At 68.6% G+C, this 50,474-nt stretch carries 49 protein-coding genes (1 of these 49 cut by a window edge); 16 read left to right on the top strand and 33 right to left on the bottom strand.

From position 1 onward, the window contains the following. Window positions 1-594: 594 nt before the first annotated feature. From E8A74_RS14515 to E8A74_RS14505, 3 genes are read right to left on the bottom strand one after another with little or no spacing between them, the layout of a single operon-like run. Window positions 595-1,422, bottom strand: a complete 828-nt coding sequence (locus E8A74_RS14515; RefSeq protein ID WP_136929581.1) for a hypothetical protein — start codon at window positions 1,420-1,422, stop codon at window positions 595-597. Window positions 1,423-1,431: 9 nt separating this feature from the next. Next, window positions 1,432-2,403, bottom strand: a complete 972-nt coding sequence (locus tag E8A74_RS53925) for a hypothetical protein (RefSeq protein WP_211365361.1) — start codon at window positions 2,401-2,403, stop codon at window positions 1,432-1,434. 36 nt (window positions 2,404-2,439) lie between these two features. Continuing rightward, window positions 2,440-3,858: a hypothetical protein gene (locus tag E8A74_RS14505; RefSeq protein WP_136929580.1), complete on the bottom strand. Its 1,419-nt coding sequence runs from the start codon at window positions 3,856-3,858 to the stop codon at window positions 2,440-2,442. A 167-nt stretch (window positions 3,859-4,025) separates the two neighbouring features. Here E8A74_RS14505 and E8A74_RS52260 point away from each other — a divergent pair, with 167 nt between their 5' ends. Next, entirely contained in the window at window positions 4,026-4,898 is an 873-nt protein-coding gene (locus E8A74_RS52260; protein ID WP_170229123.1) for a CAP domain-containing protein, read from the top strand. 4 nt (window positions 4,899-4,902) lie between these two features. On the opposite strand, the gene E8A74_RS14490 is transcribed toward E8A74_RS52260, so the two are convergent. Continuing rightward, window positions 4,903-6,735 carry a B12-binding domain-containing radical SAM protein gene (locus tag E8A74_RS14490; RefSeq protein WP_136929577.1) on the bottom strand — a complete coding sequence of 611 codons (1,833 nt, stop codon included), beginning with the start codon at window positions 6,733-6,735 and terminating at the stop codon, window positions 4,903-4,905. A gap of 453 nt (window positions 6,736-7,188) precedes the next feature. Here E8A74_RS14490 and E8A74_RS14485 point away from each other — a divergent pair, with 453 nt between their 5' ends. Then, window positions 7,189-7,623 (top strand): TFIIB-type zinc ribbon-containing protein, encoded by a 435-nt coding sequence (locus E8A74_RS14485; RefSeq protein ID WP_136929576.1) that lies wholly within the window; start codon window positions 7,189-7,191, stop codon window positions 7,621-7,623. On the opposite strand, the gene E8A74_RS14480 is transcribed toward E8A74_RS14485, so the two are convergent. Together E8A74_RS14480 and E8A74_RS14475 are read right to left on the bottom strand one after the other, a co-directional pair. Then, window positions 7,620-8,144, bottom strand: coding sequence for a hypothetical protein (locus tag E8A74_RS14480; RefSeq protein WP_136929575.1), 525 nt, complete (start codon window positions 8,142-8,144; stop codon window positions 7,620-7,622). The two genes, E8A74_RS14485 and E8A74_RS14480, sit on opposite strands and share 4 nt — an antisense overlap. A 99-nt stretch (window positions 8,145-8,243) precedes the next feature. Further along, entirely contained in the window at window positions 8,244-9,320 is a 1,077-nt protein-coding gene (locus tag E8A74_RS14475; RefSeq protein WP_136929574.1) for a vWA domain-containing protein, read from the bottom strand. A 276-nt stretch (window positions 9,321-9,596) separates the two neighbouring features. Between E8A74_RS14475 and E8A74_RS14470 the strand changes: the two genes are divergently transcribed. From E8A74_RS14470 to E8A74_RS14455, 4 genes are all read left to right on the top strand, one after another. Further along, window positions 9,597-10,001, top strand: coding sequence for a hypothetical protein (locus tag E8A74_RS14470; protein WP_136929573.1), 405 nt, complete (start codon window positions 9,597-9,599; stop codon window positions 9,999-10,001). Between the two features lie 94 nt (window positions 10,002-10,095). Next, on the top strand, window positions 10,096-11,073 hold the full coding sequence (locus tag E8A74_RS14465) for an ATP-binding cassette domain-containing protein (RefSeq protein WP_136929572.1): 978 nt from the start codon (window positions 10,096-10,098) through the stop codon (window positions 11,071-11,073). Next, complete coding sequence (locus E8A74_RS14460; protein ID WP_136929571.1) at window positions 11,070-11,828, top strand: ABC transporter permease; 759 nt, start codon at window positions 11,070-11,072, stop codon at window positions 11,826-11,828. The genes E8A74_RS14465 and E8A74_RS14460 overlap by 4 nt, the downstream gene beginning before the upstream one ends. Before the next feature lie 94 nt (window positions 11,829-11,922). Beyond that, window positions 11,923-13,653 (top strand): hypothetical protein, encoded by a 1,731-nt coding sequence (locus tag E8A74_RS14455; RefSeq protein WP_170229122.1) that lies wholly within the window; start codon window positions 11,923-11,925, stop codon window positions 13,651-13,653. Here the strand turns inward: E8A74_RS14455 and E8A74_RS14450 are convergent. The 4 genes from E8A74_RS14450 to E8A74_RS14435 form a co-directional block, all read right to left on the bottom strand. Then, window positions 13,619-14,788 carry a 5-(carboxyamino)imidazole ribonucleotide synthase gene (locus E8A74_RS14450; RefSeq protein ID WP_170229109.1) on the bottom strand — a complete coding sequence of 390 codons (1,170 nt, stop codon included), beginning with the start codon at window positions 14,786-14,788 and terminating at the stop codon, window positions 13,619-13,621. The genes E8A74_RS14455 and E8A74_RS14450 overlap by 35 nt on opposite strands. Before the next feature lie 4 nt (window positions 14,789-14,792). Then, a complete protein-coding gene (gene purE / locus E8A74_RS14445) occupies window positions 14,793-15,281 on the bottom strand; it encodes a 5-(carboxyamino)imidazole ribonucleotide mutase (protein ID WP_136929568.1) in 489 nt (162 codons plus the stop codon). A 182-nt stretch (window positions 15,282-15,463) separates the two neighbouring features. Next, window positions 15,464-16,228: a hypothetical protein gene (locus E8A74_RS52255; protein ID WP_170229121.1), complete on the bottom strand. Its 765-nt coding sequence runs from the start codon at window positions 16,226-16,228 to the stop codon at window positions 15,464-15,466. A gap of 368 nt (window positions 16,229-16,596) precedes the next feature. Then, window positions 16,597-17,397, bottom strand: coding sequence for a cupin domain-containing protein (locus tag E8A74_RS14435; RefSeq protein WP_136929567.1), 801 nt, complete (start codon window positions 17,395-17,397; stop codon window positions 16,597-16,599). A gap of 257 nt (window positions 17,398-17,654) precedes the next feature. Here E8A74_RS14435 and E8A74_RS53920 point away from each other — a divergent pair, with 257 nt between their 5' ends. Both E8A74_RS53920 and E8A74_RS14425 read left to right on the top strand, forming a co-directional pair. Further along, window positions 17,655-19,901: a hypothetical protein gene (locus tag E8A74_RS53920; protein WP_211365360.1), complete on the top strand. Its 2,247-nt coding sequence runs from the start codon at window positions 17,655-17,657 to the stop codon at window positions 19,899-19,901. A gap of 153 nt (window positions 19,902-20,054) precedes the next feature. Continuing rightward, window positions 20,055-21,191 carry a hypothetical protein gene (locus E8A74_RS14425; RefSeq protein ID WP_136929566.1) on the top strand — a complete coding sequence of 379 codons (1,137 nt, stop codon included), beginning with the start codon at window positions 20,055-20,057 and terminating at the stop codon, window positions 21,189-21,191. Window positions 21,192-21,258: 67 nt separating this feature from the next. On the opposite strand, the gene E8A74_RS14420 is transcribed toward E8A74_RS14425, so the two are convergent. Both E8A74_RS14420 and E8A74_RS14415 read right to left on the bottom strand, forming a co-directional pair. After that, window positions 21,259-21,837, bottom strand: a complete 579-nt coding sequence (locus E8A74_RS14420) for a peroxiredoxin (RefSeq protein WP_136929565.1) — start codon at window positions 21,835-21,837, stop codon at window positions 21,259-21,261. 58 nt (window positions 21,838-21,895) lie between these two features. After that, window positions 21,896-23,260 (bottom strand): hypothetical protein, encoded by a 1,365-nt coding sequence (locus E8A74_RS14415; RefSeq protein ID WP_136929564.1) that lies wholly within the window; start codon window positions 23,258-23,260, stop codon window positions 21,896-21,898. Window positions 23,261-23,338: 78 nt separating this feature from the next. On the opposite strand from E8A74_RS14415, the gene E8A74_RS14410 reads away from it, so the two are divergent. Beyond that, window positions 23,339-25,594, top strand: coding sequence for a bifunctional salicylyl-CoA 5-hydroxylase/oxidoreductase (locus E8A74_RS14410; RefSeq protein WP_232379550.1), 2,256 nt, complete (start codon window positions 23,339-23,341; stop codon window positions 25,592-25,594). Window positions 25,595-25,597: 3 nt separating this feature from the next. Here the strand turns inward: E8A74_RS14410 and E8A74_RS14405 are convergent, their stop codons facing one another. Together E8A74_RS14405 and E8A74_RS14400 are read right to left on the bottom strand one after the other, a co-directional pair. Next, on the bottom strand, window positions 25,598-26,386 hold the full coding sequence (locus E8A74_RS14405) for a class I SAM-dependent methyltransferase (protein WP_136929563.1): 789 nt from the start codon (window positions 26,384-26,386) through the stop codon (window positions 25,598-25,600). 104 nt (window positions 26,387-26,490) lie between these two features. After that, on the bottom strand, window positions 26,491-27,396 hold the full coding sequence (locus E8A74_RS14400; RefSeq protein WP_136929562.1) for a LysR family transcriptional regulator: 906 nt from the start codon (window positions 27,394-27,396) through the stop codon (window positions 26,491-26,493). Window positions 27,397-27,504: 108 nt separating this feature from the next. Between E8A74_RS14400 and E8A74_RS14395 the strand changes: the two genes are divergently transcribed. Beyond that, entirely contained in the window at window positions 27,505-28,164 is a 660-nt protein-coding gene (locus E8A74_RS14395) for a YceI family protein (protein WP_136929561.1), read from the top strand. 5 nt (window positions 28,165-28,169) lie between these two features. Here E8A74_RS14395 and E8A74_RS14390 read toward each other — a convergent pair whose 3' ends face one another. Further along, window positions 28,170-29,075 carry a MopE-related protein gene (locus tag E8A74_RS14390; protein WP_170229120.1) on the bottom strand — a complete coding sequence of 302 codons (906 nt, stop codon included), beginning with the start codon at window positions 29,073-29,075 and terminating at the stop codon, window positions 28,170-28,172. Between the two features lie 412 nt (window positions 29,076-29,487). Here E8A74_RS14390 and E8A74_RS14385 point away from each other — a divergent pair, with 412 nt between their 5' ends. From E8A74_RS14385 to E8A74_RS55495, 5 genes are all read left to right on the top strand, one after another. Beyond that, on the top strand, window positions 29,488-29,817 hold the full coding sequence (locus E8A74_RS14385; protein ID WP_170229119.1) for a transcriptional regulator: 330 nt from the start codon (window positions 29,488-29,490) through the stop codon (window positions 29,815-29,817). Then, window positions 29,814-30,140, top strand: coding sequence for a hypothetical protein (locus E8A74_RS14380; RefSeq protein WP_136929558.1), 327 nt, complete (start codon window positions 29,814-29,816; stop codon window positions 30,138-30,140). Before E8A74_RS14385 ends, E8A74_RS14380 begins: the two co-directional genes overlap by 4 nt. Beyond that, window positions 30,137-30,409 (top strand): hypothetical protein, encoded by a 273-nt coding sequence (locus tag E8A74_RS14375; RefSeq protein ID WP_136929557.1) that lies wholly within the window; start codon window positions 30,137-30,139, stop codon window positions 30,407-30,409. The genes E8A74_RS14380 and E8A74_RS14375 overlap by 4 nt, the downstream gene beginning before the upstream one ends. Then, on the top strand, window positions 30,406-30,993 hold the full coding sequence (locus E8A74_RS14370) for an RNA polymerase sigma factor (RefSeq protein ID WP_136929556.1): 588 nt from the start codon (window positions 30,406-30,408) through the stop codon (window positions 30,991-30,993). Before E8A74_RS14375 ends, E8A74_RS14370 begins: the two co-directional genes overlap by 4 nt. Before the next feature lie 143 nt (window positions 30,994-31,136). Next, window positions 31,137-31,259 (top strand): hypothetical protein, encoded by a 123-nt coding sequence (locus tag E8A74_RS55495; protein ID WP_269749872.1) that lies wholly within the window; start codon window positions 31,137-31,139, stop codon window positions 31,257-31,259. 437 nt (window positions 31,260-31,696) lie between these two features. Here E8A74_RS55495 and E8A74_RS14365 read toward each other — a convergent pair whose 3' ends face one another. Next, complete coding sequence (locus E8A74_RS14365) at window positions 31,697-32,851, bottom strand: IS1 family transposase (RefSeq protein ID WP_136929555.1); 1,155 nt, start codon at window positions 32,849-32,851, stop codon at window positions 31,697-31,699. Window positions 32,852-33,166: 315 nt separating this feature from the next. Between E8A74_RS14365 and E8A74_RS14360 the strand changes: the two genes are divergently transcribed. After that, window positions 33,167-33,565 (top strand): hypothetical protein, encoded by a 399-nt coding sequence (locus E8A74_RS14360; RefSeq protein WP_136929554.1) that lies wholly within the window; start codon window positions 33,167-33,169, stop codon window positions 33,563-33,565. Between the two features lie 183 nt (window positions 33,566-33,748). On the opposite strand, the gene E8A74_RS55490 is transcribed toward E8A74_RS14360, so the two are convergent. From E8A74_RS55490 to gabT, 17 genes are all read right to left on the bottom strand, one after another. Continuing rightward, a complete protein-coding gene (locus E8A74_RS55490; protein ID WP_211365359.1) occupies window positions 33,749-34,075 on the bottom strand; it encodes a hypothetical protein in 327 nt (108 codons plus the stop codon). A 24-nt stretch (window positions 34,076-34,099) separates the two neighbouring features. Continuing rightward, window positions 34,100-35,419 (bottom strand): DUF58 domain-containing protein, encoded by a 1,320-nt coding sequence (locus E8A74_RS14350; RefSeq protein ID WP_136929553.1) that lies wholly within the window; start codon window positions 35,417-35,419, stop codon window positions 34,100-34,102. A gap of 7 nt (window positions 35,420-35,426) precedes the next feature. Next, window positions 35,427-36,392: an AAA family ATPase gene (locus E8A74_RS14345; protein ID WP_136929552.1), complete on the bottom strand. Its 966-nt coding sequence runs from the start codon at window positions 36,390-36,392 to the stop codon at window positions 35,427-35,429. Further along, window positions 36,389-38,701: a DUF4350 domain-containing protein gene (locus tag E8A74_RS14340; RefSeq protein WP_136929551.1), complete on the bottom strand. Its 2,313-nt coding sequence runs from the start codon at window positions 38,699-38,701 to the stop codon at window positions 36,389-36,391. Before E8A74_RS14340 ends, E8A74_RS14345 begins: the two co-directional genes overlap by 4 nt. Next, on the bottom strand, window positions 38,698-39,498 hold the full coding sequence (locus tag E8A74_RS14335) for a hypothetical protein (RefSeq protein ID WP_136929550.1): 801 nt from the start codon (window positions 39,496-39,498) through the stop codon (window positions 38,698-38,700). The genes E8A74_RS14340 and E8A74_RS14335 overlap by 4 nt, the downstream gene beginning before the upstream one ends. After that, the gene (locus E8A74_RS14330; protein WP_136929549.1) at window positions 39,495-40,460 is read right to left on the bottom strand and encodes a stage II sporulation protein M; all 966 of its coding nucleotides are present in this window, start codon (window positions 40,458-40,460) and stop codon (window positions 39,495-39,497) included. Before E8A74_RS14330 ends, E8A74_RS14335 begins: the two co-directional genes overlap by 4 nt. After that, window positions 40,457-41,233, bottom strand: coding sequence for an RDD family protein (locus E8A74_RS14325; protein WP_136929548.1), 777 nt, complete (start codon window positions 41,231-41,233; stop codon window positions 40,457-40,459). Before E8A74_RS14325 ends, E8A74_RS14330 begins: the two co-directional genes overlap by 4 nt. An 84-nt stretch (window positions 41,234-41,317) precedes the next feature. Further along, entirely contained in the window at window positions 41,318-41,725 is a 408-nt protein-coding gene (locus tag E8A74_RS14320) for a hypothetical protein (RefSeq protein WP_136929547.1), read from the bottom strand. 122 nt (window positions 41,726-41,847) lie between these two features. Continuing rightward, window positions 41,848-42,573 (bottom strand): hypothetical protein, encoded by a 726-nt coding sequence (locus E8A74_RS14315; protein ID WP_136929546.1) that lies wholly within the window; start codon window positions 42,571-42,573, stop codon window positions 41,848-41,850. Beyond that, the gene (locus E8A74_RS14310; RefSeq protein ID WP_170229118.1) at window positions 42,573-43,169 is read right to left on the bottom strand and encodes an RNA polymerase sigma factor; all 597 of its coding nucleotides are present in this window, start codon (window positions 43,167-43,169) and stop codon (window positions 42,573-42,575) included. Before E8A74_RS14310 ends, E8A74_RS14315 begins: the two co-directional genes overlap by 1 nt. A gap of 86 nt (window positions 43,170-43,255) precedes the next feature. Continuing rightward, entirely contained in the window at window positions 43,256-44,284 is a 1,029-nt protein-coding gene (locus E8A74_RS14305) for a serine/threonine-protein kinase (protein ID WP_136929544.1), read from the bottom strand. 9 nt (window positions 44,285-44,293) lie between these two features. Further along, window positions 44,294-45,355, bottom strand: coding sequence for an ABC transporter ATP-binding protein (locus tag E8A74_RS14300; protein WP_211365358.1), 1,062 nt, complete (start codon window positions 45,353-45,355; stop codon window positions 44,294-44,296). Window positions 45,356-45,370: 15 nt separating this feature from the next. Further along, a complete protein-coding gene (locus tag E8A74_RS14295; RefSeq protein WP_211365357.1) occupies window positions 45,371-46,159 on the bottom strand; it encodes an ABC transporter permease in 789 nt (262 codons plus the stop codon). Further along, window positions 46,156-47,133 (bottom strand): ABC transporter permease, encoded by a 978-nt coding sequence (locus E8A74_RS14290; protein WP_136929542.1) that lies wholly within the window; start codon window positions 47,131-47,133, stop codon window positions 46,156-46,158. Before E8A74_RS14290 ends, E8A74_RS14295 begins: the two co-directional genes overlap by 4 nt. Before the next feature lie 10 nt (window positions 47,134-47,143). Further along, on the bottom strand, window positions 47,144-48,295 hold the full coding sequence (locus tag E8A74_RS14285) for an ABC transporter substrate-binding protein (RefSeq protein WP_136929541.1): 1,152 nt from the start codon (window positions 48,293-48,295) through the stop codon (window positions 47,144-47,146). 28 nt (window positions 48,296-48,323) lie between these two features. Further along, entirely contained in the window at window positions 48,324-49,775 is a 1,452-nt protein-coding gene (locus E8A74_RS14280) for an aldehyde dehydrogenase family protein (protein ID WP_136929540.1), read from the bottom strand. Next, window positions 49,772-50,474: the 3' portion of a 4-aminobutyrate--2-oxoglutarate transaminase gene (gabT, locus tag E8A74_RS14275; protein WP_136929539.1), read on the bottom strand. Its footprint extends 626 nt past the window's final position; only the last 703 of its 1,329 coding nucleotides appear in the window; its start codon lies off the right edge, out of view; it ends in the stop codon at window positions 49,772-49,774. The genes E8A74_RS14280 and gabT overlap by 4 nt, the downstream gene beginning before the upstream one ends.

Raw genomic sequence — 50,474 nt, 5'->3', positions numbered from 1 at the left:
GGGTCCCGGTCTACGTACCCGAGGCACCGGTCTGCGCCACCCGAGCGGATGGGTCGACCCCTCGAGAAGCGAAAAAGTGTCACCCGAGGTCCCGGTCTGAAGTGTCACCCAAGATTCCGGTTGCACAGTCTCCGGACACACGACCTCGTGCCTCGGAGGAACGACGTCATGCCTCGGAAGCGTGCGGCCGAGTCTCCGGACACACGACCTCGTACCTTGGAGAGACGACGTCGTGCCTCGGAAGCGTGCGGCCGAGTCTCCGGACACACGACCTCGTACCTTGGAGAGACGACGTCGTGCCTCGGAAGCGTGCGGCCGAGTCTCCGGACACACGACCTCGTGCCTCGAAGGAACGACGTCATGCCTCGGAAGCGTGCGGCCGAGTCTCCGGAGATACGGGGTCGTGCCTCGGAGGAACGGGGGCGATGGAAGGCGCGGCGGGCTCGTGGCGTCGAGAGACGGGCTCGTCGCCGAAGACCTACGGCCCCCATCGCGGGGTGGGACGGAGGCGTGCCATTTGGAAGGTGAGGCCACCGCGTCACGACAAGACGTCATGCGACGGGACGTTGGCCATCGAGCTGTCCGCGCTTCGCTCTACAGCTCGTCCTTCCCACCCGTGAGCATCGCCTCCAGCCGATCGGCCTGCTCGGCGATGGCCATTGCGATAGCCACGAAGCGGGCCCGGTCCAGCGCTCGCAGCGGATACCGCGCCACGATCGTGTAATGCTCGGCTCGCTCGCAGAGCGCGCCCACGTCGAGCGAGCGGCTCCGACGCAGCGCCTCCTCCGGCGTGAGACGATTCTTGGGGCAAACGGGGCTCTCCAGCGTCACCCACGTTCCTTCACCGCCGCTCTCCTCCTCGAAACGCGGCGTGTGCGCGTGTGCGAGCAGGCCTTGCGTTCGTCCCACCGGCTTTTGCCAGGCGACCGTCACGCCGAAGGCTGTCTCGCCACGCCCATCGAGCGAAAACATGTGGCGTGCGCGACGCGCGAGATCGTCGAAGGACGCCGGTTTGCTCCACGGATCCACGTCTGCTTCGGTCGTTTCCTCTTCCTCGACGTCCTCGCCTGCGGCCACTGCGGCGAGGTCTCGCACGCTCGCGAGCATGGTCTCGGCGATTGCGAAAATGGCGGGCAGCACCGCGCTCGAATCTCGCGGGTCGATCACGAGCGACACGGCCTGGCCGTCGAATCGCACCGAGAGCGTCCCGATGCGCAGCTCCTCCCCGGCGGACTCGGGCAGGAGCGAGGGACCGAGCTCGATGTCGACGTCGAGCCCTTGCGGGGCTTCTTGCTCCATGTCGACGATGGCCCGCGCGATACGTGCGTCCGGAAAAAAGGCCATGGCCTCCTCCAGGCTCGCGAGCGCGTGGGCTGGGGAGAACCGAGCGTAGGGCAGCGTGAAGCAAAACGGACGGGGCATGGTTTTCTCTCAGGAACGGGCGAGCTTGCCTTCTTCGATGGCCAGACCGAGGATGTCCGCCTGCTCGGCGAGCGCGAGCGTGATCTCCAGAAACAACGACGCATCGAGCGCGCGCACGGGATAACTCGTCGTGAGGAGGTACGTCTCGCCGTCGAGCGAGATCTGGAAATCGGCGGCCGTATTGATGCCGACGGCCTCGGACGGCGCGAGCGCCGCGAGTGGGCAAACCTCGCATTCGAGCGCGACCCACGACGCGCCTGCGCCCTCGCCCATGGCGAACGTGGGCTCGAATGCGCGCACGCGGACGCCCTTCTTGCGGGGCGGCTCCTCCCAGGAAACCATGAACGAAAAGGACGTCTCGCCCCCTTCTAAGGCCCCGAACGTCCGCGCGGCGACGACCCGAAGCGCCTCGAAGGCTTCGCCAACCTCGTCCTCGTCGTCTTCTTCGTCCTCTTCCTCTTCCTCGTCCTCGTCCTCGCCGTCTTCGTCCTCGTCGTCCTCGTCTTCTTCCGCTTCCTCGTCTTCTTCCTCGTCCAGCTCGTCTTCGTCTTCCTCGTCCTCGAATTCCTCGTCGTCCTCTTCCTCGTCCTCGTCCTCGTTTTCGTCCTCCTCGATCACCTCGAGGCGACGCAGGACATCCTCGACGATCTTGACGAGCACCGGCATCACGAAGGCGTTTCGTTCGAGGTCCACGGCGAGCGTCGTCTCTTCGCCTTCGGCGGAGAGCGTGATCTCGGCGCTCGGGGCGTCCTCCTCTTCCGGCAATTCGGGGTCGTCGGGCGCGCGGTGGTGCTCGACGAGCGGGCGCGGCAGGGCGATCTCGATGCCGCAAAGGGGTTCGTCGGGGTCGTCAGCGACGTCGAGCTCGACGAACGTGACGCGGGCGCCGGGAAACGCGGCGAGCGACTGCTCCAGCGTGAGGAGGAATCGCGGCAGCTCCAGGCCCTCGAAGGGCAGGGTGAAGGTCGACCAGTTCGACATGAGCGGGCGCGGAGGATACACCTTCGCGGCCCGACGTCACGCGCGAACGGCCCGCGCCGCGCGGTGAAGCGCACCCGCGATGGTGAGGCGCGCATCCGAATCCCGAACGAGGTGGAGGAGCAAACCGACCTGGCCCCCGGGCCGCAATGTTATGTTCCCCTCCGGCACGTGCCACGCGCGCAGAAGCTCGCGCCCGAGCGTGGCCGGGAGAAACGGGTCGGAGAGCCCGAGCACGGCGTGAATTCGCTCCGGCGGAATGCCTGGCTCGCTCGGGGGATCCAAGACATCCCGCAGGCAAGCGAGGGCCTCGCGGGTCCAGCCCGCTTCCAGGATCGCCTGCGACAGCCCCATTCGTTCGGCGAGGGGCGCGTCGAGGATCGCCTCGTCGAGCCGGAGGGCCGCGCCGGCGAGGAAGACGGCGTCGGGGCGCATCCCGCGGGGAAAACTCCGCGCGCGGCCACAAACCGCCTGCGCCACGAGCGCCCCGATGCTCGTGCCCCCGATGCCGACCACGGATGAGCCGAGCTCGCGCGCCCACGCAATGAGCACCGCCATCTCCTGGGCGCCGGCCGCGCACAAACGAAAAAGCCCCTCGGGCCCCGCCGAAAGGCTCGCCTCGCCGCTCGCCTTTCCGGCGGGCGCGCGCCTCCCATGCCAGGGCAGCGCGAGCAGGATGACGCGATGCCCCCGCGCGGCGAGCCCGCGCCCCATGGCCTCCTCCTCGGGCCAATACACATCGTCGTCGCAGGCCGTGAAGAGGCCGCCTGCATAAAGGAACGTCGCCGCGATCTCCTCGCGCCGCTCCGGCTCGAAGACGCGGGCGTGAACGATATCGCCGATGCGCGAGGGCGAACGAAACCGGAGGAGGTATTCGGGTCCGACGGGCCCCGGGAGCGCGCGAGACCGCTCGATCGAAGGCAGCTCCGCGGGCCATCCATAGAGCAGCTCCGGCCGCGCAATCTCCCGCGCCCACCGCGCCGCGACCTCGCCGGGCGAGGGGACGTGGAAGGCGATCGGATCAAAGGGGATCTTTGCAGCGAAGAAACCGAGCGTTCGCTGGGGGACGAGGCACCGCCGCGCGCGCACGCGCCGCTCCATTTCCAGCCGGATGAGCTCGTCGCGCCCGGGCGACGGCCAGGGTTCACCCCAGAGCGCGCGCTCCCAGCGGCGCGTGATGTCCTCCCGCGCCGCGCGCGCCCGCGCGAATTGCGTGAGCCCACGGGCGAGGCGGCGCCGCATCGTCGTCGGGACCTCGTCTTTCACGCCGAGGCGCGCGATCAATTCGTCCGCGTCGGACGAGCCGAGGGCCGCGGCCATGGCGCCGAGGCGCAGGAGGCGCAGCTCGAACGGCAAACGTTCCAGCTTGAATCGTTCATAGGTGGGCGTATCGAGCAGGGCCCCGAGCGGGGAGCTGATCAGCCGGTGCACGGTCGGGGTCGGGAGCCGCGCTCGCATGAGACAGGTCTCTCCCCCATGCACGCGGCTTGCCGCCGCGCGCGGAGCGCAACAAGCGCTCCCTTGTCGGAAAAATGCGCCGGCGGCAAACCGATACCGCCCGCAAAGTACGCAATCGTGCATGTTCTCGGTAGAGGCGCGCGCCGCGTCCGGCGTAGAATCGGCGCATGCAAATTCGCTCGGCTTTCGTGACGGCGTCCCTCGCGCTCCTTTCTTTGCTCGCGCTCGGCGCCTGCACCGGCGTCATCGGCGGGACCGACGATGGCGAAGCCCCGGACGAAGGTGAAGGGGGCTCGGCGGGCGTGCACAATGGCCCCGCGAGCAGCGGCGCAGGCAGTGCAGGCGGCGCGGGCGGCGGTGGTGCGGGGGGGACAAGCACGGGTGGCGCGGGGCAAGGCGCCGGGGGTGGAGGCGCCTCGTCCACGGCGAGCTCCGGCGGCGGCGTCGGCTGCGGGGACAAGACGTGCAGCGGCGGCGAGAGCTGCGAGACGTGCCCGATGGATTGCGGCGCGTGTTGTGGCAATGGAGTTTGCAGCGGCGCCGAGACGTGCATGAACTGCGCCTCCGATTGCGGCGCGTGCGCGATGTGCACGGGCGCCGGCGCGGCCACGACGGCGCTCGACGCCGAGGAGAAGGGATTTTTAGCGATCCTGAACGATTACCGCGCGACGAGCGGCCTGCCGCCGCTCGCGGCGTGCACCTCGTTGAACCGCGCCGCGCAGGGCCACAGCGAGGACATGCGCGACCAGAATTATTTCTCGCACACCGGCCAGAACGGCTCGGGCTTCAGCGACCGCGCGTGCGACGCCTGCTACGACCACGCGTGTCCCGTACAGACCGCGATGGGCGAGAACATCGCCGCGGGCAACAGCACCGCCGACGCGGTCTTCACGCAATGGAAGAACTCGTCCGGACACAACGCAAACATGCTCGGCAGTTCGTACACGGTGATCGGCATCGGTCGCGCGACCGGCGGCGGCGATTACGGCGTGTACTGGACGACGGTCTTCGGCGGTGCGACGGAGGCGAGCTGCAACTGAGCCCTCACGTCACCACGCGCAGCCGCGTCTTTGGCTGAAAGGACGCGTGGCTGCCGGCCTGCGGGGCGCGCATCTCGGGGTTCTGCGCGCGCGACGCGGGCGCGCTCCACACCGCGTAATCGGGCGGGAGCGGCCCCGGGAGCATCGGCTGCACGGTCCGTTCGAGGAGCTGAAACTCGTTGTGCGCTTCGAGCTCGAGCGGCATGCCCCGCAGCGGCCCCGCTTGATCGAGCCACGCCTTCACCTTCTGCACGTTGCGCACGAGCACCCAATGCTGGGGATCCTTGTGCCAGGCCTCCGTGAAGAGGTCTTGCATGTTCTTCCAGGCCGAGCGCCGGGCCGCGATCACCGCGAGCATGTTCAAGCAGAGCCCGGGCAAGGGGTGCCCGAGCTCGAGCGCCCGCGCCGCGTGCCGCTCGGCCGCGTCCAGGTTGTTTTCCCGGTAATGGGCGCTCGCGCAGTCGAGGTGCGCCGCGTGGTGCTCGCCGAGCCGCGCGAGGATCGCCTCGCATTCCGCCGCGCTCTCCCGAAAATGATCACGCAGACCGCTGTTCTCGCGGAACCAATCGCTCATGAGCTTCGTGTCCTCCTCGGAGGCGTCGAACGGAACCTTGAGCTCCTGGAAATCACCCGTGAAATACACTTCCGGGTCGAGCCACCCGGAGGCCGTCGCCTCGTCGTAATCACGCGTGCCGGGGTAGATGGAGAGGCACGAAAAGATGTACTGGTGGGGCCGCGCGCGGTCGAGGAACGCGAGGGTCTCGCGGAACGTCTCGGCCGTCTCGCCGCGGTTGCCGAGCATCATGAAATAACGGACCTTGATGCCGTATTTCTTCGCGAGCGCGGTCGAATCGAGGATCTTCTGGACCGTGATCTTCTTGTCGACCGCCTTCAAGATCTGCGGCGAGCCGCTCTCCACGCCGAGCGAGAGCCGCTCGCAGCCCGCGAGGCGCATCTCGTAGAGCAGCTCCTCGCCGAGCACGTCGACGCGCGTATCGCAGCTCCACAAGAAACGAAGGTTCCGCTCCCGGATGCCGCGGCACAGGTCGAGGACGCGCTTCCGGTTCGTGGTGAACGTGTCGTCCTTGACGAGGATCATCTTCACGGGCAACCGCGCCACGGTCGTTTCGAGCACGTCGAGCACGTGCGACACCGATTGCCCTCGGAACCCGCGTCCCCAGGTGTTCTCGGCCCCGCAGAACGTGCACGCCCACGGGCAGCCGCGGGACGTCATCAGGATGTGCGTGTCGAAAAACGCGTGCGGCGAGGCAAGCGTGTCGAGCTCCTCGATCGACGCGCGGCTCGGCCCCATCTCCACGCGGCCTTCGAATCGATACGCCGCGCCCGCGAGCCCGCGCAAGCTGCGACCCGCCGCGAGGCGATCCACGATCTCCAGGAACGTGATTTCACTCTCGCCGATCGTGGCGACGTCCACCTCAGGCCAGTGTTCGAGGATCTCCTTCGCGAACGGGCTCGCGTGTGGACCCCCGACGATGATGGGCGCCTTCGGGCGGCGCGCGCGGATGGCCTTCGCGACGAGCGCGACGCCGCGGCGGTTCGCGGTCCAGCACGACATCGCGTAGAGATCGGCGTCGAGCGAGGCGAGCACCTCCTCGACCTTCGCCCACGTCATCGCCGAGAGGTTCAGGACCTTGACCTGATGACCGGCGCGAAGAGCCTGCGCCGCGATCGACAACAAGCCATAGGGGATCTGGTAGAAATCCGCGTCGAGATCCCCCTCGCGGTACTCGGCGGGCGGCCCGTCGCCGCGCATGTCATACGGCTCGCCGCGAGCCGGGATCTTCCAGGGCGGGGGATACAGGAGCGCAATACGCATCGGTGCCTCTCGACGCACCGAGTGTAACGGGTCGCGAAGGACCAGCGCCTCAAAAAATCGCGCTCTCCCTCGGCCTGGTCGGCCGGGTAAGCCCGGAAGACGCACGAATCGGACGGGGCCACGCGCCGAACGGCGCACAAAAAAAGACGCGCCACGTGGACCTCGGGGGGGGATAGGTCAACACGCGGCGCGCGAGAGGTGAATAGCAGGGGGGCCCGAGGCGTGCAAGCCAAACGAACGGAGAATCCTCGATTTCATTCCGTCATCACGCTGGGCGGCAGATCGCATGTCCGGGCAAACCGCGGTTCGGAGAACTCTGCCTCGGCCCCGAACGCGCCGAGCAGCATATCCACGTGGACCGACCGAACGACAGGCGCGAGGGGCGCGCAGGGGGCTCGGAGGTGGTGTCCTCGCTTTTGGATACGTCGAAAAATCTGGTAGTATCGAGAACCCATGGAATGCCCTCGTTGCAAGCTCGACCTGACGAACGACCCTTACCGCGGCGCCGGCGAGCGCCATCACCGCCGTGAGCGGCTCGAAACCATCGCGCACGAAGCCGGCGTGGAGCTCGACGGCTGCACGGGGTGCGGCGGCGTCTTCCTCGATCACGGCGAGCTCGCAAAAATCCAGAACGCCGCGGCGAACGGCGAAACGAAGCCGACGCGCACCCCGACGACGGCCCTCCAGCGCGTCTACGCGCACGCCCGGGAGCGCGGCGCGGGGACCGAGGGAGAGGCCGCCGCGCTCGTTTGCCCGTCGTGCGGGGGCGAGATGGCCGCGCGCAACTGGGGCTTCGGCTCCGAGGTGATGGTCGATACGTGCATCGAGTGCCGCGGCGTATGGCTCGATTTCGGCGAGCTCGACGCGCTCGAAGACCTCTTCCGTTAAAACCCGAGGCCGGCGTGCAAGCCGAGCTCGACCCATTCGAGGGGCACGTACACCGAATCGAGCCCTCGATCGGCCGTGCTCTGCACGGCAACGTACCCCGCGTGCACGCCGACCCGGACGATCGCGGCGCTCAAATCGACCGCTGCGCCCAGGTCGTACGTGGGTCCGCGGACATCCTGCTGCACGATCGCAATCCCGTAATGAGCGAAGATCGAGGGCTGCACCATGCCGCGCAAGGCCAGGCGCCCGCCCACGACCCCGCGCATCGGGGTCTCGACCGCGTTCAGGCGCAGGTAGGATCCTCCGATCTCCGGGGTGATCGCGAAGGGCCCGAGGTTCGCGCGGTATCCGATCCGGCCGCCGATGCCGCTGCCGACGTCGCCGACAGGACCCGCGCCGCTGGTCACGACCCCCACGTTCATGTCGGCGCCCAGCGAAAGGCCAGCCCGGGCCGTGGAAGGAAGGAACCCCACCACGCCCAGGCCGGCGATCACGGAAATGAGGAAAAGGTTTCGGCGCATCTTTACCTCCAGGGACGGTCCTCGGCTGACGGAAGCATATCCGACGCCGCCCGAGGAGGCAGGCGGACCGAGCCCTGAAAGCACGTATCGGACTTCGATTCAGGCGGCCTCGGCCTTGGCCCAGTCCTCGACCTCGTAAAGGAAGCGCGTGCCGCCGATGAGCTTGCGGTTGTACGAGGTGCTCTGCACGAAGACCACGTACTTCTCCAGGCTCGCGGGCTTGATGCGCACGGTCGCGCCGGGCGGCAAGCCGAGCATCTCGCGGGCGCGCTCGCCGCTGTAGAGATCGCCCGTCTTGCGGTCCAGCAGCACCACCTCCTTGTGCCCCTGGATCGTCTCGGTCTTCATGAACTCGTAGAAGCCGCGGCCCGCCTTGAAGGTCAGGCCGTTTTCCAGGACGAACTGCTTGATGGGCATGTCGCGGTCCACCTCGAGCGCCTGGAACCTGCCGGGCGGCACGGCGCGGAGGTCGGTGTCGCCGTATTCGGCGGACGCCTCGCGCTTCATCATCGTGCCGAACATCTTGTCGAGGCCGCGGTTCATGCGGCCCTGCTTCTTGACCTCGCGCTCGTAATCCTGGAGCTTCTCGTCGGACGATTGCTTGTAGCAGACCGCGAGGATCATGTCGGTCACGTAGGCGAACTGGTCGAGGCCGATGTGGAAACCGCCGCTCTTCCGCGCGAGCTCCGCGTAAAACGGCGTCGCGTGGCGGCGGCCGAGGCATTGCACGCCGTAGACCGGGATGCCGGCCGCGCCGAGCGCGTCGACTTCATTGCGCCAATCGAGCTTCTTCGGGTTCTGGTTCGGCCCGTGCGGCACGTCGTCGCCGATGAGCACGAAGACCTTCGTGTAGTTCTTGGTCCAGGACATCGACCGGGCCTCGTGCAGGACGAGCTCGTAACACTCGGGCGCGTCGCCGCCGCCCGTGGGGCCGACCTTCTCCACGAAACGCACGATCGCGTCGCCGTCGTCGGTCAGGTCGAGGGCCTTCGTCACGTACGTCGAGCCGGCGTCGCAATAGTCGCCGTGGGCGATGATGCCGATCCGGATCCCCGGGATCTCCTTCATCAATCGCCGCACCGTCTCGCCGACCTTGCGCCGGACCTGCGTCAAGCAGGGGTACATGCTGCCGGTGGTGTCGAAAGAGAAGACGACCTCGATCCTGTTGTCGATCATAACAAAGCCCTCCGTGGGTCGCGACCGCGTCGCGATTGGTTCGTCCAATGTGCGTCCCTTCGACGTGATTGTCCATTGACGATTCCTATGGGTCGGACATTGTTCGACCCTTCGTTCGAGAATGGCGAACACGGAGGCCCGGGCGGACATTGTCCGTCACGGGACGGGCAAACGGCGCAGCGGTGCGGCTTTGCAGGGGTACGGGCTTCCTGCTAGCGTCGGCGCGCCCCGGCCGTTCCGTCCGGCGATAGCTCCTTCCTGGAAAGATCCTTGACGATGCGAACGAATTCCTTATCTCGCGTGCTCGCGATCTCGTTCTCGCTTGGCCTCGCCGCCCTGCTCGGCGTCGGCTGTAGCTGCGACGAGGACGAGTTCGACGGCGCGACCGCGTGCCAGAAGCTCACCGACGCCGCGAACGGCGTGCTGAGCACCTGCGGCAAGCCCGCCGTCGACGAGAATGACGTCTGCTCGACGTCGACGACCAACTGCAGCAGCATTTCCGGCTGCTCCGCCACGGTGGACGTCGATAGCTGCGTCAAGCTCATCCAAGCGAGTTCGTGCGACGACGTGCAGATCCGCGCCTACGCATTCCAGACGATTTGCGCCGACGTGATCAACAACATCAACATCGCCTGCGCCCGGTCGAGCACCGGCGGCAGCAGCGACGGGGACGACGACTGAGCGTCCTCGACGTCGCGCGCGCCTCCCCCTCCCCTTGCGGCCCCCGGCTTGCAAGGCCTATGAAGACGGCCTCCGCAGGCCCGCTCCCCGCACGATGAACCCCTCCCCCGCGATCGAGGTCCGTGACCTCTCGAAGCGCTTCGGCGACGTCGAGGCCGTCCGCGGCGTGAGCTTCACCGTGCAGGAAGGCGAGATCTTCGGGTTCCTCGGGCCAAACGGCGCCGGCAAGACCACGACCATCAAGATGCTCTGCACGCTGCTCGCGCCGACGAGCGGCGTCCTGCGGCTCGCCGGCTTCGACGTCACGAAGAGCCCCGACGACGTGCGGCGAGCCATCGGCGTGATCTTTCAGGATCCGTCCCTCGACGATCGCCTCACCGCGGAGGAGAACCTCCTGCTCCACGCCGTCGTGTACGGCGTGCCCCGCGCCGAGCGCCGCGCGCGCCTCGACGAGGCCCTCGCGTTCGTGGATCTCGCGGATCGAAAAAAGGACCTCGTGCGCACGTTCTCGGGCGGCATGAAGCGGAGGCTCGAGATCGCCCGCGGCCTCGTGCACCGCCCGCGCGTGCTCTTCCTGGACGAACCGACGACCGGGCTCGATCCGCAGACGCGAAAAGCGACCTGGGAGGTGCTGCGCGGCCTGCGCGACCGGAACGGCATGACGTTGTTCCTGACGACCCATTACATGGACGAGGCCGAGCACTGCGATCGAATCGCGGTGATCGATCACGGGCGGATCGTGGCCGAGGACAGCCCCGAGGCGCTGAAGCGCGCCGTGGGCAAGGACGTGGTCTTCGTGCGGACGAACGAGCCCGCGGCGCTCTGCGACGTGCTCGCCGAGCGGTACGGCCTCACGCCGGATCGAACCGAGGAGGGCCTCTGCTTCCGCGTGGAAGACGGCGAGGCGTTCGTGGTGCGGCTCGTCTCCGAGGCGCGCGTCGCGGTCACGGGCATCGCCGTGCGGCGCCCGACGCTCGACGACGTGTTCCTCGCCCTCACGGGCCGACAGATCCGCAACGGCAACGGCGACGCCGGGCGCGACAGGATGCGCGCCATGGCGCGGCGGAGATGAGCATGCGCGCGGAGGTCGTCTACCACCTCGCCCGCCGCGACGTCGTGAAGTTCCTGCGCGACCGGCAGAACCTCGTCGCGACGCTCGTGCGCCCGCTGCTCTGGATCCTCGCCGTCGGCTTCGGCCTCCGCAGGGCGTTCGACCCGGGCGCGACCGGCGTCGACTTCGTCTCCTTCCTCGTGCCCGGCGTGGCCACGATGGCCGTGCTCTTCTCCAGCATGTTCTCCGCGATCTCGATCGTGTGGGACCGCGAGTTCGGCTTCCTGAAGGAGCTGCTCGTCGCGCCCGTCCCGCGCGCCACGCTGGTCCTCGCGAAGATGATCTCCGCCAGCGTGACGTCCCTCCTCGAGGTCTCGGTCGTGCTGCTCGTCGCGCCGCTCCTCGGCGCGCGGATCGATCCGCTCGGCGCGCTCTTCGCGATCCCCGTGCTCGTCGCCTTCGGCATGGCCGTGAGCGCGCTCGGGATCACCGTGGCCTCGCGCATGAAGACGTTCGAGGGCTTCGGCGGGATCGTGAACTTCCTGATCCAGCCGATCTTCTTCTTCTCGGGCGCGCTGTATCCGCTCGACGGCCTGCCGCCCGCGCTCGCGGTCGTGGTGCGGCTGAACCCGATGTCGTACGCGGTCGACGCGACGCGGGGCCTCTGCGTCGGCGTGCACCATTTCCCGATCCTGCTCGACGCGGGCGTCGTGCTCGGGACACTCGCCCTGGTGGGCGCGCTCGCGGTACGCTCGTTCTCGCGGATGCAGGCGTGACGCGCCGCGCCCGCCGCGCGTGACCGCCGCAAATTCTTGACGCCCGCGCCCGCGAATTCCATACGTCGAGGGGCGTCGTTCGATCAAAATGCGAATGCTTCCCCGCCGCCCTGCCCTCCCCGCCTTGCTCCTCGCTGTGACCCTCGCGCTCTCCGCAGCGGGCTGCGGGCGCGCCTACAAGCGCGCGATGGAGCGCGGCGACGCCTTCGCCCGCGCCGGCGACTGGGACGCCGCAGCCGCAGAGTACGAGCGCGCGACGCGCATCGATCCGGACGAGGAGCTGGCGCAGCAAAAGCTCGCGAGCGCGCGCCGCAAGCAGTCGGAGGGGCGCACGGTCGAGAGCCGGGAGGCGCTCGAGCGCGGAGAGTTCGAAAAGGCCCTGTTCCTCGCCCGCGACGCGGTCGCGTTTGATCCGGTGAACCAGGAGGCGCGTCGCACCTACGTCGAGACGCGCGCCGCCGTCTTCAAGCGCGCCGAGGAGCTGCTCGCGAGCGACCACGACGACGCGGCCCTCTCCCTCGCGCGCGCGGCGCGGCAGTGCGATCCGAACGATCAAGCCGCCGCCACCCTCGAAGGCCGCATCCTCGATCGGATGGCGACACGCGCCTACGACCGCGCCGTCAAGTACGCCGCCGAGGGCAAACGCGGCAACGCCCTGCTCGCGTTTCGCGACGTCGAAGCCGCCCGCCCGGGCTTCCGCGACACGAAGCAACGCGCAGACGAGATCCGTCGCTCGCTCGAAGACGAACTCCGGTTCTTCCTCGTGATCGAAAAGCCCGCGGACACGAAGGCGAGCGGCGTCTCCGCCCTCGTCGAGTCCGAGCTGCTCCGGTGGAGGGGCGACTCGCGCGCGCGGCTCGTCGCGGCGACCAGCCAGGAGCCGCCGCCGAACGCGGCCGGCGTGCGGATCCAGGCCGCGTTCGACACGATCGCCCGGGACCACGACGTCGCCACGCAGGGCCGCACCTGCGAGTACGTGTGCGGGACCGATCGCCTGCCGAACCCCGCCTACGACGCCGCCTCGCGCGAGGTCGACGAGGCCGAGCGACGCGCGCGCGCCGCCGAAGGGTCCGCCCGCCGCACGAAGAAGACCGCCGAGGACGCGCGCCGCAACCTCACGACGGCGACGAGCTTCCACGACCGCGCCAAGGCCGACGAGAAGCGCCTGCAGCGCGAGCTCGATCAATGCCGCGCGACGCACAAGCTGCCCTCCGAGTGCAAAGCGGAGGACGATCGCCACGACGACGCGCGCCGCGCGCGGGCCGAGGCCGAGACGCGCGAGGACGAGGCGCGGCGCGAGGCCGAGCGCAAAGAGAAGGAGCACGCGGACGCCCAGCAAACGGTCTCGAACGAGCGCGACGCCTGGGAGCGCGCCGTCGCCGCGCTCCGGCGGACGCCCACGACGATCCTCGTCGATCGCATCTGCGCGCACAACTACGGCGTCGAGCTGCACACGTGGAGCGCCGCGACGTCCCTCGCGCTCCGCGCCCACGTCCTCGGTGAGACCAGCGCCGTGACCTTGCCGCCGGATCCGATCTCGATGCGCGCGACGGACGAGACCTTCCGCGCCGAGTCCGGGCGATGCAAGGAAGTCGCGGCGGGGGATCCCTTGCGTGCTCCCTCCGATGGGGACATCGAGGCGGCCCTCGCCACGCGCGCGGTCGAGAAGATCCGCGGGCAGGTGTTCGTCTGGTACGCGGGGTACGTCCAGAGCTACGCGGACGACCACGCGCGGGAGAAAGCGGCGGGGAGGCTCGAGGAGGCGAACGAGGCCCGGGTCCGCCACCTGCTCACGGGCACGGGTCTGCCCCCGGTCGGCCGCTGACGAGCGCGCTGCGCGCCGCGAGCACCCGCGCCGAGGCCGCCTCCGCCGTCTCCGCCATCGCCACGAGGTGCCCCATCTTCCGCCCCGGCCGCGCCTCGGTTTTTCCGTACAGATGAATCTTGACGTCCGGGAACGCCGCGGCCCGATCCCATTGCGGCTCGCCGTGCTCCCACAGATCGCCGAGCAGGTTCGCCATCGCCGCGGGCCGAAGCAAGGTGGGCTCGCCGAGGGGCAAACCGCAGACCGCGCGCAATTGTTGCTCGAACTGGCTCGTCACGCAGGCGTCGAACGTGTAATGCCCCGAGTTGTGGGGTCGCGGGGCGAGCTCGTTCACCACGATGTCGCCGTTTGGCAGGTAAAACATCTCCACGCCGAGCACGCCCACGAGGTCGATCGCCTTCGCGATGTCCGAGGCGACTTCCGTTGCGCGCGCGCGCGCCGCCGCGGGGACGCCTGCGGGCGCGAGCGAGACGTCCAGGATGTGCCGCGCGTGCCGGTTCTCGGCGACCTCGAACGGGACGATGTCGCCGGCGTGCGAGCGCGCGACGACCACGGAGAGCTCACACGCGAACGGGACGAACGCTTCCAGCACGCCGAGCTTCCCGCCGAGCGCCTCGAACGCGCGACCTGCGCTCTCGGGCGCGTCGATCCGGACCTGGCCTTTGCCGTCGTAGCCGAACTCCGCCGTCTTCAAAATGGCCGGCGTGCCGAGGCGAACGAGCGCGGCGCGGAGCTCGTCCTCGGTCCGGATCTCGGCGAAGCCCGCCACCGGAAAGCCGCCTTTCGCGAGGAAACGCTTTTCGCGCAGCCTGTGGCGGCACGTGTCGAGCACCGCGGGCGAAGGGTGAACGGGCCTGATCTCCGCGACGGCGGCGAGCGTCTCGGAGGGGACGTTTTCGAACTCGAACGTCACGACGTCGACCGCCTCGGCGAAGCGCCGCGCCGCGTCCACGTCCTCGTACGGCGCGACGACCTCGACGTCCGCGACCTGCCCCGCGGGTCCGTCCTGCGAGGGGTCGAGCGCGTGCACGCGGTAGCCCATGCGCCGCGCCGCGATCGCGAACATGCGGCCGAGCTGTCCGCCGCCCAGGATGCCCACCGTGCGTCCGGGGAGAATGGGGCCGCGGGAAGTCACGTCGTCAAACCTCGCTTTCGAGCGCGGCCCGGGTCTGCTCCGCGCGGAATGCTTGGATGCGCTCACGCAGCGGGGCGTCGTGGAGCGCGAGGATGGAAGCGGCGAGGAGCGCGGCGTTTTTCGCGCCCGCATCGCCGATCGCCAGGGTCCCCACGGGGATGCCGCCCGGCATCTGCACGATCGAAAGCAGCGAGTCGAGCCCATGCAGGGCGTGCGACAGGATCGGCACCCCGAGCACGGGCAGGACCGTCTTCGCGGCCACCATCCCGGGCAGGTGCGCGGCGCCGCCTGCGCCGGCGATGATCACCTGGAGCCCGCGCGCCTCGGCCTCTTCTGCGTAGCGGAACAGGAGGTCCGGCGTGCGGTGCGCGCTGACCACGCGCATCTCGAACGGCACCTCCAGGCGCTCGAGCATCTCGGCCGCCTTTCGCAGGGTCGGCGCGTCGCTCGTGCTGCCCATGATGATCCCCACGCGGGGGGCGCGCTGCGTCATGGCGGGTGTTCTAGTCGGTTTCGGGGCGCACGTCATCGAACTCGGACGTCGAGCCCGGCTGCCCGGGAAAAACGAGCGGACGGACCCACAGGCCCGCGTGCCTTCCCCCAGGGGTCCCCGAGCCCAGCGCGAGCTCGGGGACCACGGCGCTTCGGGGTTGCGCGAGGGAACGCGCGGTTCGCTCAGTCGAACCAGCCGTCGCCGCAGGGCCCGATATCGTTGAAGGCGAACTCGCGGCCTGCGATGGCGAGCCTCACGCGGCTGAAATCGAGGCCGCCCCCGTAAACGCCGCCGCCGCAGAAATCGTCGAAGTAGCCGTCGAGATCGATCGCACCCTGCCAGAGGTTTCCGCCGGCGAGCGGGTAGGCGTAGTAGCCGCCGATCGCGACGTCGCTGAAGAGCCCGTCATTGCCGTACCACCCGCCGCCGATGCCGCCGATGCCACCGATGCCACCGACGCCACCGACGCCGCCGATGCCGCCGAAGCCGCCGAGGCCGCCGCAGGTCGCGCCGCCCGTGAGGAACGCGTTGATCTCGACCTGATTCGCCACGAAGCCCGCGGCCTCGAAGCGGCAGAAAATCTGGTCGCCGTCGAAGCAGACGTTGACGTCGTTGAACGCGAAGTTGCCGCCATAACCGTAACCACCGTAGCCACCGTAGCCGTAGCCGCCGTAGCCGTAGCCGCCGAGGCCGCCGAGGCCGCCGAAGCCGCCGAAGCCGCCGAGGCCGCCGCCGTAATAGCCGCCCAACGGGCCACGGGGCCCGCCGTAGCCGCCGTATCCGTACCCGCCACGGTATCCAACCCCGCCGCGGGCTCCGTATCCGCCATAGTATCCGGCTCCAAACCTGTCATCGAGGCCCCAGCCCCCCGCGATCGCCTGGTCGGAAGCAGCGAGGAGCATGGCAGAAGCGAACGCAGCGGAAAGGACGCGGAGCGACTTCTTCATGAAAACCCCCTTTTCGGTTCTCTGCCTCCTCTCGCGCCCAACATCGACGCGAGAAGGGCCGGCGCTTCATTACATCAAGCAGCGGCTCGCCGGCGTGCCGCGCGCCCCAACGCATTGCAAGGTCGCGGCCGCGGGGGCGGCGCGCCATGGTCGTTCGGGAGCGTGCGATATGGGCTCGCACGCCAGCCACGACGCGCGGCCGCGAACGTATTTCGGTCCGCGGACGTACGCGGGCCGTGCAATGAGAAACCATACCGCCCGCGGTGCGCCGCGCGCCCGAATCGAGGACGGAGCCGCGCGCCCCGCGCGCACACGAAAGCGTCGGCCAGGACGCCGCGGCACCGCCTGGGTGCGTCGGGAACGTCCCCTCAGCCGAATCGCTCGAGCGCCTCTCCCACGGTGGAGAAGCGCGGCGCGCGGAGCAGGCCTCCTTCGAGGGGCTCGGCGTGGACCGGATCGACGAGGTGCGTGTCCGTCGGCTGGCTTCCGAGATCGGCGCAAAGCACGTCGAGCAGGACGCCGTCGGTCTCGGCAACGTGCCAATGCACATTGTCGCGCGCGTCGGAGATGCTCGTCGCCTCGCCCGGGCCGAGGATCCGATCGATCGTGGGCCGGAGGACGATACCGCCGGGCTCGTCGCGCACGCGATCGTAATGGCGGACGCGGAACCGGCCCCGGAGCACGTAATGCATCGAGACCATGTTGTCGTGCGCGTGCGGCGGGTTCGCCCGTCCGGCGCGCAGGACGAAGAGCTTCGTTACGATCCGCGGGCCCTCGTCTTCGGGGAGCGGGGGGGAAAACGGTACGACCGCGGCGCCCCGGATCGCCGCGGGCGCACGCGCGACGAGCGACTCGACGTCGATGGCCCGGGCGATTTCCTCGGGAGAGGCGCCGCGGAAAGCGTGCTCCACGAGCTCCTGCCACGTCGCGGGCGAAACGCGCCCGGCGGCGAGGGCCTGGGAGGCCTCCCGGGCGGCCTGGAAGACGTTCTCCGCGCTGCGGCGCCCGGCCGCCGACCCCGAGAGGAACGTGTATCGCGCCAGGGCGGCGAGGGCCGTCGCGAGGCAAGCGCCCATAACGACGCGACGCCCGACATGGCGCTCGGCGCGCGGAGCCCCCGCGGCCGTGGGCCGGCTCCCGAGCACGAACGTCCGAGGCTCGCTGGGCATCTCGCGCGCATTACGAAATGCCGGGTCGAAAGTCAAGAAAACAGCGCGATCCAGGCGCCGCGTTTCGTGTCCATGCCCCGAGATCCCCCATGATCACGCAGCATTCCGAGAATTATCCAGCCCGGAGAAACCCCCGCGTGCGTCACGCACGGAACCGATGTCCCGTAACATCGTGGGTCTGCTGACGGTGAATCCGCCCACGTTCCACGCGCGAAGGCATTGCCTGGTCTGCAAAACCGTGGCAAGAGCGTCCCCACGTGGCAAAAGGGCCCTTCATTTTTAACGATTATCGTGGCCTCGTGCAGCTCAAGCTGGAGACGGCCGAGGACCTCGAGCTGATCCACGCGCTCCCGCCGGCCCGCTGGTCCGCGACGAGCGTCCCGATCGACCAGCTCCTCTGCGACGAGGCGCTGCTGCGGTACATCGACGTCGACAAGAACCGACGCATTCGCGTGCAAGAGCTGCTCGCCGCGCACGATTGGCTGCGGGCGCGCCTGCGGAACATGAACCGCATCACCGAGCGGACCGATACGGTCCACCTCGACGACCTCGACCCCTCGCAGCCCGAAGGCGCGCGCCTCCGCGCCCTCGCGAAAAAACGCATCAAGGCGAGCGGGCAGGCCACGCGCGCCGGCGCGACGCTCTCCCTCGCCGAGATTCGCGCCTTCCGCGACGGCTATGCGCGAAAATCGCCGAACGGGGACGGGATCGTGGCGCCCTCCCAAATCAAGGATCCGGCCCTCGCGCGCCTCGCGACATTGATCGTCGAGGCCACGGGCGGCGTGATGGATCTCTCGGGCGACCTCGGCGTGGACGCGACGAAGCTCGATGCGTTCCTCGCGCTCGGCCACGCGGAGCTCGCGTGGGAGGCGGCGGGCGCGCTGCGCGGGAACGCGGAGGCGAGCCTCGTGCTGCCCTTCGGCGCCGGGACGGGGGCCGCGTTCGAGGTCGTGGACACGCTCGCGGGCAAGCTCGATCAATTCTTCGCGCAATGTGATCTGCTCGGACAAGGCCCGGTCGCGGAGGACAGGCTCGCCGTCAAACCGGAGCGGCTCGCGGAGCTCGACGTGAACGATGCCGCGGCGATCCGGGGGTACCTGCGCGAAGCCCCGCTTGCGCCGCCGAACCGCTCGGGCGTGCTCGACCTCGAATCCAGCGTGAATCCGCTCTTCGCGGACGAGGTGCGGCGGCTCTCGGTCGACGTCTTGCCGCGCGCGCTCGGCGAGCCGGGCCCCGTGCGCAAGCTCGATCGCCCAAGCTGGGAGCGGGTCCGCGCGCTCTTCGAGCCGTACCGCGCGTGGCAATCGAAGCGGCCCGCGCCTTTGCCGAGCGGCCTCGTGGGCGACGAGCTCCGCGCCTTGCTCGAAGGTCCCTTGCCGGAGGCGCTGCGCGCGCTGGTGACCGAGGACGAAAAGGCCTCGGTCGAGCTCGTGGGGCTCTTGGACCTGGAGAAGCTCGCGCTCCTGCAGCGGTGGATCCTGGATCTCGCAAACAACATGGTCAGCTTCCCCGCGCTCTTTTCCGTCGGGGAGCGGTGCTTGTTCGAGGTCGGTACGCTCGTGCTCGATGGGCGCGAGATCAACCTCTGCGTCCGCGTCCCCGACAAGGCCGAGCACCTGCCGATCGCGGAGACGAGCAACATCTTCGTCGCGTACGTCAATCTGGATCGCAAAGAGGGCGACCTGACGACGAAGATGCACATCGCCGCGGGCGTGACGTCAGGTTCGAGGCGCGGCATCTCCGCGGGCAAGCGCGGCGTGTTTTACGATCGCGACGGCAAGGAATGGGACGCAAGGGTCACCGAAGTGATCGTCAAGCCCATTTCCATCCAGGAGGCGGCGTTTGCGCCTTTCGTGAAGCTGCGCGACTTCATCGGCGACAAGGTGGCGAAGCTCTTCGGCAACAAGCTCGAAGCCATGGAGAAAAGCGTCTCCGAGCACGTCGACGCGCAGATCACGGCCGGCCCGCCGAAGGCCCCGCCGCCCCCGCCGCCCCCGCCGCCGCCCCCGCCGCCAAGCACGCCTGTCGCGGCGCCCGTCGTGGCTCCGGGGTTGCAAAGCTCGATCGTGGGCGGCGGCATCGCATTCGCGGCCGTCGGCTCCGCCGCGGCGTTCGCGCTCCAGACGCTCTCGAATACGAACCCGCTGAAGGCCTTGCTCGCGGTGGCGGGCGTCGCGCTCGGCGTGATGACGGTCTCGGGGTTCCTCGGCTGGCTCAATCTTCGCAAGCGCGATGTCTCGGCGCTGCTCGAAGCGTCGGGCTGGGCGTTCAACGTCCGCATCTACCTCCGGCGGAACCTGAGCCTCCGCTTCACGCGCGTGCCGCCGCTGCCGCGGGGGAGCGTACGCGAGCGCAGCGTCCTGCCCGTCTTCGTCTCCGGCGAAGACGAGGTGCCCGTGGGCCGCATCGTCATCGTGCTCGCCGTCATCGCGCTCGGCGGGGCCCTCACGTGGCATTACCGCGAAGTGCTCGTGGCATCGTTCCGCCATTTGTTCCGCGTTTGATCCGAAACGCCCCCTCCCACGTAAACAGGAACGTCCTCGCGAAGGCGCCATGACCCGCTCCTTCTCGGGGGCTTGACAGGGGTCCGCATTCGCGATTTTCTGACCATCCTGGCGCACGTGCGCCGGCATTTTCTTAACGAGGGGAACGACGACATGAAGGCACTTGCGAAGTACGCTGGCATTGCGCTGTCCGTGGGCATCGTGGGCTGCGGCGGCAGCGACGGCGGTGGGGGGGACGCGATCGATTCCTCGCTGCTCGCGCAATACCGCGCGGCCATCCCCAGCGAGGCGCAGATCATGGCTTCCTCGCCAAAGGCCTCGAGCGGGGCGAAGATCGGCGATCCGGCGCTCTATCCGTCCGGCTCGGCGGAGATCGTGCTCGGGATCAATGGCTCGATCGAGTACATCCTCACGGGGCTGGAGCTCATCGTGAGCATCGAGCCCACGGTCTACAACAGCGACACGAAGGAGTTCTTCTGGGGCCCGTACAAGAACGAAAACGGGTTCGGGACGATCGCCGCGTACATCAAGGACGCGGGCGAGGGGCAGGACTTCCGCTACCATTACGCGATCCTCCGCGGCAAGGACAACGACGTCGCGGGCCTCGTGCCGATCCTCTGGGGCGGCGCGAACCCGGATCCCGACACGAAGGATCACGGCTCCGGCATCACGCTCATCGATTTCGAGGCGAATGCTGCATTCGAGCAGGCGAACAACCCGAACGGCGCGAACATGCCGATGGACCGCGGCCGCTTCGTGGCCGTCTATGGCAAGGACGCGACGGACAAGGGCGATCTGACGCTCGTCTTCGCGGCCCTGCGCGGCTTCGTGTCCAAGGACGAACCCGGCGCGATGCCCGCGGATCTCGATTACCTCTACGGCCGCGTCGACGACGGCGCGAACAAGGTCGATTTCGTCGACTGGAAGAGCACGTTCGACGTGCACGAGGATCCCGCGATGGCGAAGCCCGAGGATGTCGGCGTGCGCCTCGCGTTCGTGAACGAAGGAAAGGGCCGCGCCGAGGCGCGGGCGTCCGGCGGGGATCTCGCGTCGGGCCAGGTGGCGGACGCGATCGAGTGCTGGGACGACGCGCTCGCGCAGAGCTATCTGTCGTTCAAGACCTCGACGAACGGCACGGAGGACAGCGCGGCCTCCGAGGGTGACCTCGCGAGCTGCGGCCTGTTCCAGGCGTCGTTGTCCGAGCTCGGCGTGCCCGCGCTCGCGGACGTGCCCGCGGACTTCAAGGCGGCGCTCGACGATCTCGCGAAGAACGGCGCGCCGAAGGAGTGATCTGATCCGACGGGAAAACCCCAAATGAACAAAGGGGGCTCGGCGCGTGCCGGGCCCCCTTGTTCGCTCAGCTCTTCGCGGCGGCGATCACGGTCGAGGCGTGCTCCTTCGGGTCCACCTCGAGCCAGACGTGCTTGATCTTCCCGTCTTTGCCAATCAGGAACGATTGCCGCGCGGCGAACGAGAGGCGCAGCGGCACACGGAACGCCTTCGCCACGGCGGCGTCCGTATCCACGACGAGCGGGAACGGCAGCTTGTATTTGTCGATGAACGCCTTGTGGCTCTCGGCGTCCTGTGTCGAGACGCCATACACCTCGAGCCCGGCGGCCTGGATGTCGGCCCAGCCGTCGCGCAGGCCTTGCGCCTCGATGGTGCACCCCGGCGTATCGTCCTTCGGGTAGAAATACACGAGGACCTGCTTGCCCTTCAGGCTCGACAGCTTGACCTCTTTGCCGTCGTCGAGCTTCAGCGTGACGTCGGGCGCGGCGTCCCCCACTTCGAGCGGCTTCGATTCATCGACCGCGTGGGGGTTCGCGCCTGCGGCGGCCGGATCGGCCTTCGTGGAGGCGGGTTTGTCATCCTTGCACGCCGCGAGGCCGAGCGCGGCGATCACGAGGAGCGGGAGGAGGCGGGGCGATCCGTTCATGGCCGGCAGGATGGCGTAGGAGCGCCGGGGCTGCAAGGCCTGCGGTCCGACCCTCGGATCAAGGCTTCTTCTTCGGCTTCGGCCTCGGGGCCGGCAGCGTGGTGAGCGGGCGCGTCGTCGGCATGTAGCCGCCAAACGGCTTGTCGAACCGCCACAGAATCTCGATGGGCCGCGGCGTCTCCTCGTCCGCATACTCGCGAGGCACGCCTCGCATCCCGAACCAATCGAATTTGTCCGAATGGATCTCGTAGACCTTCTCCCAGCGGCCGACCCCCGTCTCCCCGTTGAACGGATACGAAACGGAGCCGTCCTCGCCCACGGCGAGGACCGACCATCCTGCCTGGGTGCCCGCCGTGTCGAGCGTGTCCGTCTGCGAATAACTGAAGACGTGGATCTGCTTGTTTCGTTCGACGATGCCCATCGGCTCTTCTCCGATGTCCGCGACGTCGAGGAGATCCACGAACTCGCCCCCCTTGAAGACGGCGACGGAGGGCAACACGGCATTCGAAAAGCCGATCTCGACCTCGCCGAGCTTTCGTTCGGGCACGTAAAGAGGGTGCTCCGACGTCACGACGGAGGAGGTGTCCTTGCCTGGGTGGCGGGCCGTTTCGAGAAGGTCGGGGGCCGCGGGGGAATACGAGAGGCCAAACGGTCGACGCTCGGCGAGGTTCTGCCGATAGACGGCGGCGCGGAGATCGGCGTGTGGCTCGAATGCGACGGGCTCGGGCGCGGCGACGCGGATTCGATCGTCGCCGGAGGCCTTCGGGGGCGTGGGGGTCGATGCCGCAATGGCGCGGACGAGAACCTCGGGGATCGGCGCGGCCGACGCGCGGGGATACGCCGCGACAGGGATCCGCGCCTCGATCGTCATTCCACGCGCCGTGAATGCCATGGACGCGACGGAGCCCGGGACCGGGACGAGCGCGCCGCCCTCGTTCACCTGGAAAAGGCCCCTCTTGTCGAGCCGGAACATCCGCTCGAATCGCGCCTCGTGCGCCTCCACGCCGCCGGAGGGAGCGGGCGCCGACGGCGGAAACCCAAAGGCGAGCCAGATCCCGTCTTTCGAGAGCTCGGCGAGGTCCGCCGCGACGAACGCGCCGTCCCTCGTGAGCGCAAAGGCCAGATGCGAGGGCGCGTCACGCGGATTCGGATCGGCCGAAGGCGGTTTCTCCGCGGGCGGGGGCGGCAGAAGGGACCCCCACTCGGCGACGTTGCCGTCGATCACGAGGTTCGCGGGGAGTTTGTCCGGCGCCGCCACGCGGACGAGCGGCGAGGGCGCGCGGGCCGCGGGCTTGGGCACCTCCGCGGCCGCGGGCTCCCGCGGCGACAGCGCGGGGTTTCCGCGGGTCTGCTCGGTCGGAGCCGACGCGCATGAGGCCAACTGCGCGGCAAGCGGGAAGGCGAGCGCGGCGAAGCGAGTCATGCCCTCCAGCGTGTACCATACCCCTTGACGCCTTCGCCATCGTGGTCTCCCCTCCGCGCAGGAACCGGAGGATCGACGTTGAAGATCACGTGCATCGGCGGCGGACCCAGCGGCCTCTACCTCGCCATCCTGGCCAAGAAGCGCGATCCCTCGCGCGAGGTGGTGGTGCTCGAGCGCAACCGGCCGGACGACACGTTCGGCTTCGGCGTCGTGTTCTCCGACGCGACGCTCGACAACCTGGAGGGCGTCGATCGGCCCGTGTACGACGCGATCCGGCAGAGCCTCTCGCACTGGGACGACATCCACACGTTCGTCCGCGGCGAGCGGCTCGTCTCGACCGGGCACGGCTTCAGCGGCCTCTCCCGCCATCGCCTTCTCGCCATCTTGCAGGCCCGCGCCGAGGAGCTCGGCGTCGTCCTCAGCTTCGAGCACGAGGCCACGGACTTCGACGCGATCCGGCGCACGAGTGATCTCGTGATCGCGGCGGACGGCGTGAACAGCGCGGTGCGGAGCCGCTACCAGCCGCACTTCGGCACGCGCGTCGACGGCCGGCCGAACCGCTTCGTCTGGCTCGGCACGACGTTCCCGTTCGACGCGTTCACGTTTTACTTCGACGCGAACGAGCACGGCCTCTTCCGGGTGCACGCCTATCGCTACGAGGCCGAACGATCGACGTTCATCGTGGAGTGCCGCGAGGAGACGTGGCGCCGCGCCGGGCTCGATCAGGCGACCGAGGACGAGACGCTCGCGTATTGCGAGAAGCTCTTCGCGCCGCGGCTCGCCGGGCACCGGCTGCTCAAGAACAAGAGCGTCTGGCGCAGCTTTCCCACCGTGCACAACGAGCGGTTTTCCTGGGAAAACGTGGTGCTCGTGGGGGACGCCGTGCATACGGCGCATTTCTCCATCGGTTCGGGGACGAAGCTCGCGCTGGAGGACGCGATCAGCCTGGCGGACGCGCTCGACGGGCACGCGCGCCTGTCCGACGCGCTCGCCGCGTACGAGGCGGATCGGCGGCCGAAGGTGGAGACGCTCCAGCGCGCGGCGCAGGTGAGCCTGGAGTGGTTCGAGAACACCGAGCGATACATGGATCTCGACCCGCTGCAGTTCAACTTCAGCATGCTGACGCGCAGCCTGCGCGTGACGCACGAAAACCTGAAGGTGCGGGATCCGGCGCTCGTGCGCGCGGTCGACACGTGGGTCGCGAAGGAAGCGGAGGCGCAATCGGGCGTGCGGATCGAGAGCAAGGAGCCGCCGCCGCCGATGTTCACGCCGTACCGGCTCGGCAAGCTCCTCCTCGACAACCGCGTGGTGGTCTCGCCGATGTGCCAGTATTCGGCGGAGGACGGCGCGCCGAACGATTGGCACCTCGTGCACCTCGGCAGCCGCGCGGTCGGCGGCGCGGGCCTCGTGATCGCCGAAATGACGGACGTGAGCCCCGAAGGCCGCATCACGCCCGGCTGCACGGGCCTCTACCGCGCGAGCCACGTGCCCGCGTGGCGGCGCGTGACCGAATTCGTGCATCGATTCTCCACGGCGAAGATCGGCGTGCAGATCGCCCACGCGGGCCGAAAAGGCGCGACGAAGCGAATGTGGGAGGGCATGGATCAGCCACTCGAATCGGGCGGCTGGCCGCTCCTCGCCGCGTCCGCGATCCCCTACCTGCCGAAGAGCCCCGTGCCGCGCGCGATGGATCGCGAGGACATGGACCGCGTGAAGGCCGATTTCGTGACGGCGACGAAGATGGCCGACGAGGCGGGGTTCGACCTCGTCGAGGTGCACATGGCCCACGGGTATTTGCTCGCGAGCTTCTTGTCGCCGATCACGAACCGGAGGACCGACGCCTACGGCGGCTCGATCGAAAACCGCATGCGCTTCCCGCTCGAAATCTTCGACGCGGTGCGGGCGGCGTGGCCCAAGGACAAACCGACGAGCGTGCGAATCTCGGCGACGGACTGGGCGCCCGGCGGGATCACGCCGGAGGACGTGATCCGGCTCGCCGCGGCGCTGCGGGAGCACGGGGTCGACATCGTGGATGTATCGGCGGGCCAAACGGATCCGTCGTCGAGGCCGGTGTACGGTCGTCTCTTTCAGACGCCCTTCAGCGAGCTCGTGCGGCTCGAAGCGAAGGTACCGACGATGACCGTGGGCAACATCCAGAGTTATGCCGACGTGAACAGCATCATCGCCGCGGGACGAGCGGATCTTTGCGTGCTGGCGCGGGCGCACCTGTTCGACCCTTACTGGACGCGGCACGCGGCGGCGGAGCAGGGATACGTGATGCCGTGGCCGAACCAGTACGTCTCGGTGCAGCGTTACGTGCCTCGAATGAAGTAGGCCTCATCCCCGACGGCGCGCGACCGCGAAATAACTCGGGAGCGCCTCGATTTCGTCAGGTGTTCGCAATGGAAGCGTATACATGACCGTGGGGCCGCTCTCCAGGATCTCCCATGCGGCGCCGGGGAAGTATTCGCGCACCTCGGCGTCGCCGAAGCGGGAGGGTGGCCTCACGCCGGCGGCGACGACCTTGCGCACCGGCTCGGGCAGGTATGTCGGGGTCGCGCCCTGGAGCACCATGTGATCGAGCGGATCGCCGTCGATGCTGCTCTCCGACAAATAAAGCACGCCCCGCGGGCCGAGCGCGCCGCGCATGTTCTCGACCGCGACGGCGCGGCGCTGCGGATCGAGGACGTGGAGGACGCCGCGCATGAAGACGTTGGCCTCGCCGAGCTCGTCCGTGATCCATCGGAGCGCGTAGGGCATGCTGACGTCGGCGACGTGGAACGAGAGGTTCGTGATTCCGACGGACTCCGCATGCGCCTTCTCGATGGCGTGGCTCGAAACGTCGAGCCCGACGACCTTGGAAAACCGGGCGGCGAGGAGACGCGTGAAACGGCCATTGCCACAGCCGATGTCGATCACGGGGAGATCGGGGATGAAATGGCTGGAGACGCGTCTCGTGACCTCCTCGATTTCGCGGGCGTCCTCCGTGTCCCAAAGCACCTCCCCGTGGTGGCCCGTCCGGCGGATGCCGCTCCAGAAGCGGTCCCACGCCTTCGCCGGATCACGCGGTGCGCGAAGGGCGTACGAGAGGAGCTGCGGAAGAAGAAGGTATTTTGGGAAGGCCATGGCGCAGCGACGATAAAGCCAGCGGCAAGGGGCGACAAGATGTCCCTTCGGAGCGCTCCTTTTCTCATTCCCGCGCCCCCGGGTGCGCCCCAGCCCGCTCGCCTCTATTCGTCACGCGCGCTGCGAAACCGCTGGACCACGTAATCCACGAAGGCCCGCACCTTCGTCGGCATGTGCCTGTGGTACGGGTGCACCACGAAGACGTTCGTCTCGCCAAGCGCGTGCTCCGGCAGGACGCGCCGCAACCGGCCCTCTTCGATGTCCGTCGCGACGAACGATCGCGGCAGCCGCGCGACGCCGATCCCGTCGAGCGTCGCCTGGCGGAGCACGGCGATGTTATCGGTGATGAGGCTGCCCGAGACGGCGACGAGGTGCGTGCGGCGGCCGCATCGAAAGGTCCATTCGCGCCGGACCGGCGAGAGGCGCAGGCAATTGTGGTGCACGAGATCCTGCGGAGAGTCCGGCGTTCCGCGGCGCGCGAGGTAGTCGGGCGACGCGCAGAGGTTCATGCGCACGGCGCCGATGCGGCGCGCGACGAGCGCCGAGTCTTCGAGCGTGTCGGCGACACGAAGGGCCACGTCGAAGCCCTCCGCGACGATGTCGATGCGGTGCTCCGACAAGGAGAGCTCGACCACGAGCCGCGGATATCGCTCGTGGAGCTCGCGCAGGATGCTCGGGAATTGCAGGATTCCAATGCCCACCGGTACGGTGACGCGCACGAGGCCCTCGGGCTCCGCCGACGCGCTCTCCAGGACGCCCTGCGCCTCGTCCGCCGCCGAGACGATCCGCGCGCACGTCTCGTAGAGACGCGTGCCTTCCTCCGTCAGCGAGAGGCGGCGCGTGGTACGATGCAGGAGCCGCACGCCGAGCCGCTCCTCCAGCCCCGAGATCCGCGCGCTCACGACCGATTTGGACAGGCCGAGGAGCGCCGCCGCGCCCGTGAAGGAGCGCGCCTCCACGACGCGCGCGAAGACCGCCATGGAGACCACATCGTCGAGCGCTGCCGTCATCGATTGTTCGCCTGGGCGAACAGTGTTACCCGGTCCGCCCCCCTAATCAAGCGGCCGTTCGGGGCGCATGGTACGCCGTCGAAACCACCCCGAAGGGACGATCCGACCATGCGCACGATTCGATTTGTCGTTCTCGCCGCCGCTGTGCCCGCCCTGCTCTCCCTCGCGGCTTGCGAGGATCCGGCCAAGGACAAGCCCAAGGCGACGGTCGCGCCGGCCTCGTCGGCGCAGGCCGAGACCAAGCCCGCCGCCACCACGGCGACCACCGAGACGCTCGACGTCGACGCCGCGGCCTCGACGGTCGGGTTCATCGGCTCGAAGGTCACGGGCAAGCACGAGGGCAAGTTCGAGAAGATCGCCGGCAAGATCACGCTCGCGGACGGCAAGGCCGAGGGCGGCCGGATCTCGTTCGAGGTCGAGACGGCGTCGGTCAAGACCGACGCGGCCGACCTCGACAAGCACCTGAAGAACGCCGATTTCTTCGACGTCGAGAAATTCCCCAAGGCGACGTTCACGTCGACGGAGATCAAGGCCGGCGGCACGAACGGCGCGACGCACACGGTCACGGGGGATCTCGACCTCCACGGCGTGAAGAAGTCGATCACGTTCCCCGTGACGATCACGATCGCGGCGGATGCCGCCACGGGCACCGCGGAGTTCTCGATCAACCGGAAGGATTTCAACATCACGATCGCGGGCAAGCCCGACGACCTCATCCGCGACGACGTGCTGCTCAAGCTCACGCTGAAGGCGCCGCGCAAGAAGTAACACGCTCAGGGGACCACGAAGACCGCCCCGATCATCCCGGCATTCGCGTGGGCGGGCGAGACGTACGGGAACGTCCCCGCCTTGCCCATCGTGAACGTCTTCGAGGTCCCAGCGTTCGTCGCGGGGACGAAGGGCCCGGCGGCGGCGGGGATGACGGCGCCATTCTCCACGTGCCCACCTTCGAGCGGGTAAAGGGAGAAATCCCCCGAAAAGGTCACGTTCGTCCCAGCCTTCACCTTGACGCACGCCGGGGAGAACACGAGGCCGGGCCCGGGAAACGTGATTGCCACGGAAGGGACGGTCGTCTTCTCGACGGCCGTCATCACATCACAACCGTTGATCGAGGCGACGCACTTGCCGGCATGACACATGCCACTGGCGCACTCCGCGTCTTTCATGCAGGGCGCGCCTAGTTCACAGGGGGGGCAGGGCGGCGCTCCGCAGGTGATACACATGACGATGGGGCACGTGCCATTGTAGCAAACGCTGATGCCCGGGCAGAGCGCAGGAGGATTGTCGTCGACGACGTTGTTGCAATCGTTGTCGAGTGCGTCGCACGCCTCGGGTGACGGCTGGACGAGCTGCGCGCAGACGAGCTGACCATTGACACATTTCGTCGCCCCCTTCGCGCATACGCCGAACTGCCCCGGGACCACGCAGGGCTGCCATGCCCCGGGATCTCCGTCGTCCACCGCGCCGTCGCAGTCGTTGTCCAGGCCGTCGCATTGCTCCGCCGATGGAAACATGACTTGCGCGCAGACGAGCTGGCCGTTGACACATGTCGACGCCCCCTGCGCGCATACGCCGAACTGCCCCGGGACCACGCAGGGCTGTCCTCCCTCCAAAGCTCCGTTGTCCACCACGCCGTCGCAGTCGTTGTCCAGGCCGTCGCATACCTCCGGCGACGGCACGACATCGTCTATGCATGGGTAGGACGCGTCCATGCATTGTATCCCAGCCTTGCAGATTCCAACGCCGAGCGTCCCCGGAGGACCCTCGTAGCACTCTTGGCATGGGTCGCCGCCTGCACCGCCCTGACCGCTGCCTGCGCCGCCCTGACCGCCGCCTGCACCGCCCTGACCGCCGCCTGCACTGCCCTGACCGCTGCCTGCACCGCCCTGACCGCTGCCTGCGCCGCCCTGACCGCCGCCTGCGCCGGGTACTGATCAAGTTTGGCCCCGAGTGATCAAGTTCGGCGATCGGCCGTAGCGAATAGCGATTTCGGCGCGTAGGTTCGGCGGGCCTGAAAAGGCGCCGCCCCGAAGGGTTTGCCGACCCCCGGGGCGACTTGGCCGCAACCCCGTATCCCCGGAGTCGCAACCCATGCTTCGTTTAGTCCACCCCGCCCCGCGGGGCCAAGGGACTCGTCCGCCTTCTGGCCGGAAGAGCCCCGCCCTCTACCCCACGTCCGAAGAGCGCGCCCACATGCGGGCCGCCGAGCGCAACATCGCCCGCGCCTACGGCGGGCGCGCCGTGCTTGCCGCCGTGATGGGCGTCTCCCTGGAGGCTGTCAGCAACATCCGCCGCGAGGGCTCGTACGCCGTCGCCGTCCTCCTCGCTCGCGCCGCGGGCATCACGGTCGAGCAAGTGCTCTCCGGGCGCCCCCACGTGGCGGGCGCGTGCGCCCTCTGCGGGCGGAAGGGCGCGTCGTGATGGCCGCTTCCCGCTTCCGCGATCGGCCCCTCCGCGGGTCGGATCTGATCGAGATCCAGCGGGCGAACCTCCGCGCCCTGCTCCGCCACCTCCACCGTGAGCACGGAACGTGGATTGCCGTCGCGCACCAGCTCGGCTTCCGTCGCTCCTTCGTCCTCGCGTTCTGCGACGGGACGGAGCCGGGCAACATGGCGCTCGCGCGGAGCATCGCGCGCGCCGTGGGTCTTTCGCTCGACGATGCCCTCGCGGGCAAGGCTCCCCCGAGGAAGGCCCCGGCGCTCGTGCTGGTCGCGGCTCCGCGCCGGAAGGGCGGTGCCTCATGACCGCCGAGCACGACCAGGGCCACGACGAGAGCCCGGACAGCCTCCCCGCGGTGCTCTCCGCGGAGCAGGCAGATCGCGTGCGTCGAGCGCTCGCGCCGCACGTCGCCGGGCGCGGGTTGTGGAAGGCCTCCGAAGCGATCGGCTACGCGCCGAAGTACGTCCAGGCGTTCCTCCGCGGGGAGATCCACTGCACGCTCCACTTCGCCGCGGGCGTGGCGCATGCGCTCGACCTCGACGTAGAAGCCCTCGTCCGAGGGGGTGAGCGGTGAGCCAGTACCACCAACCCCCGAGCGGCGCCGCGCCGGTCGTCGTGGCCGACGCGGACGAGGTGGTTCGTCTTCGCCCGATGCTGACTCGCTACCTGCGAAAGATCGGCGTGGACGAACTGTACATCCCCGACCTCATACAGGAGACGATCTCCACGACGTGGGAGGCCCTGCACGAGGGACGCGTCCGCGGCGCCGACAACCTGAAACCCGAGCAAGCCCTTTGCGGGTTCGCCCGGCAAACGGCGTGGCGGCACGCCATGAACCTCATGCGGCGCGCCTCGATGCGGCTCGAAATCCCCATGTCCGCGATCCAGTCGCCACCCGACCTCGTGACGCCGGATCCGATGTCCGAGATCGAAGCACGGGATCTGCTCACGTGGGTCATGAAGTCGCGCCCGAGGCTCGCCAGCATCGTGCTCCTCGCCGCGCGGGGGCTCATCGGACCGGAGGCGGCGCGGACCATGGGCCATGGCCTCACGGCGCATTACGCCCACGTCCAGAAGCTCCGCGCCGCCCTTCGCGCTGCTTCCACCCCGAAGCAGGCTCCACGCCCCACGTGGAAGAGCCGCAAGGCCAAGCGCTGAAAGGCGACGGGCGCCGCGAGCCGAAGCCCATGGCGCCCGTCGTCCCCCTCTGCCATGCGCCTTGTCTATCGTTTGGGGGAGCGGATCCCGAACACGTAGATGGTCTCCTCAATCAAGTCGACACGCATGCGGAGGATGAAGCCGTGCGCGGCACGCATGCGAACCCGCGGTCTATCCCCTTCGTCTTCTGCCTCGACATTGCCTACAAGTGTCTCGGCGAATGCCATTACGTCGGCTTCTATGTCGCCATCAACTCTATAATGTAGTTCTTGCCGACGACGCAGAACTACGGGGTCCCAGAGAATCCGCAGCCCCATTATTGAGCGTTGCCACGTCCCAGCATGGCCACGGCCTCGTCATGCGGGATCCAGTGCGTCACAGAACGCTCAGCCTCATCCCACTCCGCACGCTCCTCATCGCTCAACACGAGGCGAGGAGCGCGCTTGAGCGTGGCACGCATCAAGTCCAGTCGCGAACCACGGACTTGCACCCCGCTCTCCGACTCGGGTTCGTCGGTTGATGCTGCCGACAGTTTCCTTGCTGCGTCCACGTCACACCTCCATACGTCGCTCGTGGGCATTTCAGGGCACACGAGTCCCGTGGTCGTCACTCGCACAAGGTGACACACTAGGCTTGACAAGAGCAACATGGTTCGTCCTGCGAAGCAAAGTTAGCCCCCAGGCTAAGTCTGGCATGCAATCTGCTAGCAACGCGGGGGCGGTGGATCAAGCAGAGACAGTTGCCCGTCGTCCCGCACGCTCGGGCGCCACGCGAACAGGTCAAGCTGCGTGCCCGGTGGCGGTAGCGGCTCGCGCGGAGCTTCCCCCGTCCCGACCCTCGCCGGGGGCGCGGTGGGCGGCGTAGGAGCCCGCGGCGTCTCGCTCGGCTTCCCCTTCCCACCGGGCAGGGCGCGGAGCCACCCCTTGCCGTTCGGCAGCTCGCGGGCGGCGCCCGGCTTCTCGCCCGGTGCTGGGGCGGGCGGCGCGAGCTTCTTCGGCTCCGGGGGCGCGCACGGCTCCGCGGCAAGGGCGCGCTCGACAAGCTCCTGCACCGACCAGACGTGATCCGTGATGCCCGCCTCCATGGCCGGCGTAACGCGCAAGCTCTCGTGCACGCGGCAGAAGTTGTACCAGGCGACGTGCAGGCTCACGGCGGCGCGGTGATTCTCGATCTTCTTCGAGAAGCCGTTGCAGAGCCGCGTGAAGCGCCGGACGTGCATCCGGACCGTGAGGTTCGCCCGCTCGACGTGCGACGTGCTCGCGCGGTCGAGGTTCGGCGCCCCGTGCGCGGTCTTCTTCGTGATGAAGGGATCCCGCGGCGGCTCGTAGCGGTGGTCGTGGCGCTGCCCGTCCGCGCGGCCCTTCTTCGTGTAGTTCTTCTGGATCACAGCGTGGTCGACGGCGCCCCCGAAGCTCTGCCCGACGGCGACGGGGTAGCTCTGCCACCCGTCCGTGGAGAGTTCCGGAATCGTCACGAGACGAGCGCGGAGATCGGCGACGAACGCCCGCGTGTTCGCCTCATCGCGCTTCCCGACGCGGTAGCTCACGAGGAGCTTCTTCGTGCGCGACATGGCGAGGTAGGCGTAGGCGTCCCCGAACTCCGCGGGATCCTCCGCGGTCACGCGGGCCTGCTTCTTCTGCACGTAGGACCAGATCTCATCCAGCTCGATCTCGCGAATGTCGAGGTCCCTCACGAGCAGGTTGTGCAGGTTGTCGCAGCCCGCGCCCATCCGAAGCAGGGTCGAGAGGACCGTCGGAAGGGAGACGTCCGTGAGCCGCGACGTCGCGCGCACGCTCGCGCCCTCTACGAGGTGCTTCACCACGTCGGTGCGCTTCTCGATGGGCAGGACGTTCGCCACGACGCGAGACCCCAGCAAGGGCCGCCACGGGCGCCGCGTCGCGCCCCATGCGCGTCGTCGGCTCGACCGTTTCAGCGGCTCACTCGATGGGACGAATCTATCACGATTTGTCGGCCTTTCGTGGTTATTCGGCAATGGGATAGGACATTAATTGTCCGAGGTAGGACCGTTTGCCCACGGAGATCGGAGCGCCGATCCGCGGGTCAACCGTGCCAACGCAAGGGCGGACGATGCCGGTCCGCGGCGGATGTTCAGGTGAGAGGCGACGCGTCGTGAAGTTGTCCGGCGTCAACGTGGACTCGTAACGTCCGTTGCATGCTGAAACCTCACGACGTGGCGTCACCTGAGACGGCAGACGTGGACGCGGTCAAACGGATCATCGCCGATGCTGAGGCCGTCCTTCGTCAGCAAGGCGGCTGCGAATTGGAGATTGAACGGATCGGCTTGTCGACCGTGATCGCGGTCGCGAAACAGGCTCGCAAGGCAGGGTGGATTGCGTATGCCACGACGACGCAGAGGGGGCGGGTGCTCATGATCGAGCATCCCGATCTGTCGGCTTTTCAGACGTCGTCGGAACGGCCCGCGTCGGTGTCCAAGGGCAAGGGCGGTGCGAAGGTAAGGCCGTCGATGGCCGAAGCCGAGCGCGCGGATCTGGACTCCGCGCTCGCCGCGCTTGAGGCGGCGTCCAAGATGTCTTCCAAGGGGAAGACCTGAACACGACCCGCTTGGACGTCCTCGTGCAATTGCCGACGGCGCTCCGGCGTGATGGCGCGGATGCGCGCCGTCGTTCCAGGCACCGTGTGCCAACCATCATCATCTTCTGTGCTCATCGTTCCTCTCGACATGGTGAAGGGGTGTCTCTGCGTTCGTCGCGCCGAACCGGCTGATCAAGTTTGATCAGGACCCTGCGCCGCCCTGACCGCTGCCTGCGCCGCCCTGACCGCTGCCTGCGCCGCCCTGACCGCCGCCTGCGCCGCCCTGACCGCCGCCTGCGCCGCCCTGACCGCTGCCTGCGCCGCCCTGACCGCCGCCTGCGCCGCCCTGACCGCTGCCTGCGCCGCCCTGACCGCCGCCTGCGCCGCCCTGACCGCCGCCTGCGCCGCCCTGACCGCCGCCTGCGCCGCCCTGACCGCCGCCCCCTTCCACCGTTCCCGGCAAGCCCCCAGGCGAACCGCAGCCCCATGCCATCAGAAAGACCAACCCGAACCCCACGCTCCGACCCATGGCGCGCTCCTGTCTCCCCCAGCATTACAACAGGTGCCGGGCCTTGATTTCGAGGTAACGATTGATCAGCGCAGGCGTGAGGTCGCCGGGCGCGACGTCGAGGACGAGCGCGCCGTGTTGCTTCAGGCGTCGCACGAGCTTGTCGCGAAACGAAAGGATCTCGGCGGCCGCGCCGCGCAGATAGGGGCCGACGCCGGCGAGCGCCGCGGCCTCGCCCGAATGCCCCAGCGCGAGGGCGTCGACGTCGACGTCGCGCAGGAGAACGAGGAGCGGCAAATGGCGCGGCATGAGGCCACGCATGAGCTTTTCGAGCTCGGCGGCGGCGACCTCGTCGACGACCTGCGTGAAGAGCACGACGAGCGTCCGCTTCTTTACGCGGACGGCGAGCGCCTCGAAAGCAGCTCGATAATTCGTGGGGGCGAGGTCGGGCTCGATGTCATAGCCGGCCTGCACGATCTTGCGCGTCGCGCGGGCCCCGCCCGTGAGCGGCGCATACGCGAGCACCTCCTCGGCGAACGCCATCATGGAGACCTTGTCGCCGCCGCGCGAGGCGACGTGTGAGAGCATGAGCGTCGCGTTCAAGGCGTGATCGAAGAGCGAGAGGTTCGCGAACTCGGCCGTCATGAGGCGGCCGGCGTCGATCAAGAAGACGACGTTCTGGTCGCTCTCGAGCTGGTACTCGCGGGCGGTGAGCTTCTTGCGGCGCGCCGTGGCCCGCCAGTCGATGCTGCGATATTCGTCCTCGCGGCGATATTCGCGGAGGCGCTCGAACTCGCTCTCGCCGCCGAGGCGGCGCGAGGCGCGCACGCCGGCCGGGTCGCGGTCCTGCCGCGCGAGCAGCTCGTAGCCGCGGACGGCTTCGAGGTCGGGATACACCTTGACGGGCGAGCGCGCCGAAAGGGTGTACTGGCGAATCCAGAGGCCGAGGGGCGAAGGATACCGGACGTGATGATCGCCGAGGACATGGGCGCCGCGGCGCGAGGGCGTGACGCGATATTTGAGGGTCGCATGCCCGCGCGGCAGGAGCTGCGTTTCGAGCGGGAGCTCTTCGCTCTCGGCGGAGGGAAAAAGCTCCTCCTGCACGCGCACGTGGAGCTTGCGCCGCGCGAGGGAGCGGACGTCGAGGGAGATGACGTTGGGCCGGCCAATCGAGAGCACGGCCGGGGCGCGGCGGACGACGGAGACGAGGCGGCGCCGCGCGAGCAGGGCGTCGAGGAGCGCGAGCAGGAGGATCGCCGCGTCCGTGAGGAGCATGGGGACGATCAATCCCCGGTCGAGGAGCGTGAAAAAGGAAAGGACGAGCGGCCCCGCGAACAGGAGGACGAGCGCGCGCGAGGGGACCATGTCGAAATCAGGCCGCCGTGCGCGGGACCTTCGCCTCGCGCAAGATGTCTTCAACGCAATCGTCGGCGCTCGTGCCTTCGATTTCCGCGTCGGGGTGGAGGATCAAGCGGTGGCGCAGGACGGCCGGGGCGAGCGCCTTGACGTCGTCGGGGGTGACGAAATCACGTCCCTCGCTGGCGGCCCGGGCGCGCGCCGATCCGAGCAGCCCAATCGAGCCCCGCGGGGAAGAGCCGAGGTAGACGGCGCGATGGGCGCGCGTGCGGGCGACGAGGTCGGTGATGTATTCGAGGATGCCGTCGTCGACGCGCACGCTGCCGAGGGCCGCGCGCATCTCGAGGATCTCCTCGGCGGAGGCGATCCGTTCGAGGCCGGCGCGGTCGAGCTTGGCCGCGGAGAAGCCCTCGACGTGCTGGCGCAGGATCTGCTTTTCGACGGCGGCCCCCGGGTACCGGACGTGCAATTTGACGAGGAACCGGTCGAGCTGGGCCTCGGGCAAGGGATAGGTGCCCTGGGATTCGACGGGGTTTTGCGTGGCGATGACGAGGAAAGGCTCGGGCAAGGGGCGCGTGACGCCGTCCGTCGTGACGGCGAGGTCCTGCATGGCTTCGAGCAGCGCCGATTGTGTCTTCGCCGGGGCGCGGTTGATCTCGTCGGCGAGCAGGAGCTGCGTGAAGACCGGGCCCTGGTGGAAGACGAAGCGGTCTTCTTTCTGGTCGAAGACGTTGCCGCCGGTGACGTCGCTCGGCATGAGGTCGGGCGTGAATTGAATGCGGCGGAAGCTCGCGCCGAAGACCTGGGCGAGGGTGCGGACGAGCAGGGTTTTTCCGAGGCCGGGGACCCCCTCGATGAGGACGTGGCCGCCGGCCAGGATCGCGAGGAGCGTGGTCTCGATGATCTCGTCCTGGCCGAGGAGGGCCTTGCCCGCCTCGCGGCGGATGCGGTCGAAGGTTTCGCGGAAGAGGGACAGGTTCATGCTTTTCGGGTCTTCTTGCGGGAGCGCTCGCGGGAGGTCCGCGCGAGGAAATGGTCGAGGGCGCGCATGACGGCGAAATCGGACGCGGCCTGCGCCCGGTCCTTGCCCCGCGCGCGGCCAGGGACAGGGATCGCGCCGGCGCGGAGGGACGGAGGGGCCGCCTCTTTTTGCGCCTCGGTGGCGTCCACGAGGACACGCATGACCTCGCCCGTGGGTTTACCGACGCGGACGCCGATGGCCTCGGCGAGCCCGGAGAGCCCCTGGCGGCCCTCGCGCGGGACACGCTCGCGGAGGCGCTCGACGGCCCACGAGGCATACAGGCCGAGGGCATGGCGCGAGGCGCCGGCGCGGGCATAGGCGAGGCCGAGGGCGCGGACGTGGTCGGCGAAGGCGCGGCGGCGATTCGCGGGCGGATCGCGCAGGACGCCGAAGGCGCGGCCCTGCCAGAGGAAAAAGAGGCCGAGGAGCAAGACGAGCTGGAGGAGAATGGGCAAGAGGTGCGCGCGGCTCAGGGTTTCGAGGGGCGTGTCGGCGCCGAGGGAGGTCCACGCGTCGCAGAGCTCGACCTCGCGGTGGAGCGGGCGGAAGAGGGAGATCAGGAAGGCCGCGTTCTCCTCGACCGTCAAAGCGACATTCAGGAAGAGTTTGTCGTCGGCGAGGACGATGACGCGCCCGTCGCCGACCTGCTTGAAGGACGCATACACGCCATTCGAGCGGGCCAGCATGGGTTCGGCGTCCGTGAGGGTGAGCGAGGGGCCGCGGGGCACGGCGAGGACGAGCTCGCCGAGATCGACGCGATACCCCGGGGAGACGACGATGTCGCCCTCGCTGACGTTATCGAGGTCGAGGGACGCGCCGGCCCACGCGGGGAGATCCGGCGCGCCGGCGACGACGAGATCACCACCGGATTCGACCCAGCTTTGCAAGCGACGGAAATCGGCGGCCGAGATGTCGAGGTCCGGCAAGACGAGGAGGGTCGTGTCGTCCGCGTCGGGCAGTTTGTCGAGGGGCCCGCGGCGATGGCGGAAATCGATACCATACGCCGCGAGCATGGCGCCGACGCCGTGCGTGCCCGAGGGCGAGGTGTCGCCGCGGAAGACGCCGTCAGATTCGTCCAATGCGGCGACGCGGCCACAAGAGACGGTCGCGGAGAGGCCGAGGATCACGGCGAGGATGCCGAGGGCCCGCGAGACGAGCGGGACGACGCGGTCATGAATGCGAGCGAAGGCCTCGGCCGAAGCCGCGCGGGATCCGAACTGGACGCTCTCCACCTCCGTGACGATGCTGCGCATGTCGGCGGCGATCTCGGGCCGCTCGCGGCGGAGCGCGCGCACGTAATCGCCGTTCGTGCGAGACGCGTGAATCTCGATGATGCCGTCGCCGTCGAGGCGCCGGAGGAGCGCGGCATACACGTCGTCGATGGCGGGCCCGAACGCGCCGCGCTGGGCCGCCGCGCGGGCGCGGGCGAGCAGGCGCGCGACGTCGGTCTCGACGGGGCCGCGGGGCCCCTCGCGCCGCGGCCCCGGGGCATTCGCGGGCAGATCCTCGGGGAGAGGCTCGTCCTCGGGCGCATCGCGCTCGGAGAGGACGTTTTTCAGGACCATCCACGCGACGAAGGCAATGAAGCCGCCGAGCAAGACGAAAAAGAGGACCCGCGCGAAGCCACTCGCGCCGGCGGCGTCGTCCGGCTCCGGAGGCGCGGGCGGCGGCGGCTCCGCAGATTTCGGGTCGGCCTGCCCCTTCCCCTCCCCCGCCCCGGGGCTCTGGCCAGGCCCGCTGCCGGGTTTGCCCGGACCAGCCGTGCCGCTGGGTTTGCCCGAACCGGACACCTCACCGCTTCCATCCTTGCCGTGCTCGCCGCCGGGCTTGTCCTGTCCGGGCGCACCCGAGCCGGAGCTGTCTCCATCACCGCCGGGGCCACCCTGGCCCTTCCCGTCGCCCGGAGCCCCGTCCGCCGAGGCGCTGCTGGACGAGCCGTCGAATCGACGGACGGCCGTGCGGTCATCGCGGCCGGACGATCGTCCGGCCAAACAGCGGGAGCCCGCCTTGCAGCTCGGGGAGATGCCGGGCGGGGGGCCGCCCTTCTCGATGGACGCAGACGGCTTGCGGCAGGCGGCGGGGAGCGAAGGACAAACCTCGCTGGTCTCGCCGACGAGGGGACAAAAAGCGCGCTCGTCCTCGCCGAGGGGATATTCGTCCTCGTGGCAGAACCGATAGCGCGGGTCGGTGAGGACCTCGCGGACCCGCTCGTCAGCGTTGTAGACGGGGCTTGCGCCGAGGATCGAGAGGAGCACGACGAACTTGATCACGCGGCCCTCCTGCGCTCCTGGGCGGCCCGCGCGCGGATCGCGGTGAAACGGAGCTGGATGTCCCAGCCGTCCTCCCGCGTGCGGGTGTCGATGTAATAAAGGAATCGCGCCGTGGAGACAAAAGGCACGGCCAGGAAAAACCCGGCGAGGGCCGCGAGCGAACCACCGTCGTGGAAAAACCAGCCAAAAGGACGGCCGAACTGGAGGAGGTCGTTCACGAGCCCGTCGAAGAGCAGCTCCGCCGTGAGGACACCCCCGAATCGGGCGCCGAGGAGCATGAGCAGGACGAGGAACGCATCCCCGGTGCGGCTCGCGACGAGGCGCTGGGCACGCTCATACGCGCGCATCCCGGAGAGGCCTTCGAGCATGCAAGCCTCGTCGAGGAGCAGGAGGCGAATGCCCACGAAGGGCAGGAGCACGAGGAACGTGACGACGCCGATCACGAGGCCCACGATGCGCACGACGAACGAGCCGAGGAGCGCGCCAAACCGCTTGCAAAAGAGGGCAAAGACGGCGCGCGGGGTGATCGAGGGTGAAAAGATGATTTGGCTGACGGCGACGGTGAAGAGGGCCTCGACGAAGGGCACGGTGAGGAAAGCCGCGAGCCAGACGAGGAGCCAGGAGGCGTCGAGCGCATACCGGAGCGCGAGGCACCCGGCGAGGAGCGGGACGATGGCAACAAGGGTGAGCCGCGCGTAGAGGGAAAACGCGAGGGAGAAGCAGAGGCGAAACGCGAGGTCCATGACCTCGGTGAGGCTGCGCGGGCGCAAAACGATCGCGGCGTCGCCGAGGTTCAAGGTGCCCGCCCGCGTTCACGTCCGGCGAAAACGAAATACGCCGTGACGAGCAAGGAGAAGAGGGCCGCGACGGCCCATTTCACGGGCGGCGGCGCGGCCGAGGGGGACCAGAAGCCCTCGATGGCTGCGGCGATCAGCAACATGACGGCCGCGCCCACGACGAGGCAAACGATGTCGGGCGCGCTCTCGCGGAGGGAGCCGAGGCGGGTGCGGCCGTGCGTGACGACGAGGGAATGCCCCATGCGGAGGCCCGCGGCGCCGGCGACGACGATGGCCGTGAGCTCGAAGGGGCCATGGCCGCACATGAACGTGCCGATGTTCCGGCCAAACCCGGCGGCCGTGACCCAGCCGGTGACCATGCCGATGTTGAGGCCGTTGTAGATGAGGTAAAAGACGCTGCCGAGCCCGAAGAAGATGCCGGTGGCGAAACAACGAAACGCGATGCCGACGTTGTTCCTGACGTAAAACCCGGCCATCGCGGAGTCGGCCCCCTCGCCGCGGCCCTCGTCGAAGCCCTTCGAATACATGTCGGCCATGCCGTCGAGCATGCTGCGCGGGAGGATCTGCGACGCCGCGTCGGGCACGAGGAGGGCGAGGACAATGCCCATGGCGCAGGGAATCAAGAAGAGCGCGGCGGCGAGGGCGAAAAACGAGGCATTCCTGCGGAGCACCCGGGGAAATTCGCGGGTGAGGAAGGCCCCGAAGGCCGGAAGAGGGAACGGCTCGGCGCCGTACAGGGCGCTGTGCGCGCGGCCGGCGAGGTTGTCGAGGTACGCGACGAGGTCGGGCGTGCAGCGGGCACGGCAAAGGACGAGGTCGCCCGAGAGGGCCCGGTATAGCGCCGCGGCGCGGGAGATGGACGGGCCGTCGAGGTGGTGGAGGGCCTCGGCGCGCGAGACGAGGGTTTCGAGCTCGCGCCAATCGGCGCTCCGCGCCGCGACGATCTCGTCCTGGCTCTTCACAGAGGCCTCCTGCGCTCGCTGGCGCGCGCGTGGAGCAAGGCGAGGAGGCGCGCGGAGTCCTTGTTCCGGATGCCCATGCGGCTCGCGAAGAGGGGCGCGACCATGGCCGCGAGCTCTTCTTCCCGCGCAGGGCCGAGGCCCTCCTTGCGGCGAAGAAAGAGCTCGATGGCCTCGAGCTCGTCGCCCGAGAGCGGGAGGCGCTGGGGGAGGCTCGCGAGCTCCTTCGGCGTGGGCGGTGGATCGATACGAAGCGCGGAGGCGACGGCGCGGCGCTCCTCGACGATGACCATCGTGCCCGCGACCATGTCGCCGAGGCGTCGAAACCGGCTGTCGCGGGCCATGACGACGAGGCCGATGGCATACCCCAGGGGGAGGAAATCCGCCGCGCGGAGGAGGTTGCGGAGGAAGCTGTCGCCCGTCCGCAAAGGATGGCCATGGACGGAGACGACGCGCAGATCGAGCGCGCGTTTGCCCGGGGTGCGGCCATTCCAAGCGACCTCCCAGAGCGTGTAATACCCCCACTCCAGAAGGAAAAGGATGACCAGGAGGAACCCGGTGGAGAGGCCGGAGACGGCGTCCCCGACGGCGAGGCCGCCCAGGAGGGCGATGAAGGCGAAGAGGAGGAGGACGGCGCCGCGAATCAGCCAGTCGAGCGCCCAGGCGACGACGCGGCGAGCAGGGCCGGCCACGGGGTAATGGAACCGCACGTGCTCGGGTGTCTCGATCTCCGCGGTGGTGTCGATCGGCTGGAGGCGTCGGGCCTGTTCGGCCATGGCCGCCGGATGACATCACAAGGAGGGGTGCGGGTCAAAGGGTGTCGACGCCTTCGACGACATGACCCCCCAGAGGGAGCGGCGTCACAGGCAGGGCATGTAGAGCGTCGCGTAGTTGCCGAAGCTTTGGTTCCATGCCTCCACGTGAATGACGAAACTCGCCGGCGCGCTCCCGGGATCGTGACAGTTACCCCAGTTGACGGTGTTCGCGCTCGGGAGCATGGGCATCGGCCCATCGAGCCACGCGGTATTCAAGTAATCGTACTGCCAGTACGCCGAATTGCCCCCACCCGAGTAATTGCAGACCATCCCGAAGCCGTTCTGGTGGGCGCAGCTCAGGTAGGGGACGGAGTTGTACCATTCCTCCGAGAGCCCCGGCCCCTCGACCTCCACGACTTCGTCCCCCACCTCCTCTTCCTCCGCCACGCACCCCGCGGCGAAGGGCATGACGAACAGCGCGGCAGCCAGCGACAAAGCGCGGTGATGAATCATGATTCTCCTCGACCTCTCTCCTCGCGCGGAGCACCCGCGCTCTACAGGAGTCGTTGCTCGCCGGCGTGTCCATCCTTCAGGAAATCGTTCGAGGCGGTCGCTTCGAGCCTCCGATGCCCCGCTCACTCCTCACAGAACCCCTCCGTGCACATCCATTTCAAGTTCGACAGGAGGCGGCGGAGGTCGTGCAGGCAGCCGGTCCCGCCGTCGTACCCGAGGTTCTTGCCCGGGTCGTCGCCCCGCGGGAGCACCTCCTGGCGCTTGAGGTAAAGCGGACACGCGCATCCGGGGCAATCGTCCCGATCATGCCAGTAACAACGGCCGGCGCGGACCGGCGAGGCGTGATGCGTCACCCGGGTGATCTCGAGGAGCTTGCGATCACAATGCTCGTCCCACGTGCCCTCGCAGCAAGAAGGCTCGAATTCGCACACGTGTCGCCCACAGATGTCGCCGTCCCCGGGGACCTCCTCCGCCTCGCCCTCCGGCGCGCGGCTGTGGAGCTCGTCCGGGCTCCTGGCGACCCCAGGGCGAGCCTCCACGCGCGGCGCCTCCCGCACAGGCGCGAAGCTCTCTTCCTCGGCCTCGGCCTCGATGTGCGGAATCGTGTCGTGCGCCGAAGCGCCGAATACGAAGGCGACGGCCGCGAGGGCAAACACCACGCGGGGCGCACGGTCGAGCCACCGGGCGAGGCTGCCGCGCGACGGTTCGTTCGCGAGCGCAGCGACGAACGCCGCCGAACGAATGCGCTCGGAGGGCCGCATGCGGCGAACGGGGCGAGAGGCCGCGAGCAGGCGCTTCGCCGCGGGAGAGAGCTCCTCGCCCCTGGGAGCGTGATCCCGCGCAGCCATCAGCGCCGCCCCGCCTTGCCGCCCGCCGCGCGCGCCGCCGCGCGCGTCATCGCCTTCTCGAAATCACGCCGCGCCGCATGAAGACGCGAATACACCGTGCCGACGGGGATCCCGAGCAGCACGGCGATACGATCGCATTCGATCCCCTCGATCTCGTACATGACGAGGACGGCACGTTTGTCGAGGTCGAGCATGTCGAGGACCCGCTCGACCTCGCGGCGCTCCTGCCCACGCGCGAGCGCCTGCTCGGGATCGGCGTCGATGTCCTCGATGTCCCATTCGGGGTCCACGGGGATCTCGTGGCGCACGTGGGCCCGGCGCCGGTGCGCCGCCGCGACGCGCCGGCAAATGCCGAAGAGCCACGCCGTCATGCTGGCGCGGCCGTCGTACGAGGCGAGGCGGCGGTGCACGACGAGGAAGACCTCCTGGTGCGCGTCCTCGAGCGCCGCGCCGCGCACGCCGAGGCGCTGCAAACAGGCGAAGACGAACTCGGCGTGACGCGCGTGCACGGCGGCGAGCTCGGGCGCAGGCGTGGATGCGTCCTCCCCGGCTGCGCCGGCGAACCACGTCGCGCTCTCGAACCAGGACCAGCTCACACGGGCACCCGATCCCATGTTGCTGGCACGAGCCGCAGTCCTTCACCAAAAAGGACACGGCCCGCGAGATCACCTGTATCGCCGGCTCAACCCACCCCAACGTAGAGCGCGAGCACAACCGCCGCGACGAGGAGCAGCGCGCCGAGCCCGATGACGACAACCAGCCGAACGGACCGGGACGCCGCGGGCGCCGCGCGTGGCGTGGCCGTCGGCACGACCGTGGGCGCGGCGGCGGGCGCCGCGCGTGTCTCCGGCGGGAGGGGAATGCCGTGCTTCTGGAGCCAGGCACAAAGCGCTTCGTGCATCTCCGCGGCCGTCTGGAAGCGGGCGTCGGGGTCGCGCGACATCGCGCGACGAATGACCGCCGAGAGCTCGGGATCGAGCGAAGGCAGGTGCGTCTCGGGCGGCGGCGGGTCCTGCGAGACCACGCGAAACGCGAGCTCGACCGCGTTTCGCACGTCGAAGGGGACCTTGCCCGTGACGCTCTCGTAAAGGATGACGCCCGCTGCATACACGTCCGTGCGCGGGTCGACCTTGTCGGAGCTGCGGATCTGCTCGGGCGACATGTACATCGGCGTGCCGACCATCGCCCCGGTGCGCGTGAGGGCCTGGCCCGCATTCGTGAGCTTCGAGGCGCCGAAATCGAGGATCTTGAGGAAGGGGCCGCCCTGGGGGCCCGGCACGAGGAAGAGGTTCGCGGGCTTCAAATCGCGGTGCACGATGCCGAGCGCGTGCGCCTTCGATAAGCCGGCGAGGAGCTGGACGACGAGCGAGGCGGCCTCCTCGACCGGGAGCGGGCGGCGTTTCCGCAAGAGATCGGCGAGCGTGCCGCCGTCGAGGTATTCGAGGACGATGAACCGTCCCTCGGGAGAGGCGCCCGCGCCGTGCACGAGGACGATGTGCTCGGAGCCGATGCGGCTCGCGGCCTCGGCCTCGCGCTCGAATCGCTGGACGATCTCGGTGTTCTGCGAGAGCTCGCGGTGCAAGAGCTTCACCGCGACGTGCTGGCCCCGCACGTCGTCGACGGCCTCGTACACGGCGCTGACCGCGCCCTCCCCGAGGAATCGCACGACACGAAAGCGCCCCGCGACGAGATGACCAGGCTCGAGCTCCATGGGTCTCCGTCAGGCCTCCAGGACGACCGCGCTCTTGGGATTCCAACCGACGACGACCGAGGTGCCCTGCTCGAGTTCGCCGTGCGTGGCCGGCGGCTCGGTCGCGACGACCCGCTCGCCGCTCTTGAGGCGCACGACGGTCTTCCAGACGGAGCCGACGAACACCGTCTCCTCGACGGTCCCGGGGAGCACGACGCCCTCGGATTCATGGCCCTCGGCCTTGCGGACCGTGACCATTTCGGGGCGCACGCTCAAGGAGATGCCGCGACCCGATTCGAGCACGGCGTCGGGCTCGATCGGGATCCGCGCGCCGCCGAGGGACAGCGCATGCGCGGAGCCCTCGCGATGCACCTCGCCGGCGAGCAGGTTGGTCTCGCCGATGAAATCGGCGACGAAGCGGGTCTTCGGGCGGTTGTAAATGGCGACGGGCGCGTCGATCTGCTCGATCCGGCCGCCGTTCATCACGGCGACGCGGTCGCTCATCGTGAGCGCCTCCTCCTGGTCGTGCGTGACGTAGACGAACGTCATGCCGAGCTTGCGCTGGAGGCTCTTCAGCTCGAATTGCATCTCCTTGCGGAGCTTCAAGTCGAGCGCGCCGAGGGGCTCGTCGAGCAGGAGCACGGTGGGGCCATTGACGATCGCGCGCGCGACGGCGACGCGCTGCTGCTGGCCGCCGGAGAGCTCGCGCGGCTTGCGCGCGGCGAACGTGTCCATACGCACCATCGCGAGGACCTCCGTCACCTTGCGCTCGATCTCGGCCTTGGGGAGGCGCTTCTGTTCGAGCCCATAAGCGACGTTCTGGCGCACGCTCATGTGGGGGAAGAGGGCGTAGCTCTGGAAGACCGTATTGACGTCGCGCTTGTACGGCGGGAGCGCGGAGACCTCGCGGCCGTCGAGGTAGATCTCGCCCGAGGTGGGCATCTCGAAGCCGCCGATCATGCGCAGCGTCGTCGTCTTGCCGCACCCGCTCGGGCCGAGGAAGGTGAGGAATTCGCCCTTCTCGATGGATAGATCGAGCGATTTGACGACCTCGACGTCGCCGAAGCGCTTGACGACCTTGCGTAGCTCCACGATGCCCAAAACGTTTTACTCCTTGTCGCGGCCGCCGAGCGCGGTGCCGAGCAGGATGAGGCCGATCGATCCAGCAAAGACGAGGGTCGAGATCGCGTTGACCTCGGGAGAAATGCCCCGGCGCATCATGGCCCAGATCTGAATGGGCAGGGTGTTGTCGCCCGCGATGAGGAAAAACGTGACCGGAATCTCGTCGAGCGAGAGCGTGAACGAGAGGAGCGCCGAGCCGATGATGGCCGTCTTGATGTTCGGCAGGACGACCTTGAAGAAGGTCGTGATCGGCGGCGCGCCGAGATCCGCCGACGCCTCTTCGAGCGATGGATCGAGGCGCCGGAGGCGGGCATACACCTGCGTGAGCGTGATCGCGATGAGGAACGTGCCGTGGCCGATGAGGACGGCGAGGAGCGAGACGGGGACGCCGATGAGCGGAAAGAAGCTCAACATGGCGACGCCCGTGACGATGCCCGGCAAGGTCAGGGGCAAAAGGACGATCCGTTCGAGGAACCGTTTGCCCGGGAAATCGTGGCGCGCGAGCGCGATGGCGCCGGGGACGCCGAGGAGCAGGCCGATCGAGGTGCCGCCGAGCGCGACGAGGAGGCTGATGCGCAGCGCCGCGAGGAGCTGCTCGTCGTCGAGCAGCATGCGATACCAGCGGAGGGAGAAGCCGCGCATCGGGAAGACGTTCACCGCGTCGGGGTTGAACGAATACACGACGACGACGACCATCGGCAGGTAAATGAACGCGAGGACGAACGCCGCCGCGGAGCCGACGAGGAACGTGGGCAGATCAAAGCGGCGCTTCAACGCGCGCCTCCCGTGGGACGATGGGGGCTACGCCCGGACGAGCCGGGCTGCGCCCCCAAACCCCCGCGACCGCGGCCCGATTCGAGGCTCGCGAACGATTTCTCCGCGCGCGACGTCGTCTCCAGCAGCGCCACGACGACGACGAGCAGGACGATCCCGACGACGGAGCCGAGGGGACGATCGTTCGAGGTGCCGAAGAGGTTCTGCACGACGTTCGAGATCATGAGGTTGTCGGTGCCGCCGAGCAGGACGGGCGCGAGGAAATCACCAAGCGTCAGCACGAACGCGAAGGTGCCGCCCGCGATGACGCCCGGGAGCGAGAGCGGGAGCACGACGCGGAAGAACGTGGTGATGCGGCCGGCCCCGAGGTCCTTCGAGGCCTCGACGAGCGAGCGTGGGATCTGCTCGAACGCGGTGTACACCGGCATGAGCACGAAGGGCGTGTAGATGTGGACGAGGCCGATGATGATCGCCCATTCACTGTAGAGGAACGCCTCGACAGGCGCGTCCGTGATCTTCGCCCATTGCAAGAAGGAGTTCAGGATCCCCTCGCGGCCGAGGATGATCTTCCACGCATACGCGCGGACGATGTAGCTCACCCACAAGGGGACGATGATGAGGCTGTAGAGCAATTCCTTCCCGCGGCGCACCTTGAAGGCGATGAAGTACGCGAGCGGCACGCTGAAGAGCACGGCGAGGCTCGTGACGGTCAGCGCGATCTTGAAGGTGTAAAGCAGCGTGCTGCGGTAGAGGGTCTTCGTGAAGAAGGCCTTCCACGCGTCGAGCGAGGGCTCGAGGACGACGTCGCCGAGGTCGTTCGTGCCGAGGAAGCTCTGGAAGAACAGGCCCAGGTAGGGCAGGACGAGGAAGCAGAGCAGCCAGAGCGCAGGGGGCAGGACGAGGAACAGGAGCGCCCGCCTCTTTGGCGGAGTTTGCGCGTGAATCGATGCCTTCGCGGCGGGCGCCGTATCCATTCGTGTTCGCCTACTTCGCGCTCTTCACCTCGTTCCAGAGCTCGTTGTACTTCTTGCGCTCCTTCACGTATTGCCAGAAGTTCAGGCGCTTGAAGTACGTCTCGCCCTCGGTGACACACGGGCTCTTCTTGAGGTCCTCGGACATGTGCTCCTTGGCCTTCGCGTTCGCCACGCAATATCCGCCCGTCGCCTCGAAGACGAGGGCCTGGGCCTTGGGCGTCGTGACGTAATCGAGGTACGCGAGCGCGAGGTCCTTGTTCTTCGAGGACGAGGTGATCATGAGCCTATCGATCCAGCCCGTCGCGCCCTCCTCGGGGATCACGCCCTTGAGGTTCAGGCCTTCCTTGTTGAGCGTGCCGACCGTGAGCGGCCAGCCGACGGCCAGGACGACCTCCTTGTTCTTGAAGAGATCGTTCAGCTCCCCCGCCGTCGCCCAGTACTTGCGCACCTGGGGCTTGAGCTCGATGAGCTTCTTCTTCGCCTCGGCGAGCTGCTCGTCCGTCATGTTGTAGAGCGCCGCCTGGTTCGTCTTGTCGAGGCCCATGATCTGGCCGACGAGATAGATGTTCGAGATGTCGTCCCAGAGGGTGACCTTGCCCTTGTACTGGGCGTCGAAGAAGACCTTCCAGCTCTTCGGCTCCTCCTTCACGACGTTGGCGTCGTAAATGAGGTAATCGGGGCCCCAGGTGAAGGGGACGCCGTATTGCTTGCCGTCCTTCTTCGCGTCGTCGAGGTTCTTCAGCGCGTCCGCGAGGTCGCCCCAGCTCGTGATCTTGCTGGTGTCGATCGGGTCGACGAGGCCGCCCTGCACGAGGGGATACGCGACGTCCGAGGAGGGCGAGACGACGTCGTAGACGCCGGGGCTCGACTTGAGCTTCGCCACGAGCTCGTCGCTCGAACCGAAATACGTGTACTTGACGGTGACGCCGTATTTCTCCTCGAACCCCTTCGTGAACTTGGGATCGGCATACCCCTCCCAGGTGAGCAGGTTCAGGGTTTGCCCCTTGAACTTCTCGGCAGGGTCGGCCGGCTTCTGCGCCCCGGGCGCCGCGCTGCCCGTGGGCGCCGCGCCCTCCGGCTTCTTTTCGCCCTGACAGCCGAGCGAAACGATCCCGAGCACGGCGAGGCCCGCCGCCGATACCCACGAAGACATACGAATCATCGCGAATCCTCCAATCCCCACGGTAGGTTCATCCCCTGTACGAAATGACGGTCTTGCGCTCGCTGTACTCTTCCATCGCGTAACGCACGCCCTCGCGGCCAAGACCGGATTCCTTCACGCCGCCATAAGGCATGTGATCGGCGCGATAGGTGGGGACCTCGTTGATCATGACGCCGCCGACCTCCAGATCCTCGACCGTACGGCGCGCGACGCGCAAGCTGTCGGTGAAGACGCCCGCCTGAAGGCCATACTTCGATCGATTCACGGCCTCGATGGCCTCGCCGACGTCGCGGTACGTGAGCAGGTTCAAGACCGGACCAAAGACCTCCTCGCGCACGATCGCGAGCGCCTCGCCCGGACGATCGAGGACCGTCGGCTGAAGGAGGTTGCCCTCGCGCTTGCCGCCGCAAAGGACGTTCACGCCCGCCTTCTGCGCCTCGTCGATCCACGCCGTGATGCGATCGGCCGCCTTGCCGTCGATGACCGGGCCGACGAGCACGCCCTCGCCGCGCGGATCGCCCGTCTTGATGCGGCCTACCTCCTCCAGCAAGAAGCCGCGGAACGCCTCCTCGACGCTCTCCTCGACCCACACGTTTTGCACGGAAATGCAAACCTGGCCGGCATACGCGAAGGCCCCGTACGCGACGCGCGCGGCGGCGCGGACGAGGTCGGCCCCGCCATGCACGAGGACCGCCGCATTGCCGCCGAGCTCGAGCACGGTGCGCTTGCCGCGCGCCATGCCCTGGATGCTCCAGCCGACCGAGGCGCTGCCCGTGAAGCTGACGACGGCGACACGCGGATCACGAATCGCGCGGCCCGTGACCTCGTTCGGGGCGTTGATCGTCTGGAGCGCGGCGAGCGGGATGGTCTCGCGGCTCTCGGAGACCTCGTTCGCCGCCGCCTCGAAGACCTCGGCGAGCAGGCGGACGGCGCCCGGCGTTTGCGGCGCCGGCTTGATGAGCACGGGCGCGCCGATCGCGAGCGCAGGCACGACCTTGTGCGCGACGAGGTTCAGCGGGAAGTTGAAGGGCGTGATCGCGAGGACGGGCCCCCGCGGGACGAAGAGGCTCGTGCCCGGCTCGTACGCGCGGCCCGCCGCGTCGATGTCGACGGGGAAGACCTCGCCGCCATACCGCTTGGCCTCCTCGGCGCCGACGATGAACGTGGTGATCGCGCGGGACACCTCGGCGTCCGCGAGCGCCGCGGGCTTGCCGGCCTCGTCGACGATCGACGTGACGAACTTCGCCCGCTCCTCGTCGATCCGCCGCGCCATCGCGGCGAGGAGGCGGCTGCGCAGGTACCGGCTCGTCTTGCGGAAGCGCGTCTGCGCGGCCTTCGCGGCCGAGAGCGCGCGCTCCATGAGGGCTTCGTCCGCCTCCTCCGCGACCGCGACGATGCGGCCGCTGTAGGGGGATTTGATGGTGTGCGTGCGAGACGATTCCCGCCACGCGCCGTCAATGAAGAGCAGGTGCCGGCTCATGCGCTCCTCCCGAGCTCCGAAAGCCCCGCTTCGAGAATCACGAGCCCTTCGTCGAGCTCGGCATCTTCGAGGGTAAGCGGCGGGGCCAGTCGAATGACGTTGCCGTAGGTGCCAGCGCCGAGGACGACGACGCCGTGCTGGTAACAGTATTTCGCGAGCGCCTGCGCCGCGGCCTTGTCGGGCTCGCGCGTGCGAGGATCCCGCACGAGCTCGATGGCCCGCATGGGGCCGATGCCGCGCACGTCGCCGATGATCGGAAAACGCTCTTTCCACGCGAGGAGGCGCGCGCCGATCTGCTCGCCGACGGCCTGGATGCGCTTCAAAAGCGCGCCGCCGTCGGCCTCGAAGCGATCGAGCACGGCGAGCGCGGCCGCGATGGCGACGGGGTTTCCGCCGAACGTGCCGCCGATCGCGCCCTCGACGGGCGCATCCATGATCTCGGCGCGGCCGACGACCGCGGAGATCGGAAGGCCCGATCCGAGGCCCTTCGCGAGCGTGACGAGGTCGGGCTCGACGCCGTAGTGCTCGCACGCGAAGAGCTTGCCGGTGCGGCCGAAGCCGGTCTGGATCTCGTCGACGATGAGGACGATGCCGTGCTCCTTGCAGAAGCTCGCGAGCTCTTGGACAAAAGGCACGGGCGCGTCGACGAAGCCGCCCTCGCCGAGGATGAGCTCGAGGACGACGGCGGCGACGTTGTTC

This window comes from Polyangium fumosum, from assembly GCF_005144585.1.
GTDB classification, from domain to species: Bacteria; Myxococcota_A; Polyangia; order Polyangiales; family Polyangiaceae; genus Polyangium; species Polyangium fumosum.
This window is presented reverse-complemented; position numbering and strand designations above follow the sequence as displayed.

Coding starts and splice junctions, on each gene's coding strand:
- E8A74_RS14385 (WP_170229119.1), top strand. CDS start 29,488: ATGCTTCGTTTAGTCCACCCCGCCCCGCGGGGCCAAGGGACTCGTCCG.
- E8A74_RS14400 (WP_136929562.1), bottom strand. CDS start 27,396: ATGACGGCAGCGCTCGACGATGTGGTCTCCATGGCGGTCTTCGCGCGC.
- E8A74_RS14435 (WP_136929567.1), bottom strand. CDS start 17,397: ATGCCCAGCGAGCCTCGGACGTTCGTGCTCGGGAGCCGGCCCACGGCC.
- E8A74_RS14485 (WP_136929576.1), top strand. CDS start 7,189: ATGGAATGCCCTCGTTGCAAGCTCGACCTGACGAACGACCCTTACCGC.
- E8A74_RS14405 (WP_136929563.1), bottom strand. CDS start 26,386: ATGGCCTTCCCAAAATACCTTCTTCTTCCGCAGCTCCTCTCGTACGCC.
- purE (WP_136929568.1), bottom strand. CDS start 15,281: ATGACGCAGCGCGCCCCCCGCGTGGGGATCATCATGGGCAGCACGAGC.
- E8A74_RS14320 (WP_136929547.1), bottom strand. CDS start 41,725: ATGATTCATCACCGCGCTTTGTCGCTGGCTGCCGCGCTGTTCGTCATG.
- E8A74_RS14515 (WP_136929581.1), bottom strand. CDS start 1,422: ATGCCCCGTCCGTTTTGCTTCACGCTGCCCTACGCTCGGTTCTCCCCA.
- E8A74_RS52260 (WP_170229123.1), top strand. CDS start 4,026: ATGCAAATTCGCTCGGCTTTCGTGACGGCGTCCCTCGCGCTCCTTTCT.
- E8A74_RS14470 (WP_136929573.1), top strand. CDS start 9,597: ATGCGAACGAATTCCTTATCTCGCGTGCTCGCGATCTCGTTCTCGCTT.
- E8A74_RS52255 (WP_170229121.1), bottom strand. CDS start 16,228: ATGAAGAAGTCGCTCCGCGTCCTTTCCGCTGCGTTCGCTTCTGCCATG.
- E8A74_RS14415 (WP_136929564.1), bottom strand. CDS start 23,260: ATGACTCGCTTCGCCGCGCTCGCCTTCCCGCTTGCCGCGCAGTTGGCC.
- E8A74_RS14360 (WP_136929554.1), top strand. CDS start 33,167: ATGCTGAAACCTCACGACGTGGCGTCACCTGAGACGGCAGACGTGGAC.
- E8A74_RS55490 (WP_211365359.1), bottom strand. CDS start 34,075: ATGGGTCGGAGCGTGGGGTTCGGGTTGGTCTTTCTGATGGCATGGGGC.
- E8A74_RS14290 (WP_136929542.1), bottom strand. CDS start 47,133: ATGGATACGGCGCCCGCCGCGAAGGCATCGATTCACGCGCAAACTCCG.
- E8A74_RS14345 (WP_136929552.1), bottom strand. CDS start 36,392: ATGAACCTGTCCCTCTTCCGCGAAACCTTCGACCGCATCCGCCGCGAG.
- E8A74_RS14505 (WP_136929580.1), bottom strand. CDS start 3,858: ATGCGAGCGCGGCTCCCGACCCCGACCGTGCACCGGCTGATCAGCTCC.
- E8A74_RS14455 (WP_170229122.1), top strand. CDS start 11,923: ATGCTTCCCCGCCGCCCTGCCCTCCCCGCCTTGCTCCTCGCTGTGACC.
- E8A74_RS14315 (WP_136929546.1), bottom strand. CDS start 42,573: ATGGCTGCGCGGGATCACGCTCCCAGGGGCGAGGAGCTCTCTCCCGCG.
- E8A74_RS14475 (WP_136929574.1), bottom strand. CDS start 9,320: ATGATCGACAACAGGATCGAGGTCGTCTTCTCTTTCGACACCACCGGC.
- E8A74_RS14305 (WP_136929544.1), bottom strand. CDS start 44,284: ATGGAGCTCGAGCCTGGTCATCTCGTCGCGGGGCGCTTTCGTGTCGTG.
- E8A74_RS14280 (WP_136929540.1), bottom strand. CDS start 49,775: ATGAGCCGGCACCTGCTCTTCATTGACGGCGCGTGGCGGGAATCGTCT.
- E8A74_RS14490 (WP_136929577.1), bottom strand. CDS start 6,735: ATGCGTATTGCGCTCCTGTATCCCCCGCCCTGGAAGATCCCGGCTCGC.
- E8A74_RS14395 (WP_136929561.1), top strand. CDS start 27,505: ATGCGCACGATTCGATTTGTCGTTCTCGCCGCCGCTGTGCCCGCCCTG.
- E8A74_RS14350 (WP_136929553.1), bottom strand. CDS start 35,419: ATGGTCCCCTCGCGCGCGCTCGTCCTCCTGTTCGCGGGGCCGCTCGTC.
- E8A74_RS14460 (WP_136929571.1), top strand. CDS start 11,070: ATGAGCATGCGCGCGGAGGTCGTCTACCACCTCGCCCGCCGCGACGTC.
- E8A74_RS14480 (WP_136929575.1), bottom strand. CDS start 8,144: ATGCGCCGAAACCTTTTCCTCATTTCCGTGATCGCCGGCCTGGGCGTG.
- E8A74_RS14465 (WP_136929572.1), top strand. CDS start 10,096: ATGAACCCCTCCCCCGCGATCGAGGTCCGTGACCTCTCGAAGCGCTTC.
- E8A74_RS14285 (WP_136929541.1), bottom strand. CDS start 48,295: ATGATTCGTATGTCTTCGTGGGTATCGGCGGCGGGCCTCGCCGTGCTC.
- E8A74_RS53925 (WP_211365361.1), bottom strand. CDS start 2,403: ATGTCGAACTGGTCGACCTTCACCCTGCCCTTCGAGGGCCTGGAGCTG.
- E8A74_RS14425 (WP_136929566.1), top strand. CDS start 20,055: ATGAAGGCACTTGCGAAGTACGCTGGCATTGCGCTGTCCGTGGGCATC.
- E8A74_RS14420 (WP_136929565.1), bottom strand. CDS start 21,837: ATGAACGGATCGCCCCGCCTCCTCCCGCTCCTCGTGATCGCCGCGCTC.
- E8A74_RS14325 (WP_136929548.1), bottom strand. CDS start 41,233: ATGGCCGAACAGGCCCGACGCCTCCAGCCGATCGACACCACCGCGGAG.
- E8A74_RS14375 (WP_136929557.1), top strand. CDS start 30,137: ATGACCGCCGAGCACGACCAGGGCCACGACGAGAGCCCGGACAGCCTC.